This window comes from Streptomyces lanatus (assembly GCF_014655715.1).
GTDB lineage: Bacteria > Actinomycetota > Actinomycetes > Streptomycetales > Streptomycetaceae > Streptomyces > Streptomyces lanatus.
This window is the reverse complement of sequence record NZ_BNBM01000004.1, coordinates 133,639-190,140: the sequence shown is the minus strand read 5'-3', so window position 1 is coordinate 190,140 and position 56,502 is coordinate 133,639. Positions and strand designations below refer to the sequence as shown.

53 protein-coding genes and 2 pseudogenes (1 of these 55 only partly in view) are annotated in these 56,502 nt (G+C 69.4%); 28 read left to right on the top strand and 27 right to left on the bottom strand.

The annotated features are described in order from the left end of the window. Positions 1–408 carry the 5' portion of a DapH/DapD/GlmU-related protein gene (locus IE325_RS12865; protein ID WP_190069965.1) on the bottom strand. 141 nt of this gene lie to the left of the window's left edge, so 408 of the gene's 549 nt are visible here — the first part of the coding sequence; it begins with the start codon at positions 406–408; its stop codon lies beyond the left edge, outside the window. A gap of 278 nt (positions 409–686) precedes the next feature. On the opposite strand from IE325_RS12865, the gene IE325_RS12860 reads away from it, so the two are divergent. Continuing rightward, positions 687–1,727: an LLM class flavin-dependent oxidoreductase gene (locus IE325_RS12860; RefSeq protein WP_190069964.1), complete on the top strand. Its 1,041-nt coding sequence runs from the start codon at positions 687–689 to the stop codon at positions 1,725–1,727. A gap of 36 nt (positions 1,728–1,763) precedes the next feature. Here IE325_RS12860 and IE325_RS12855 read toward each other — a convergent pair whose 3' ends face one another. The 6 genes from IE325_RS12855 to IE325_RS12830 all read right to left on the bottom strand — a co-directional run bounded on the left by IE325_RS12855 (position 1,764) and on the right by IE325_RS12830 (position 7,107). Further along, positions 1,764–2,045, bottom strand: a complete 282-nt coding sequence (locus IE325_RS12855) for an ATP phosphoribosyltransferase regulatory subunit (RefSeq protein ID WP_190069963.1) — start codon at positions 2,043–2,045, stop codon at positions 1,764–1,766. Positions 2,046–2,101: 56 nt separating this feature from the next. Continuing rightward, positions 2,102–3,202, bottom strand: a complete 1,101-nt coding sequence (locus IE325_RS12850; protein WP_190069962.1) for an SPFH domain-containing protein — start codon at positions 3,200–3,202, stop codon at positions 2,102–2,104. 29 nt (positions 3,203–3,231) lie between these two features. After that, positions 3,232–3,669 carry an NfeD family protein gene (locus IE325_RS12845; RefSeq protein WP_190069961.1) on the bottom strand — a complete coding sequence of 146 codons (438 nt, stop codon included), beginning with the start codon at positions 3,667–3,669 and terminating at the stop codon, positions 3,232–3,234. Between the two features lie 132 nt (positions 3,670–3,801). Then, entirely contained in the window at positions 3,802–4,485 is a 684-nt protein-coding gene (locus tag IE325_RS12840; RefSeq protein ID WP_190069960.1) for a CBS domain-containing protein, read from the bottom strand. 781 nt (positions 4,486–5,266) lie between these two features. Then, positions 5,267–5,905, bottom strand: a complete 639-nt coding sequence (locus tag IE325_RS12835) for a response regulator (RefSeq protein WP_190069959.1) — start codon at positions 5,903–5,905, stop codon at positions 5,267–5,269. After that, on the bottom strand, positions 5,902–7,107 hold the full coding sequence (locus IE325_RS12830) for a sensor histidine kinase (RefSeq protein ID WP_190069958.1): 1,206 nt from the start codon (positions 7,105–7,107) through the stop codon (positions 5,902–5,904). The genes IE325_RS12835 and IE325_RS12830 overlap by 4 nt, the downstream gene beginning before the upstream one ends. A gap of 232 nt (positions 7,108–7,339) precedes the next feature. On the opposite strand from IE325_RS12830, the gene IE325_RS12825 reads away from it, so the two are divergent. Together IE325_RS12825 and IE325_RS12820 are read left to right on the top strand one after the other, a co-directional pair. Then, positions 7,340–7,918, top strand: coding sequence for a GlcG/HbpS family heme-binding protein (locus IE325_RS12825; RefSeq protein ID WP_190069957.1), 579 nt, complete (start codon positions 7,340–7,342; stop codon positions 7,916–7,918). A 108-nt stretch (positions 7,919–8,026) separates the two neighbouring features. After that, complete coding sequence (locus IE325_RS12820; protein ID WP_190069956.1) at positions 8,027–8,242, top strand: hypothetical protein; 216 nt, start codon at positions 8,027–8,029, stop codon at positions 8,240–8,242. A gap of 110 nt (positions 8,243–8,352) precedes the next feature. Here the strand turns inward: IE325_RS12820 and IE325_RS12815 are convergent, their stop codons facing one another. From IE325_RS12815 to IE325_RS12790, 6 genes are all read right to left on the bottom strand, one after another. Further along, the gene (locus IE325_RS12815) at positions 8,353–9,240 is read right to left on the bottom strand and encodes a carbohydrate ABC transporter permease (protein ID WP_190069955.1); all 888 of its coding nucleotides are present in this window, start codon (positions 9,238–9,240) and stop codon (positions 8,353–8,355) included. After that, the gene (locus tag IE325_RS12810; protein WP_190069954.1) at positions 9,237–10,196 is read right to left on the bottom strand and encodes a carbohydrate ABC transporter permease; all 960 of its coding nucleotides are present in this window, start codon (positions 10,194–10,196) and stop codon (positions 9,237–9,239) included. The genes IE325_RS12815 and IE325_RS12810 overlap by 4 nt, the downstream gene beginning before the upstream one ends. A gap of 78 nt (positions 10,197–10,274) precedes the next feature. Continuing rightward, positions 10,275–11,633 carry an ABC transporter substrate-binding protein gene (locus tag IE325_RS12805; RefSeq protein ID WP_229911796.1) on the bottom strand — a complete coding sequence of 453 codons (1,359 nt, stop codon included), beginning with the start codon at positions 11,631–11,633 and terminating at the stop codon, positions 10,275–10,277. 117 nt (positions 11,634–11,750) lie between these two features. After that, positions 11,751–12,512: a DeoR/GlpR family DNA-binding transcription regulator gene (locus IE325_RS12800; RefSeq protein WP_190069953.1), complete on the bottom strand. Its 762-nt coding sequence runs from the start codon at positions 12,510–12,512 to the stop codon at positions 11,751–11,753. A gap of 378 nt (positions 12,513–12,890) precedes the next feature. After that, positions 12,891–13,355, bottom strand: a complete 465-nt coding sequence (locus IE325_RS47020) for a transposase family protein (protein WP_350894645.1) — start codon at positions 13,353–13,355, stop codon at positions 12,891–12,893. A 206-nt stretch (positions 13,356–13,561) separates the two neighbouring features. Then, on the bottom strand, positions 13,562–14,167 hold the full coding sequence (locus IE325_RS12790) for a dihydrofolate reductase family protein (protein WP_190069951.1): 606 nt from the start codon (positions 14,165–14,167) through the stop codon (positions 13,562–13,564). 1,164 nt (positions 14,168–15,331) lie between these two features. Here IE325_RS12790 and IE325_RS12785 point away from each other — a divergent pair. The 5 genes from IE325_RS12785 to IE325_RS12765 all read left to right on the top strand — a co-directional run bounded on the left by IE325_RS12785 (position 15,332) and on the right by IE325_RS12765 (position 22,697). Next, complete coding sequence (locus IE325_RS12785; RefSeq protein WP_190069950.1) at positions 15,332–18,442, top strand: glycoside hydrolase family 18 protein; 3,111 nt, start codon at positions 15,332–15,334, stop codon at positions 18,440–18,442. A 359-nt stretch (positions 18,443–18,801) separates the two neighbouring features. Continuing rightward, a complete protein-coding gene (locus IE325_RS12780) occupies positions 18,802–18,990 on the top strand; it encodes a hypothetical protein (RefSeq protein ID WP_190069949.1) in 189 nt (62 codons plus the stop codon). 510 nt (positions 18,991–19,500) lie between these two features. Next, complete coding sequence (locus tag IE325_RS12775) at positions 19,501–20,649, top strand: ABC transporter substrate-binding protein (protein ID WP_190069948.1); 1,149 nt, start codon at positions 19,501–19,503, stop codon at positions 20,647–20,649. Between the two features lie 126 nt (positions 20,650–20,775). After that, entirely contained in the window at positions 20,776–22,044 is a 1,269-nt protein-coding gene (locus IE325_RS12770) for a sensor histidine kinase (RefSeq protein ID WP_190069947.1), read from the top strand. Continuing rightward, positions 22,041–22,697, top strand: a complete 657-nt coding sequence (locus tag IE325_RS12765; RefSeq protein WP_190069946.1) for a response regulator — start codon at positions 22,041–22,043, stop codon at positions 22,695–22,697. Before IE325_RS12770 ends, IE325_RS12765 begins: the two co-directional genes overlap by 4 nt. A gap of 887 nt (positions 22,698–23,584) precedes the next feature. On the opposite strand, the gene IE325_RS12760 is transcribed toward IE325_RS12765, so the two are convergent. Beyond that, positions 23,585–24,418, bottom strand: a complete 834-nt coding sequence (locus IE325_RS12760) for a PIG-L family deacetylase (protein WP_190069945.1) — start codon at positions 24,416–24,418, stop codon at positions 23,585–23,587. A 317-nt stretch (positions 24,419–24,735) separates the two neighbouring features. Continuing rightward, positions 24,736–25,221 (bottom strand): pyridoxamine 5'-phosphate oxidase family protein, encoded by a 486-nt coding sequence (locus IE325_RS12755; protein WP_190069944.1) that lies wholly within the window; start codon positions 25,219–25,221, stop codon positions 24,736–24,738. A 287-nt stretch (positions 25,222–25,508) separates the two neighbouring features. Here IE325_RS12755 and IE325_RS12750 point away from each other — a divergent pair, with 287 nt between their 5' ends. Both IE325_RS12750 and IE325_RS12745 read left to right on the top strand, forming a co-directional pair. Beyond that, entirely contained in the window at positions 25,509–26,270 is a 762-nt protein-coding gene (locus IE325_RS12750) for a PIG-L deacetylase family protein (protein ID WP_190069943.1), read from the top strand. 208 nt (positions 26,271–26,478) lie between these two features. Next, entirely contained in the window at positions 26,479–28,392 is a 1,914-nt protein-coding gene (locus IE325_RS12745) for a hypothetical protein (RefSeq protein WP_190069942.1), read from the top strand. A gap of 162 nt (positions 28,393–28,554) precedes the next feature. On the opposite strand, the gene IE325_RS46060 is transcribed toward IE325_RS12745, so the two are convergent. Further along, positions 28,555–30,012: an SUKH-4 family immunity protein gene (locus tag IE325_RS46060; protein ID WP_229911795.1), complete on the bottom strand. Its 1,458-nt coding sequence runs from the start codon at positions 30,010–30,012 to the stop codon at positions 28,555–28,557. 332 nt (positions 30,013–30,344) lie between these two features. Here IE325_RS46060 and IE325_RS12735 point away from each other — a divergent pair, with 332 nt between their 5' ends. Next, the gene (locus tag IE325_RS12735) at positions 30,345–31,820 is read left to right on the top strand and encodes an amino acid permease (RefSeq protein WP_373315151.1); all 1,476 of its coding nucleotides are present in this window, start codon (positions 30,345–30,347) and stop codon (positions 31,818–31,820) included. After that, positions 31,808–32,869 carry a succinyl-diaminopimelate desuccinylase gene (gene dapE / locus IE325_RS12730; protein ID WP_190069941.1) on the top strand — a complete coding sequence of 354 codons (1,062 nt, stop codon included), beginning with the start codon at positions 31,808–31,810 and terminating at the stop codon, positions 32,867–32,869. The genes IE325_RS12735 and dapE overlap by 13 nt, the downstream gene beginning before the upstream one ends. 34 nt (positions 32,870–32,903) lie before the next feature. Here the strand turns inward: dapE and IE325_RS12725 are convergent, their stop codons facing one another. Further along, positions 32,904–34,520, bottom strand: coding sequence for a PucR family transcriptional regulator (locus IE325_RS12725; protein WP_308437655.1), 1,617 nt, complete (start codon positions 34,518–34,520; stop codon positions 32,904–32,906). Positions 34,521–34,648: 128 nt separating this feature from the next. Between IE325_RS12725 and IE325_RS12720 the strand changes: the two genes are divergently transcribed. From IE325_RS12720 to IE325_RS12705, 4 genes are all read left to right on the top strand, one after another. Continuing rightward, a complete protein-coding gene (locus tag IE325_RS12720) occupies positions 34,649–35,557 on the top strand; it encodes a chorismate synthase (protein ID WP_229911794.1) in 909 nt (302 codons plus the stop codon). Continuing rightward, positions 35,554–36,669, top strand: a complete 1,116-nt coding sequence (menC, locus tag IE325_RS12715; RefSeq protein WP_190069940.1) for an o-succinylbenzoate synthase — start codon at positions 35,554–35,556, stop codon at positions 36,667–36,669. Before IE325_RS12720 ends, menC begins: the two co-directional genes overlap by 4 nt. A 162-nt stretch (positions 36,670–36,831) precedes the next feature. Then, positions 36,832–38,643, top strand: a complete 1,812-nt coding sequence (locus IE325_RS12710) for a sensor histidine kinase (RefSeq protein ID WP_229911793.1) — start codon at positions 36,832–36,834, stop codon at positions 38,641–38,643. Then, complete coding sequence (locus IE325_RS12705; RefSeq protein WP_190069939.1) at positions 38,640–39,350, top strand: response regulator transcription factor; 711 nt, start codon at positions 38,640–38,642, stop codon at positions 39,348–39,350. The genes IE325_RS12710 and IE325_RS12705 overlap by 4 nt, the downstream gene beginning before the upstream one ends. 13 nt (positions 39,351–39,363) lie before the next feature. Here IE325_RS12705 and IE325_RS12700 read toward each other — a convergent pair whose 3' ends face one another. Next, positions 39,364–39,783 (bottom strand): response regulator transcription factor, encoded by a 420-nt coding sequence (locus tag IE325_RS12700; protein WP_229911792.1) that lies wholly within the window; start codon positions 39,781–39,783, stop codon positions 39,364–39,366. A gap of 118 nt (positions 39,784–39,901) precedes the next feature. On the opposite strand from IE325_RS12700, the gene IE325_RS12695 reads away from it, so the two are divergent. The 4 genes from IE325_RS12695 (at position 39,902) to IE325_RS12680 (ending at position 42,701) form a co-directional block, all read left to right on the top strand. Continuing rightward, entirely contained in the window at positions 39,902–41,074 is a 1,173-nt protein-coding gene (locus IE325_RS12695; RefSeq protein WP_190069938.1) for a DUF6777 domain-containing protein, read from the top strand. A gap of 431 nt (positions 41,075–41,505) precedes the next feature. Continuing rightward, the gene (locus IE325_RS12690; RefSeq protein ID WP_190069937.1) at positions 41,506–41,766 is read left to right on the top strand and encodes a hypothetical protein; all 261 of its coding nucleotides are present in this window, start codon (positions 41,506–41,508) and stop codon (positions 41,764–41,766) included. Between the two features lie 17 nt (positions 41,767–41,783). Further along, entirely contained in the window at positions 41,784–41,954 is a 171-nt protein-coding gene (locus tag IE325_RS12685; protein ID WP_190069936.1) for a sigma factor, read from the top strand. 114 nt (positions 41,955–42,068) lie between these two features. Next, on the top strand, positions 42,069–42,701 hold the full coding sequence (locus IE325_RS12680) for a DUF2461 family protein (RefSeq protein ID WP_229911791.1): 633 nt from the start codon (positions 42,069–42,071) through the stop codon (positions 42,699–42,701). Positions 42,702–43,019: 318 nt separating this feature from the next. Here IE325_RS12680 and IE325_RS12675 read toward each other — a convergent pair whose 3' ends face one another. Further along, positions 43,020–43,763, bottom strand: coding sequence for a CTP synthase C-terminal region-related (seleno)protein (locus tag IE325_RS12675; protein WP_190069935.1), 744 nt, complete (start codon positions 43,761–43,763; stop codon positions 43,020–43,022). A gap of 76 nt (positions 43,764–43,839) precedes the next feature. Between IE325_RS12675 and IE325_RS12670 the strand changes: the two genes are divergently transcribed. Then, complete coding sequence (locus tag IE325_RS12670) at positions 43,840–44,730, top strand: LysR family transcriptional regulator (RefSeq protein WP_190069934.1); 891 nt, start codon at positions 43,840–43,842, stop codon at positions 44,728–44,730. 634 nt (positions 44,731–45,364) lie between these two features. On the opposite strand, the gene IE325_RS12665 is transcribed toward IE325_RS12670, so the two are convergent. From IE325_RS12665 to IE325_RS12650, 4 genes are all read right to left on the bottom strand, one after another. Then, positions 45,365–46,528, bottom strand: a complete 1,164-nt coding sequence (locus IE325_RS12665; RefSeq protein WP_229911790.1) for an NAD(P)/FAD-dependent oxidoreductase — start codon at positions 46,526–46,528, stop codon at positions 45,365–45,367. 72 nt (positions 46,529–46,600) lie between these two features. Beyond that, positions 46,601–46,912 (bottom strand): thioredoxin, encoded by a 312-nt coding sequence (trxA, locus tag IE325_RS12660; RefSeq protein ID WP_190070321.1) that lies wholly within the window; start codon positions 46,910–46,912, stop codon positions 46,601–46,603. 20 nt (positions 46,913–46,932) lie between these two features. Beyond that, positions 46,933–47,916 (bottom strand): thioredoxin-disulfide reductase, encoded by a 984-nt coding sequence (gene trxB, locus IE325_RS12655; RefSeq protein WP_190069933.1) that lies wholly within the window; start codon positions 47,914–47,916, stop codon positions 46,933–46,935. Next, the gene (locus tag IE325_RS12650) at positions 47,913–48,326 is read right to left on the bottom strand and encodes an arsenate reductase ArsC (RefSeq protein ID WP_190069932.1); all 414 of its coding nucleotides are present in this window, start codon (positions 48,324–48,326) and stop codon (positions 47,913–47,915) included. Before IE325_RS12650 ends, trxB begins: the two co-directional genes overlap by 4 nt. A gap of 93 nt (positions 48,327–48,419) precedes the next feature. On the opposite strand from IE325_RS12650, the gene IE325_RS12645 reads away from it, so the two are divergent. The 3 genes from IE325_RS12645 to IE325_RS12635 are packed head-to-tail and all read left to right on the top strand — an operon-like array spanning position 48,420 to position 50,606. Further along, positions 48,420–48,728, top strand: coding sequence for an ArsR/SmtB family transcription factor (locus IE325_RS12645; protein WP_190069931.1), 309 nt, complete (start codon positions 48,420–48,422; stop codon positions 48,726–48,728). Between the two features lie 37 nt (positions 48,729–48,765). Further along, positions 48,766–49,548, top strand: coding sequence for an aquaporin (locus IE325_RS12640; RefSeq protein ID WP_190069930.1), 783 nt, complete (start codon positions 48,766–48,768; stop codon positions 49,546–49,548). Then, the gene (locus IE325_RS12635; RefSeq protein ID WP_190069929.1) at positions 49,545–50,606 is read left to right on the top strand and encodes an ArsO family NAD(P)H-dependent flavin-containing monooxygenase; all 1,062 of its coding nucleotides are present in this window, start codon (positions 49,545–49,547) and stop codon (positions 50,604–50,606) included. Before IE325_RS12640 ends, IE325_RS12635 begins: the two co-directional genes overlap by 4 nt. A gap of 268 nt (positions 50,607–50,874) precedes the next feature. Here the strand turns inward: IE325_RS12635 and IE325_RS12630 are convergent. Further along, positions 50,875–51,063: pseudogene (locus tag IE325_RS12630) on the bottom strand (ArsR/SmtB family transcription factor); the annotation flags it as partial. Positions 51,064–51,094: 31 nt separating this feature from the next. Here IE325_RS12630 and IE325_RS12625 point away from each other — a divergent pair. Genes IE325_RS12625 through IE325_RS12615 form a run of 3 tightly spaced genes read left to right on the top strand, consistent with a single transcriptional unit; the run spans position 51,095 to position 52,770 of the window. Beyond that, a complete protein-coding gene (locus IE325_RS12625; RefSeq protein WP_229911789.1) occupies positions 51,095–51,436 on the top strand; it encodes an ArsR/SmtB family transcription factor in 342 nt (113 codons plus the stop codon). A 35-nt stretch (positions 51,437–51,471) separates the two neighbouring features. Continuing rightward, the gene (locus IE325_RS12620; protein WP_190069927.1) at positions 51,472–52,569 is read left to right on the top strand and encodes an MFS transporter; all 1,098 of its coding nucleotides are present in this window, start codon (positions 51,472–51,474) and stop codon (positions 52,567–52,569) included. Positions 52,570–52,605: 36 nt separating this feature from the next. Then, positions 52,606–52,770, top strand: coding sequence for a hypothetical protein (locus IE325_RS12615; RefSeq protein ID WP_190069926.1), 165 nt, complete (start codon positions 52,606–52,608; stop codon positions 52,768–52,770). Positions 52,771–52,861: 91 nt separating this feature from the next. Here IE325_RS12615 and IE325_RS12610 read toward each other — a convergent pair whose 3' ends face one another. Continuing rightward, positions 52,862–53,782 carry an NADP-dependent oxidoreductase gene (locus tag IE325_RS12610; RefSeq protein WP_190069925.1) on the bottom strand — a complete coding sequence of 307 codons (921 nt, stop codon included), beginning with the start codon at positions 53,780–53,782 and terminating at the stop codon, positions 52,862–52,864. Positions 53,783–53,990: 208 nt separating this feature from the next. Next, on the bottom strand, positions 53,991–54,395 hold the full coding sequence (locus IE325_RS12605) for a MerR family transcriptional regulator (RefSeq protein WP_190069924.1): 405 nt from the start codon (positions 54,393–54,395) through the stop codon (positions 53,991–53,993). Between the two features lie 416 nt (positions 54,396–54,811). Between IE325_RS12605 and IE325_RS12600 the strand changes: the two genes are divergently transcribed. Further along, the gene (locus tag IE325_RS12600) at positions 54,812–56,317 is read left to right on the top strand and encodes a SulP family inorganic anion transporter (RefSeq protein WP_190069923.1); all 1,506 of its coding nucleotides are present in this window, start codon (positions 54,812–54,814) and stop codon (positions 56,315–56,317) included. A gap of 6 nt (positions 56,318–56,323) precedes the next feature. Here the strand turns inward: IE325_RS12600 and IE325_RS46055 are convergent. After that, a pseudogene (locus IE325_RS46055) lies at positions 56,324–56,502 on the bottom strand (MFS transporter); the annotation flags it as partial.

Below are 56,502 nucleotides of genomic sequence, written 5' to 3'. Positions count from 1 at the left end.
GCCGAGCCACGCATCCGCTTCGATCGTGATCGGCGCCCGTGTGATGAAATCGCGCCGCTCGGACGCCGGGAGGGGGTGGTCGGAGGAGATGAGGTTGGTCTTCGGGCCGATCAGAACCCCGTCGCCCAGCCGGATGCCGCCCTGGTCGAGGAAGGTACAGCCCTGGTTGACGAAGACGCGCTCACCGAAGGCGATGCCCAGCCCGTGGTCGGTGTAGAAGGGCGGATAGACGGTGACGGAGTCGGGGACCGGCTTGCCGACGATCTCGGCCAACAGCGCCGCGCGAGCGGTCGTGTCGTCGAACGGCAGCACATTGAGCCGCGACGTCAGCGCGGTCACGTGCGCGATCCGCTCGGCCACCCGCGCGAACTCGGGCGTACGGACGTAGAGACGATCTTGATCAGGCATGGAGATTCCTCACGAAGGGCCCGGAGGGAGAGACGGGGCGACACCCGCTGGATGGAGACGGCCGATCAACCAAGGGGCTTCCCTCGGTCGGCCACGCCATCAAAACGCCTCTGGACAGCGCGGATCAAACAACGCCGACCCCACCCACGATCAACCAGCAGTTGTTCGACCGACACCGGCGTCCGGCTGTTCATCCCGATCTGGGTGCCGATGGGCTTGAGCCCTGGGACCTGACAGCATGGGCAGGCCCGATCCGATCCTCGTAGGTTGGAGGCTTGATGCGTGCAGGCATCGTGGTCGCCGCGCAGCCCGGTGTGGAGGAACTCGCCGTGCAGGCCGAGGAGTTGGGCCTGCACAGCTTCTGGGTCAATGACACCCCGATGGTCCACGGTGACCCCTTCGTGGCGTTGAGTCTGTGTGCGAAGGCCACGCGCCGTATCCGGCTCGGTATCGGTGTGACCTCACCGGCGTTGCGCTCGGCTCCGGCCTCGGCGAGCGGGTTCGCCAGCCTCAACGCCCTGGCACCGGGCCGGATCATCTGCGGGGTCGGCACCGGGAACACCGCTCGGCGCACCCTGGGAATGCAGCCGTCCACGGCAGCCGCGCTGGAGGACTTCACCGCGGCACTGCAGGATCTGAGTGCCGGACGCCCGACCGAGTACCGCGAAGGAGACCGGGTCCGCGACATCCGGTTCCTGCACGCCGGGGCGCATGTGAACACCACGCATCCGATCGAGTTCGTCGTGGCCGCGCTCGGGCCCAAGGCCGCCGCCGTCGCGGGCCGCCGCAGCGCCGGTCTCATCTCCTTCGGCCTGCTCGATCCCACCGCCTGGCACGCGCTGCACGACGCCCGTCGCCGGGCCGCCCACGACACCGACTCCCACGCGTACTCCTACGTGGTCACCGCGCTCCACCTGCTGCGCGACCACGAGGACGCCGACAGCGACGCGGCCCGGGACACGACAGGCCATCTCGTCATGTCGCTCCTGGACTTCGCCGCCGACACCCCCGCCTTCGCCGGGCAACTCGGCCCCGACGAACGCAAGGCGGTGCGACAACTCCTCGACCGGCGTGGCACCACCGCCACCGCGCCGGACCGGTACACCAAGCTCTACCCCAACTACCTCGGACGCATCGCACCACAGGACCGGGACCTGATCCTGCCCTCGCTGATGAACAGCCTGGCCCTCGTCGGCACCCGCGACGACCTGCACACCCGCATCACCGCCCTGGAACAGGCAGGCGTCGATGAACTCCTCATCCAACCGGTGATCGACCCACCCACCGAGATGGCCCAACTCGCCGAACTCCTCGCGTGAGGGCCCCTGCGGAAGGACGGCTAGCTGCCTGGCTGTCTATTGCGGTGGAGGCGGGTCGCTCTTGGTCGGTGCGGTCAGGGTTTCAGTGATTCGATCGACGCCGAAGCCGCTGATCAGAAGGCGTTCCTTACGGTTGCCGGTGAGGAGTTGGCTCCAGTCGACGAAGCCGCCGTCGGCGACTTCCACGCCGTGGTCTTCAACACCGGCATAGATCTTGAAGCACATGCCCGTGTAGTAGCCGCGTCCGGTCGTCCGGTCGGGGTCCTCGTGCACGGCAACGTCTGGTGGCGCGCCGAGGTCATCACGGAGCCGTTCCATGATCGGGCTGCTCGCGTCATCGAGGCAGGTGAGCTGGATCCGGGGAGGGCCCAGGGTCAATCGGCGGATGGCTGCTCCCTGCGCGGCACCTGCGGCGACATCGCGGCCTTGGCTTCTGCCTTGGCGTCGCTCACCGCGGCGGCGGCCTGTTTCTCGGCCTCGTCGGCAGCCGTCGCGGCGGCGAGGGAAGCCGTGGAGCCGGTGTCGAGTTCCGGAGTCAGGCTCTTGTGCGACTCGTCGGTCGGGGCCGTTTCCCCGGGTTGCGCCGGTGGGGGAGAGCCCGCCGTCGACTGATCACCGAACGCACTGGTGACGGTCCGGACTGCCTCGGTCAGCTCCCCCGGGATCACCCAGAACGTGTTGTTGTCGCTGCTCGCCAAGTGCGGGAGCGTCTCAAGGTACTTGTAGGCCAGGACCTTCGGGTCGGCATTGTTGCGATGCACCGCCTGGAAGACGAGCTCCACGGCCTTGGCCTCCCCGTCCGCCCGCAGGATCATGGCTTGTTGCGTGCCCTGCGCCTCCAGGATGTCCTTCTGCTTCGTGCCTTCCGCGGTGAGGATCTTGGCTTGCCGCTCCCCTTCGGCGTGCAGGATGGCCGCGCGCTTGTCACGCTCGGCCCGCATCTGCTTCTCCATCGCCTCCTTGATGGTGTGCGGTGGATCGATGGCCTTGATCTCGACGCGGTTGACGCGGATGCCCCACTTGCCGGTGGCATCGTCGAGTACGGCGCGCAGCCGGGAGTTGATCTCCTCGCGCGAGGTGAGCGTCTCCTCCAGGTCCATGCTGCCGATGACGTTGCGCAGCGTGGTCACGGTGAGCTGATCGATCGCCTGGAGGTAGTCAGCGACCTCGTAGGCCGCCGCCCGCGGGTCCGTGATCTGGTAGTAGAGCACGGTGTCGATATTCACCACGAGGTTGTCCTCGGTGATGACCGGCCTGGGGTCGGACGAATAGACCTGCTCGCGCACGTCGAGTTTGGTGTTGATGCGGTCCGCCACCGGCACGACCAGGTTCAGGCCGGGTTGCAAGGTCCGGCGATACCGGCCGAACCGCTCGACGTTGTAGCGGCGCGCCTGGGGGACGATCCGCACAGCGGAGGCCACGAGGAAGACGACGACAATGGCCGCCACAAGAATGGGGATGACAACTGGATCCACAGTGCCTCCGTTGCTGTGTGTTCAGCCGTTCAGGGAAGGAGTTCGCGGGGGTAGACGATGGCCGTGGCGCCTTCGATCTCCATCACATCGACCGACGCTCCCACCGGGATCACAAGGCTCTCGTCGAGGGCGCGGGCGGACCACTCCTCGCCGGCGAGTTTGATCAGACCGTGGGTCGCGGTGACCTCCTGCATGACCTCGGCCCGCTTGCCGATCAGCGCGTCACTGCCGTCGCGGATGAGGGGTTGCTGTGCCATTTGCCGCAGCGCGATCGGACGGATGATGACGAGACCCGCTGCCGCTGCCACGCCGAGCGCCACGAGCTGGCCGAGAAGCCCGATGCCCACACCAGCGACTACGGCGGCAACCAGCGCAGCGCCCGCCAGCAGCCCGAAAACCAGCGTGAAAGTGAAGAACTCCGCGGCACCCAACACCCCGGCGGCAAGCAGCCATACGAACCACGGCATCGAATCACCCTCCTCGAAAGGGCTGCTCAACCAAGCTACCTCTGAGAACGCCGACCAGGACAGAAACGGCAGTCGCAGTTCTTGATCGCTAATCGGTCTCCCTGATCAGATCAATCGCCCAGTACCTTCCCGTCAGAGTCTTCGCAGCCACTCATCCGCTACGCCGCGCTGGCCCGGGTCGCCGAGCCGCACCTGTGCGTCGTCGAGACGGAAGGTGAGTCGGTTGTCGACGGCGACCACACCGTCGACCTGGTGAGCAGTGCGCACGCCGATCTCGGCATCGGATCGGTGCTCGAGTTCTCCGGCCAATGTCACTACGCCCTCTCGCACCATGATGCTGATTGCCTGCGGACGCAAGAACAAGGTGCGGACGAGGACTTCGTCCATGACGTCGCGGAGAATGTCGCCATCCGCCCGAAGGAAGATCTGCAGGAGATCATGACGCGTGACGATGCCCACCACATGCTGCTTGGCATCCACCACTGGCAGACGTTCGACGCCGATGGTGACAACGGGGCAGGACATCAGCTGATTTGCGGTACGCGCATGGCTTTGATCCTGCGCCGGCGTGAGGCGGAGCTGATACGAGGCCAGAGAAAGCGACGTGGCGGACGGTAGGGGTCGTCGGGCCTCGACCTGGCGGGCCAGAAGGTCCGTTTCGGAGATCACACCGATGACCGTCTCGTCGTCGTCGACAACAGGCAGGCCGCTGATGCGGTGCTCGTGGAGGGGATGAGCGACCTCTTTGAAGGAGGCATCGCATGACGCCTTGATGACGTTGCCCGTCATCACCGCGCCGACTTTGCTGTGTTTCATGTACCGCCCTCCTCGCCGCCGACTGCGCATCCTGGACGTCAAGCTCGCAGTCTTGGCCAGGCAGCCCCGCGTGACGGGACGCCGACCATCCACCCAGAGCGGTTCAGGCGCACGGGACCCTTGTGGGGCAGGCAACCGGCCTTCCACGACGAGCCACAGGTCCCACGCCTCCTCTGTGTCGATGGCCCGCTGCCTCGCTGTCGGCGACAACCTGCCTCTTCGCCACAGGGTGACGCTGAGTGCCATGGGCGTCCATCCGTGGTGGTACCCATATCTGCAGGCGATGGTGAGGTGAAGAATCACCGCTCGCGGCCTGATGCGTCCTGTTACTGGTCAGCATGATCGAGTGGGTTTCCCTCAGCGGCGCGACAAGGACCGTCCCCGGCCTTTCGCCACACCCGACAGATGACGTGAACCTCATTAGTGGCTCTCTGGGGCCGTGTTCAACTCAAATCATCGATCGACCCCAATTGCGGGCATGCATTCTCTCCGGCGCCAAGAAGTCACAGCTCCCTGAGTGGCAGATGATGTAGACAACCCAGTCTTCGTGTTTCGGGATAGGGGCGGCCGTATATGGGGTCGGCTGTCCTCAGCTCGGTCTGGCCTGACTGGTTGCATTGGGTTCTGCCTCGCCGGCGAAGCCGTGCATTTCTAGGCCCGACGAGTGGGGCACTTCTTTCACCGGCGTCACCGCCGCCCGCCCCCACGATTCCTGCCCCGTGAACCATGGGATCCCGGCCCACCCGAGCCAATGAGCCCGGCCGCCGGTTGAGGCGATCTCCTAGGGGAGTAGTCGTTGTTGGTGGGCGGTTGTTACGGCTTTTGTGCGGGTGTTGACGCCGAGTTTGTTGTAGATGCGGTTGAGGTGGGTTTTGACGGTGGCCTCGCTGATGAACAGGGCACGGGCGATGTGGCGGTTGGTGTGGCCGTGTGCGAGGTGGGTGAGGATGTCGCGTTCGCGGTCGGTGAGGGTGGGGCGGGGGCTGCGGAGGTTGGCCATGACGCGGCCGGCGATGGGGGCGGAGAGCGTGGTGTGTCCTTGGGCGGCGGCGTGGATGGCGGTGAAGAGGTCGTCGGGGCGTTCGGCCTTGAGGAGGTAGCCGGTGGCGCCTGCTTCGATGGCGCGGGTGATGTCGGCGTCGGTGTCGTAGGTGGTCAGGACCAGGACGTGTGGGGGGTTGGGGGAGGTGGTGAGGCGGCGGGTGGTCTCGACGCCGTCGATGCCTTCGCCGAGTTGGAGGTCCATCAGGACGACGTCGGGCGTGAGCTTCGCGGTGAGTGCGAGGGCTTCCTCGCCGGTGCCGGCCTGGCCGACGACTTCGATGTCGGGGGCGCTGTCGAGAAGGGCGAGGAGTCCGGCGCGTACGACGGTGTGGTCGTCGCAGACGAGGATGCGTACGGGGGTGCGGTCGGCGGTCATCGGGGCGTCTCCAGGGGGACGGCGGCAGACAGGACGGTGCCTTCGCCGGGCGTGGATTCCACGGTGAGGGTGCCGCCGAGGGCGCGCAGCCGGGCGCGCATGGCGGGCAGTCCGTGCCCGCGCCCGGGGGTGCGGGGGAGTGTGTCGGGGTCGAAGCCGTGGCCGTCGTCGGAGATGTCCAGGACTGCCGTGTCGTCCAGGACGGTGAGGGTGAGCGCGGCGCTGTGGGCCCCGGCGTGTTCGCGGACGTTGGCCAGGGCGCCCTGGGCGATGCGCAGCAGGGCCGACTGGACACGGTCGGGCAGGTGGGGGAGGCGGCTGCCGTCGTCGGTGTGGACGCGCACGGTGAGGTGCGCTCCGGATTCGCGTGCGGCCAGCGTGCGCAGTGCCCGTTCGAGGCCGCCGTCGGTGAGGTCGGCGGGGGCCAGGTCGTGGACGAAGCGCCGGGCCTCGGCGAGGTTGTGTGCGGCGACGGAGGCGGCGGTGCGCACATGGGTGCGGGCTTTCGCGGGTTCGGTGTCCCAGACCCGGTCCGCGGCCTGGAGCAGCATCTGCTGGCTGGACAGGCCCTGCGCGAGGGTGTCGTGGATCTCGATGGAGAGCCGGTGGCGTTCGGCGAGCGTGCCTGCGCGGCGTTCGGAGGCGGCGAGTTGTTGGCGGGTGCGGATCAGGTCGTCGATCAGGGCGCGCTGACGCGCGGTGTGGCGTTCGCCCTGGAGGAAGACGGCGGTGGCGAGGGCGGCGACGGCCGGCGGCGCGAGGACCAGGTTGGGGTCGAAGCGACCGGCGAGCTGGACCTGTGCGGCGACGACGAACACGGTCAGGACCGTCACCAGTGCCAGTGCGGCGCGCGGCGGGAGGGTCCGCAGACCGGTGTAGAAGAGGGGCACCGCGCACCAGGCGAAACTGGGTGCGAGTACCACCAGCACCATCCATACGACGGTGACCGGGGCCAGCCACACGGCGGGCCGACGTGCGAGTCGGGGGCTGGAGTCGTCTCCGGCCTTCGGGCCCATCAGGTGCAGCAGGGCGAGCACCACGCACAGGGCGATGATCCAGGGCGTGCGGGGTTCACCGGGGTGGCGCAGCAGGAAGCGGGCGAGCGCGCCGCCGAGCAGCAGGAAGAACGCCGCGTGCATCACGGCGCCGAGCCACCGGGTGTCCACGGTGTCCGGTTCGTGCGACCGGTTCCCGTTCCCCATGCGGGGCCGCCTTTCTTCCCTGCTGGGCGCTGAACTGGGCAAACACCTCCATTGTGGCCCCGTGGGAGGGGCACGGGGGTCAACCGTTCGGATGACCCCGGTGTCGTCCGTCCCGCGCCCGCGGGGCAGCCGGAACACCGACGGTGCGGGCCCGGTCGTGGGCCGAGGGTGGACAGCGGACGAAGCGGGCGGCAACCGGGCCGCCCGCCCCCTCGAAGGAGTCGACCGACCCATGAACCCCGTGCGCAAGAAGTTCTCCCGCCGTGTCCGTGTCGCCGTCGGCGGCGGTGTGCTCGCCGTCGTCGCGGTGGCGGGCTTCGGCGCGGTCACCGCGAACGCCTCGGCACCCGCCGCGCCGCCCACGGCAGCTGCCGCCCCGGCCGCCGCCTCGGTCCCGGACCGGGCGACCACCACTTCCACGCACCTCACGGTCGATGCCGCGACGAAGGCCGCGCAGGCCGCGCTCGATGCCGCCGAGAAGGAGAAGCAGCGCGTCAGCGTCGCCGTCGTCGACCGCAACGGCAACACGATCGTCACCCTGCGTGGCGACGGCGCCGGCCCGCAGTCCTACGAGTCCGCCGAGCGCAAGGCCTACACCGCCGTCTCCTGGAACGCCCCCACCTCCGAGCTGGCCGGGCGCCTGCAGCAGACCCCGACCCTGAAGGACATCCCCGGCACGCTGTTCCTGGCCGGTGCCGTCCCCGTCACCGCCGGCAATGCGCCGATCGCCGGTATCGGAGTCGCGGGAGCTCCGTCGGGCGTACTGGATGAGAAGTTCGCGCAGGCGGGGGCGGACGCGGTGGCTCGCTAGCCGCCGGATGCCCGCGGCGGCTGGCGGGAGGGCGGGGCGGCCAGCGGCTTCCGTGGCTGGCGTGCTGCCCCGCATGCGGGGCAGTGCCCCGCACCGCACCCTGGTGCCATGGCCAGTGCGCAGCCCGTCGTCGTCTACCCGCCCGCCGATGACGGCGGGCGGCGTGTCCGCGCCGGTGATCGTTTTCTGGGTATGGCGTACGGGCTTGTGGACGTCGCCGAGTTTTTGTTCCGGGTGGGTGTGGAGGAGGCGGATCCTGAGTATGTGCGGCGGTCCGCGCTGATCGAGTGGCGTGGTGGTGGGCCGGATGTGTGGGGGCGCTGAGCGCGCATGACGCGACGCCGGGTTCGGGATGCGTATGGCTCGGTGGCGCGATGTGGCGACGCCGGGCGTCCGCCCCCGCCGACCGTTCACCGAATTCGGTGAGCCGTGAGTTATTTGACCGCTCCCAGCGAGAGGCCGCGGACAAGTTTGTCCTGGGCGGCGAAACCGGCGATGAGCACCGGCAGAGAGACCAAAGTCGCGGCGGCGCACAGCCGGGCCAGAAAGAGACCCTCGCTGGTGATGAAGCCGACCAGGAAGACCGGCGCGGTCGACGCGTTGGTCGCCGTGAGGTTGACGGCGAACATGAACTCGTTCCAGCTGAAGATGAAGCAGATCAGCGAGGTCGCGGCGAGGCCCGGCATGGCGACCGGCGCGACGATCCGCAGCAGCACGGTCGGCAGGCCGGCGCCGTCGACCTCGGCGGCCTCCAGGATCTCCCTGGGCACCTCGGCGAGGAACGAACGCATCATCCACACCGCGATCGGCAGGTTCATGGCGGTGTAGAGGATGATCAGCGTCCACACGTTGTCCAGCATTCCGGCGTCCTTGACGATCAGGTACACCGGCAGCAGGGCCGCGATCGCGGGCAGGAACTTGGTGGACAGGAAGAAGAACATCACGTCCGTCCACTTCTCGACCGGCTTGATGGACAGCGCGTACGCCGTCGGCACCGCCAGGACGAGCACGAGCAGTGTCGAAATGACGCTGGCCATGGTCGAGTTGAGCAGGAACGGCGTGATGTCCCGGCTGAACAGCAGCTTGTACTGGTCGAAGGTGACCGGCGCCAGAGGGCTGGGCGGGTTGGTCGCCGCGTCCGCCTCCTGGTGGAAGGAGGTGAGCACCATCCACGCCACGGGCGCGAAGAACGCCAGCGTGGCGAGCCAGGCGACGAACGTCCACAGCGGGGACAGCCGGGGTGTGCCGCCGTGGTCGTCGCGGCGCCGGAGAGCCTTCTTGAGTCTCGCGCCGGGCGCGGGGAGGGCCGCGTGAGTGGTCATCGGGACACCTCCTCGCGGAACAGCGATGCGATGGTGCGCAGCGCGAAGGTCGCGATCACGATCGAGCCGAGTACGACGACCACGCCGGCGGCGGCCGCCTGGCCGTACTCGTACTTGCGGAACATGGTCAGGTAGATCTCGTAGGGCAGGTTGGTGGTGCGGGAGCCGGGGCCGCCCTGGGTGATGGTGTAGACCGCGTCGAAGGTCTGCACGACATAGATCGTGCCGAGCAGGATGCCCAGTTCGAGGTACTGGCGCAGATGCGGCAGCGTGATGAAGCGGAAGGTCGCCATCGCCGACGCCCCGTCGACGCGGGCCGCCTCCAGGACGTCACCGGGCTGCGCCTGAAGACCGGCCAGGATGATGAGCATCATGAACGGCGTCCACTGCCAGACCAGAGACAGCACCACGGCGGGCATGGGGTACGAGGACACCCAGTCGATCGTGGGGCCGTTCTCCGCGCCGAACAGGCGGTATACGGCGTTCAGGGTGCCGTTGAGCAGGCCGTAGTCGGGGTTGTAGATGGCGTGCTTCCACAGGAGCGCCGCGGCGACCGGCATCACCAGGAACGGTGCGATGAGCATCGTCCGGGCCAGACCGCGGCCTAGGAACCGGCGGTCGAGCAGCATCGCCAGGCCCAGCCCGAGCAGCACGCTGATGAGGACCACCGACGCGGTGAGTACGACGGTGTTGAGCACCGCCGTGCGCAGCCGCTCGTCGGTGAAGACGAACTTGAAGTTGGACAGGCCGACGAAGTGCCGCTCGCCCGGCTTGAGGACGTTCCACTGGAGCGTGGAGATGACGAGCGTGGCGACGAACGGCAGCTGGGTGACGACGATGGTGAAGATGAGCGCCGGAAGCAGCGGGATACGGCGGCGCCACTTGCCGGCGCCGGCGGGTGTGCGCCTGTGGCTGGGCGGTGGTGCGGTCCTGGGGGGTGCGGTGAGCGTGGTCATGGAGGCTTCCTCTGCCAGTGACGGCCGGGACGGGGAGAACGGGCCCGGCCGGCGGAGCCGTCGGCCGGGCGTTGACGGTCACTGGTAGTTCTTGGCGACTTCCTCGGCGAGCTTCTGGCCGTCGTCGAGCGCCTTGTCCACGCTGGTCTTGCCGGCGATGGCGGCGGAGATCTCCTGGGTGACCTTGGTGCCCAGGTCCTGGAACTCGGGGATGGCCACGTACTGGACGCCCACGGTCGGCCTCGGCTGCACACCCGGGTTGGCCGGGTCGGCCTGCTCGATCGACTTCAGGGTGATGTCACCGAACGACGCGGCGGCCTTCTGGTACTCCGGGAGCTCGTACGTGCTGACCCGCTTGCCGGCCGGGATGCGCGACCAGCCGAGCTTCTCGCCGACCGTCTTCTCGTACTCCTTGCTGGACGCCCACAGCATGAACTTCGACGCGGCGTCGGCGTTCTTCGTGGTCTTCGGCATGGCCCACGCCCAACTCCACAGCCAGCCACTGCTCTTGGTCTCGGCCGTCGGCGCGTAGGCGTAGCCGACCCGCCCTGCGATCTTGCTGGAGTTCGGGTCCTCCAACGACCCGGCCGCGCTGGTCGCGTCGTACCACATCGCGACCTTCTTCTGGCTCATGGCGTTCAGGCACTCGGTGAACCCGGCCTGCGCCGCCCCCGCCTCGCCGTGCTTGCGGACCAGGTCGACGTAGAAGTTCGCCGCCTTCTTGAACTCGGGTGAGTTGACCTGCGCCTTCCAGTCCTTGGTGAACCAGGTCCCGCCGTAGGTGTTCACCACGGTCGTCAGCGACGCGCCGAGTTCGCCCCAGCCGGCCAGCCCGCGCAGACAGATGCCCCGCATGCCCGGCTCCGCGCCGTCCACCTTCGCCGCGATGTCGGCTATCTGCTGCCAGGTCGGACGCTCGGGCACCTTGATGCCCTTCGCCTCCATGACGTCCTTGTTGTACATCAGGAACGAGGACTCGCCGTAGAACGGCAGGGCGTAGAGCTTGCCATCGGAGCCGGAGAGGGACGTGACCATCGGCTTGAGCAGGTCGGCCTTGTCGAAGCTCGCGTCCTTGTCGGCGTAGGAGCTGAGTTCGTGCAGCCAGCCGTTCTTCTCCCAGATGGGCACCTCGTAGGCGCCGATCGTGGCGACGTCGTACTGGCCTGCCTGGGTGGCGACGTCCTGGGTGACCTTGTCGCGCAGCTCGTTCTCGGGCAGGACCGTGAAGTTCACCTTGATGCCGGTGTCCTTCGTGAAGGTGTCCTTGGTCAGCTTCGCGATGTCCTCCATCTGCGGGTTGCCGACCATCAGCACGTTGATGCTCTTGCCGTCGCCGCCACCGGAGCCGGAGGAGCCGCCCGCTCCGCTGCAGGCGACCAGCAGGGAGCTCGCGGCCGCCGCCGTGGCGACGACATGGATCATTCTTCGTGTGCGCATGACTGACTCCAGGGGTGTGTTTCGAGGGTGTGCGGGTATGCGGAACCAGGCCCCGGACCTGCGGTGCGAGGCCTGGGCGGGGGCGGGATGGGATGGGTTGCGGAGATGAACCGCGGCTCAGACCCGGATGACTTCTGGGCCCAGCAGTGAGTAGCGGTGTGCCTCAGAAGCGCTGAGTCCGGCGTCGGTGACGATCGCTTCGAACTGCGTGACATCGGCGAAGCGGCAGAAGCTCACGGCACCGAACTTCACATGGACCCCGCAGAAGACCCGGCGCCTGGCGGCCTGGAGAACCCGGGACTTGACCTCGCCGACCGATGGATCGGGGGTGGTGAGTCCGTACTCACGGCAGATGCCGTTCGCGCCGACGTACGCCAGGTCGATGACGAGGCCGGACAGCATACGGGTGGCCCAGTGGTCGACCGTGGCCAGTGTTCCGCCGCGCACGCGGCCGCCGAGCAGCAGCACGGTGATGTTCTGTGCGCACACCAGGTCTCCCGCGGTGGCCAGCGAGGAGGTGACGACGGTCAGCGGACGGTCGCGGGGTAGCGCGGCGGCGACGAGCTGCGGGGTGTAGCCCTCGTCGATGTAGACGGTCCCGGCATCGCCGAGCAGCTTGGCCGAGGCGGCGGCGATTCGTGACTTCTCGGCGATGTGCAGGGTGGCGCGGTAGGAGAGTGTCGTCTCGAACCCCGCGCTCTCCACGGGATGGGCACCGCCGTGCGTACGCCGGACCAGTCCGTGCCCCTCCAGCAGGTTCAGGTCGCGCCTCACGGTCTCCTTGGAGACCCCGAGTTCCACGGCGAGCCGTCCGACGTCCACCGATCCGGCACGGCGCGCCGCTTGGAGAATCCTGCGTCTTCGTTCCTCGGCGCCCACAGCAACACCTCCGCTTCACGGCTCCGCGCGTTGTCGCCCGCGCCGGCTCTGTCCCGAAGTCCGCCCCCTGGGCCCGCTTTTCGGAGCCCGGCCCTTTCGGACTTCGGTGGCCAAATTTCTACATGGCAACTGAGCAGATCGGCCAGGTCCGCCAGGGGGACTTCATGCCCGAATTTGACCGCTTCCGGGGAAGGGAATCCCAGGACGACGTGGTGAAGGGTTCGGTCGTGTGGGAGGACACTGCCCGACTGGTAACTGCCGCTTGCCCGTTGGCTGCCCGTTCGCCCAAGCGGATTTGGACAGCCGACCGGGCCCGGCCGGGGGCTCGGCTTCGCCATTGCCTCGGGCGGGTGATCCGTTCTGGGGCGGAAACAGCGGTCATGAACAGCAGAGCATGAACAGCGGAGGCGGAAATCTCCCTCCGGTCACGCATATCGCTGATAGTGCAAGGACTCTCCAATAGCGGCTGTGGCGGCCCACGTGCACGTTCGTCCGGCCTGAAGCCATGGATTTGCAGGCATGGACATGTCCCCGAATTCCCGGGCCTCGTCGCACAGGTGAGTGTCGGGGCTCGGCTAGACGGTCTCGCGCGGTGTCGCCGTCGTCGGCGGACAGGATCCGGGTGAGGGTGGGGTGAGAGGTGTACGGCAGCGGCCGGAGGGGCGGCACCGCCCTCCGTGCCAGCAGGCCGACGGCAGCGCACTGGCCCCACCCGGCGATCTCCTCGAGGGGCCGCGCGCCGGAGACCACCGCGCACGAGCAGATAAGCAGCACGCTGAGCAGGGGATACCGACGGCCGCGGCGCGAGCGCGGGTCAGGGACGCGCTCGAGACGGGCGCGCATAGGCCCGATGCCGCGGTCGTCGAGCGGACTCAGCTCGGTCAGGACGGCAAGGATCGGCGAAGACGAGCAGAACAGGCGCTGGACCTCTTCGTGATCAGCCGACTTCGACACCAACATGATCACTGGCTCCGTGCCCCCTATGAGGTCTTGCTCCGCGCCCGCCGGCGCCGGCCCGGCGGCCGACCAGACCGGCGGACGGGGCGACGTCACGCAGGGGCGCCGAGCGGCGGGTGCTCGAGCACACGGGGCTTGTACTCGACCAGTTGGATGCTGCCGTCGAAGGTGTGGTGCTCGATCATCTCGAGGGCAACGTCCGGATAGCCGTCGTAGATGCGTTCTTCGCCCGTGGCCCCGGTGATCACCGGGAACATCACGACCCGGAAGCGGTCGACGAGTCCGGCTCGTAGCAAGGACCGGCACAGGCTGAGGCTGCCGATCGTGCTGAGGAGCCCGGAGCCGCTCGACTTCATGGCGCGGACCGTCTCGACGGCGTCGTCGCGGACGAGCGTGGAGTTGGCCCACGTCAGTGGCTCCTCGAGTGAGGAGGAGAACACCACCTTGGACGCCTGCGTGAGCTCGTCGACGGACGCCTCTTCTTCGGGCCTGAACTCGTCCTGGCCACTCGGGACCTCCCCTGCGGCGAAGCCCGACATCAGGCGGTAGGTGTTCGCTCCCATCAGGTAGGTGGCCTCGGGCTGCTTGCCGAGCCAGGCGAGGTACTCCGGGCCCTCGAGGCCCCAGAACCCGGGCCATCCCTCTCCCGATGCGTAGCCGTCGAGGGAGGTGATGAAGTCGACGAGAAGCTCCGACATGACGGTGTCCTTTCCTAGGTGTCACGAGCTTGGACCGGCCGGGAGCCACAAACTCATCGGCCACGCTGTGGAGTAACGAGAAAACCCATGACGCTGCTGCCGATCAGGTCGGCGGAGCGGTAGCGCTCCGGAGGGCCGGGGGCCTACATGGTTGCGCTATGCATGCAGTCGGGTAATGATCTCCATGCCATTGGGAATGGCGTTTGAGTTCTGTCAAAGCCTCCCCGACGAGCTACGCGATCCCGGAACCTGAAGCCGCCCTGCTTCGCCCGCCACCGGATGCGGTGGTGTTGATACCGGGCCGCAGTAACGGTGCGGCCTGTCCTTCGGTGCTGCCTGACTGGCGGCCGGTCCGGACGGGAGGGACCGGCAGCGTCTTCACCTGGACCGGCTCGTAACGAGGTGGGCGAGGCCTCGCGAATGGTCTTTGCGCAGGCTTCCCCGTGGTGAGCCAATTCGAAGGCCTGCAGTGTCACCGACTGCCAGGAGGTCAACCGCGGCGGCGGACCTCGTTTGAGCCGCTGCACGACGTACGGTGCGCGTCGCAGCTGGTGAGGAGTGCGTCGAGCCGGACTGGAGGTGACAGCGCAAGCGTTTGGCGTGCTTTGCCACGAGCCTACGCAACCTCCCGCTCCGCGACATGGCGCAGAACCAGATCTGGCTGACTCCACCACCGCCCAACTGGTCACCGCCGCCGCACCCTCCGCCCCACCCACCCCTGGTCATGGAGCGATGTGATCATCGAGGCCCTGGACCGGCTCCAAGCCCTACCGAAACCCACCTGCCCAGCACGTTCCCTTCCCTCCCCGCGGGCAGCGCCACCCCGCCGGAGCCGTGGAACCCGGCGTCCACCCGACACGACAGCTGGGCCCTCACGCTGCCCAGCATCAACCCAACACGCCGAAAACGGCCCGCCAAGTTGCACTGACGAGCCGTCATGAAATACCGAGGCTAAATGACCGCCGACACCGCAGCGACACAAACCCCTCTCACCACCGGCTCCGTGGACCAGATGTTCTCCGGGGCATCAATTCCAGGCCATTCTCATCGCCCCGTTCTGGCGCGATCAGGCGCAACCGGAAGGGCTCATTCCGCCCTGTGGCCGACAAGGTCGCCCATGATTGAGTGGGGTGCATTGATCCACAACACGGGGAGTGACTTTCAATGGGCCTTTCGTCGGATTACCCTGACGTCTCCGAGTGGGAAGAAAAGCCGAGCGGTTACCAGACCGGAGCCGTCGCCAAATACAAGGGCAATATTTTCCGTGCCGCTTTCTGGGCCTCAGAGCCGGGGGTGGGAGACCCCAACAACAACGGCTGGCGATTCTTCGACGAGCTGTACGACCAGACCCCGCACAAGCCGACCGAGCGGGCGAACGTCATTGCCTACATCCCTACCTGGCGGCAGAAGGAGGGATTCGACTACGGCAAAGGCGAGATGTATCAGTACATCACGCACGGCATCATCGCGTTCCTGACGTTCAGTGAGAAGGATTCCGGGGCGTTCGACCCCGCGTCGGTCAGGGAGATCGGCGCCATTCTCCCGGACGTGCTCATGGCCTCGGACCTGTATGGGACCAAGATCATGGTCGCCCTGGGCGGTGCGAACGACTTCGCGTTCCTGGACCTGATGACGGAGATCGGGAACAACCCGGCTTCCCCGAAGCTCGACCAGACGGTGCGCAAGGTTGTCGACTACGTCACCCAGAACAGTCTGGACGGCGTCGACCTCGACCTGGAGTGCTGGTGGGGCCGGCCCGGCCAGGGGGACCAGGGCGGCCGGCTGAAGAGTGACGGGCCGCATCCCGCGGGGCGGGGTCTGACCCTGTTCGCGAAGAAGTTGAAGGAGGCCATGCCCGACAAGGTCGTGTCGGCGGCCGTCTTCGGTACCTCGTGGTACGGGAACAATTACGACCCGGACATGGCCGAGCACCTCGACTGGATCGGCGTGATGACCTACGACCTCACCGGGTCGTGGGACAAGTCCCCGGTCGGCCCGCATTCCGCCCTGCACAAGATCCGCGGGAAGGACACGGCGGAGATCCGTGAGTCGGATGTCTATCTGGAGTCGTATCTCCGCGAACAGCAGGGCGACTGGCCGGCGGCCAGGACGGGCGCCGGTTCGGACGCCCCGGGCGGCGACGCCGTGGAGAACAATCCGATCCTGTCGGTCGAGGACTGCCTCTGGTACTGGACGAATCCGCTCTTCATGAACTGGCAGGGCAAGGGCCAGGGCGTGGACCGCGGCAAGATCGCGGCCGGAGTCCCGGTCTACGGTTACGACTTCGCCGCGGCCAAGGCGCCGGACGACCTGACCGGTGAAGTGCCCCCGGGATACAAGGTGCTGCGGTACAAGGAAATCCTGGACGAGTACCCGGATGCCCTCAATGCCAAGGACGCGAACATCAAGGTGGACGGGAAGACACCCCGGCCCAAGCTCAAGGAGCCCCTGCCTCCGGGCGAGTACTCGTACGCCCACAACATCTATTTCGAGACCCCGGACACCGCCGTCACCAAACTGAAGTTCCTCAAGGATGTCGGCGCCAAGGGCGTCATCATCTGGGAACTCTCCAACGACGTCTGGGAAGACGGCAAGAGCATCATCAAGGCCCTCTACCTCGCCTCCGGAAACCCGGTCCCCGAGACCTCGCCCGTCACGGATCCGCCGATCCCGGTGGCCAGTTCCTACCTGTGGGACTCCACCGGATTCCTGGGGCACGCGAGCGGCCCCCTGCAGTTCCAGGACGACGGGACCAAGGACAACGGCATGCGCCAGTTCTCGGCGCGGCTGTGGAACATCCCCGACGACGCGGACTGGAAGAGCGTCGCCCAGAACTGCCCGGCCGTGGTCAAGAGGCAGTACTTCAACCGGCCGACCCGCATCGTGGACAAGGGTGCCCTCGGACTCTGGGGCGAATTCGACGTCCGCGACAACGACGACGTACCGGACTGGTTCTGGGGGCACATGGAGGAGAAGGACGGGGCGCCCGACGGGCACACGCGGTACGCCTCGCGCCTCTGGGGACTCTCCCTCAGCGACGACTGGAAAGCGGCCGCGAAGCAGACGCCGGCGCTCATCGCGGGCCAGTACTTCAATGAGCCGACGGAGATCGAGGACAAGGGAGTCGGCGGACTCTGGGGCATCTTCGACGTCAGCAACGAGCCGAGCCCGATCCCAGCGTTCACCGCACAGGTCAAGGGCGAGAACGACTGCATGTACTGCCAGGTCGACACCCTTCCCGCCAAGGACCTGGACAGCCTGGGCAATGTGGAACGGTTCAACCTGACGAACACCATGACCATCGGCGAGGACGCGCCCTTCCTCTACTCGGTCATCACCAAGGGCGACGGCACGGTCGACTTCCCCGAGGGCGTCGTCATGACCCTCGCGGACCCGGACGGGAACTCCTTGAACAAGGACGTCGAGGACGACGGAAAACTCGTCAAGATGTCCGGCGACTCGGTCCGGTACCTGGTGGTCAAGGACCCTCAGGCCGGCGACTGGACCATGTCCATGAGCGTCACCAGGGGCGCCGAGTTCCGGTGCGAATGCAACACCGTGCCGAGCACCAAGGTGTACGACACCCTCATCGACACCCGCCGGAAACTCGACGCGGTGCAGGGCCTCGAACCTCGGGATCTCGGCAAGACCGGGGCCACGGCGCTCGCGGGTGTGGCCACGATCGCGTTCATGGCTCCTGAGATGCTCCCGCTCCTCGCCCTGGGCGTATTCGTCTTCGGCGTCGGGCTCACCGCATCGAAGCTGATCGCCGACAACCTGGCGGACACGTCGCAGAACATGGCGGCATACTCGCGGGTTCTGTCGCAATTGGAGAAGAGCCTTCTGGAAGAAGGCCCCGCCGCATTGGACAAGTACGTCTGGCTGATCGGCAAGAACGTTTCCGGCCCGGAGGTCTACGAGCTCCTCAAGCGCCCCCAGAACATCATCAGGTGGGCCGGGGTGCACGTCGAGGTGCTTCAGTTGGTCGAGCACATGACGGACCCGGAAATGCAGAACTCAATTCGCCATGTGTTCTGGCAGTGCCTGCTCAAGAAGAGGCTGGGTGAGGATTTCGCCAAGGCGATGGGCGAGGCGCACGAGCGTGGCCGCCCCGGGTCCGACGCGGACAACAAGGCGGACGAGAAGAACAACGAGATCGGTCTCCGACTCGCGGACGAAGTGAAATCCGACAAGGAATGCAAGAAGCGCGTCCACGAGATGTGGGAAGCGGGACAACTCGCCATCCGGCCCGACTACGAGGGCGACCCGACCTGATGCCGGCGTAAGAGAGAGCATCGACGGACCGCACCACCGAGCAGGTTCACGACCTGTTACGGGACAGGACCCGTCGCACCCACGGCCGCAGTGCCGAACCCACCGCGGCCGTGGTGCATGCGAAGGCCCTGGCGGGGGGCGTTGGCGAGGACCTCATCCTGAAGCTTCGGACTCATACTCCTGACACCTTGAAACTATTGAGGTACCCCCCGTCTCCTGCCGTCCGCAGCATCGTCATGGCGAAGCGGCAAGCAGCACGGAACCCATCGTCGCCGTGCTCGCCGCCGGCGCCCTGGCTGCGGGCTTCCGGCCCTCCTCGGCCGCGGCGTCCAGCGGTCAGTCAGCAGGGAGGGAATCTCATGAGAATCAAGAACGGCAGCGCACGAACGAGACTGCGTCGAACAACGGCAGCCGCCGTACTGGTCGGTGCGGTTGCCGTCGTGAGCTCCCCGGTGCTACCGGCCGGAGCGGCGTCGTATCCGACCACGGACTTTCCGCAGATCACCAACGAGGACGAGAAGCGGACACGCAACCGGCCCGCGGCCTGACCGGCTGCCGGTGCTCGGGGACACGATGCCCCTGAATAGCGTGTGATCGCCGGTCAGCCGAACCGGCGATCACGCCGCCGCGTAGCTCCACGCCCGCAAGCCACAGCATCGACGCACCCCGGAACCGCTGCCGCCCGGGCAACCACCCGGCGACCTACCCGGCGTGCCACCTGCGCCGCCGCTCACGGACGCCACGGTCTCAAGGCCGAGCAGGCCGCGGACAGGAACGCCGCCCGTCTGCTGCTGGAGTGGATCGCCGACCGCGGCAAGACGTCGGTCCAGGTCAGGCTCTCCCCGACCCTTGTGGCTCGCCCCACGACTGCTCCACCGCCGGTGTAGAGCGCGCGGGCCCTGGCCGGCGTTCAACCGTTCGGTTGAACGCGGATTCCACCGTCCGAAGGCTCATCGATCCATACGGACGACGCGGCCGCATGCTCGCCCGCACCAGAATGGCGAACGCCCATGGCGCCCGGGCCGTTTACGCCACCCCCTCAGAGAGGTCTCCTCAGCGTGTCCAGCTACTTCAGCAGACGAAGTGTCCTCACCACTGGGGCCGGCGCCGCCCTTGGCCTCGGTGCGCTCGGCGCCACCGTGAACTCCGCCGCGGCCGCTCCGGCCGCCGCCTCCCGGCTCTCCACCGGGCGCGAGGAGACCCGCTCGCTCGACGAGCTCTACCAGGCGGCTCTCAAGGAGGGCGGGAAACTCGTCGTCTACAGCGGCGGCGACACCGCCACCCAGCAGGACGGCACCAAGGCGGCTTTCAAGGCCCGCTTCCCGGACATCGACCTGACGCTGATCGTGGACTACAGCAAGTACCACGACGTCCGTGTCGACAACCAGTTCGCGACCGGCACCCTCGTCCCCGACGTCGTACAGCTGCAGACCCTGCAGGACTTCGTCCGCTGGAACCAGCAGGGCCGGCTGCTGCACTACAAGCCCGCCGGGTTCTCGAAGCTGCACAAGTCGTTCCGGGACCCGCAGGGTGCCTGGGTCTCCGTCGCGGCGATTGCGTTCAGCTTCCTGTACGGCACGGACGCCGTGGGCTCGGACGCTCCGCGCAGCCCCCGCGACCTGGTCGACCCGATGTGGAAGGGGAGGATCGCCTCGTCGTACCCGCACGACGACGACGCCGTCCTCTACCTCTACTCCCTGTACGTCCAGAAGTACGGCTGGGAGTGGGTGGCCAAGCTCGCCGCTCAGGACGTGCAGTTCGCGCGGGGCAGCAACTCGCCGGGCGACGCGGTTTTCGGCGGGCAGAAGGCGATCGGGGTGGGCACCGCGGGCTCAGCGGTCCCCTCGTCCTCCTCACCCGCGAAGTTCGTGATCGCCGACGGGCACCCGTTCATGGGCTGGGGCCAGCGCGCCGCCGCCCTCAAGCAGGCCCAGAACCCGACGGCCGCCAAGCTGTACCTCAACTGGCAGCTGTCCGCCGAGGTGCAGAAGAACTCCTTCAACGGCTGGTCGGTGCGCACCGACATCGCTCCTCCGGCCGGTCTGAAGCAGCTCTGGGAGTACCCGAACGCCCATGTGGACGGCTTCCCGGAGTTCATGGCCGACCGCGCCGAGGTCGAGCGCTGGAAGCAGACCTTCGCCCTGTACTTCGGCGAGGTCAAGGGCGCCCCCACGCCCGGCTGGCTCGGACTGCACCCCGGAGCCTGAACCGCGGCGGGGTTGCCGGCCCGCACTCCCCAGCTCGACGGGCCGGCAACCCCGTCTTCACCGCGTCCATACAGGTGACGGATAGACTCGGCGACCCCGACGGATCATTCCTCCAGGGGGTTTGCCGTGTCCGACACCCGTCGCCCGCAGCCGCCGGCGCCCGGCCCGGGCCGCCGGCTGGCTCCGCACCACCTGACACACCTTGTCTTCTTCCTCGTCGTCGGGGCGGCGCTGGTCCGGCTGACCCGGTTGAACATCGAGCTGTGCTGGGACATCGTGGCCGTCGGCACCCTGCTGGCCGGGACGTACGCGGCAGGGTTGGCACTCGAACGTCGACTGGGCCCGCTCGCCCGGCACATCTGGGTGGTGGCGCTGGTCCTGCAGTGGGCGTACCTCGTGTTCCTCATTCCGCCGCCGCTGACCGGTGCGTACGTGTGGTGCGCCGTGCCCCTCGCCTGCGCGGCACTTCGCGCCCTCGGTGCCCGAGCGGCCACGGTCGCAGTAGGGGCCATCACTCTGGTGCTGTTCGGGCAGCTCAGCCGCAGCGCGGGCGGCTTCGACGCCGAGATGGTGCTGATCCCGGTGGCGGCCGTGTGGGGCACGGTGGCCCTGTACCAGGCCCAGCGGCGGGATGCCGCGAAGCGCCAGCGCCTGGTGGAGGAGTTGCGGAACACACGTGACGTACTGGCGCGGGAGCAGCGCCGGGCGGGCGTGCTGGAGGAGCGCGGGCGCATCGCGCGGGATCTGCACGACACGCTCGCCCAGGACCTGTCGGGCAGCCTGATGCTGTTGCAGGCCGCCGAGCGGGACTGGGAGGCGAGGCCGGACGTCGCGCGTACGCGGCTGCGTGCGGTCATCGACGGGCTGGACGCGGGTCTCACGGAAACCCGGCGGATGATCCGGGACCTCACTCCTACCGTGGTCGCGGAGGAAGGGCTGGAAGGCTCCCTGAAACTGCTGTGCCTGCGCGCGCAGGAGCACGGCACCGCTACGGACGTGCGGTTCCGCTCCGTCGGCACCCACCGCCCCGACCTGGACGAACAGGCCGCGATCACCCTGTTCCGGGTGGCCCAGGGCACGCTCGCCAATGTGCGCGAGCACGCTCGGGCGACGACCCTGCTCGTAACACTGCATCAGACAGCCGACCGCGTCGAACTGGACGTACGCGACGACGGTGTCGGCTTCGACCTCGCCCGCGTGGGCGACGAACGCCCCTCGGGCGGGGCAGATCGCGGATTCGGGCTGCCGGCGGCTCGGGCGCGGCTGCGGGAGTACGGCGGTGATCTGGTCGTCGACAGCGCCCCGCGGCAGGGCACGCGGATCCGGGCCACGGTCCCTGCCCGTCCGGGGGCCGGTGCGCTCCGGCCTGTGAGCTCCACGGCGGCGGTCCGATGACGGCGTCCTCGCTGCGGCTGCTGATCGCCGACGACCACGCGGTCGTCCGAGCAGGGCTGCGGGCCCTGCTGGAGGGCGAGGCGGACCTCGAAGTGATCGCGGAGTCGGCCGACCCCCAGGAGGCCGTGCGACTCACCGTGGCTCTGTCACCGGACGTCGTACTGATGGACCTGCGGTTCGAGGGCGCCGCGCGCGGAAGCGGCGTGGCCGACGGTGTCGAGGCGGTCCGTGCGCTGGCCGCCGAGGCTCCGGGGGTGCCGGTGGTGATGCTGACCAGTTTCTCCGGGCGCGTCGACGTCGTGCGCGCGCTGGAGGCCGGCGCTCGCGGCTACGTACTCAAGGCCGGGCTGCCCGAGGATCTCTTCCGGGCCGTACGCAGCGCCGCGGTGGGCGGGGTGGGGCTCGCATCGGAGGTCGTCGGCGGCCTCGTCGGCCAACGGGACGATCCCGGGGCGCACTTGACCAGCCGGGAGAGGGAGGTCGTGCGCCTGATGGCCGACGGTCACAGCAACCGCTCCATCGCCGGCTCCCTCTACCTCAGCGAAGCGACCGTCAAGACCCACCTGGTGCGCATCTACCGCAAGCTCGGCGTCGACAACAGGGCGGCGGCGGTCTCCGAGGCGGTCCGCCGGGGTCTGCTGGAGTTGACGTAGTGACTCGGTGAGAATGGCTCAACGACTCGGCCCGACTGGCGGCGGACAGGGCGCCATTGCCCAGCCGTGACGGGGCAGGCAGTCGCCGCCTCCGCGGTCCTCCCGCCGCACGTACCGACGCGGCCAGTGGGTTTGAACGCGGACGGGCGAAACCGGGGTCGAAGGCGCGGGTTCCTGGCGAGCAGAGGCGCTTCGCCAGCCAAGTCTCACGCACGTACCGACCCTCTGAATTGTTATAGGTGCCGCGTCTCGTCCACCCCATGCCACAGTCGAGCAGACACGAACGCGCTGTCGGAACTGGCGCGGCGATGAAGGGGGAAGCATGCAACCACGTACGCGACGCGCCAAAGCGGTCGGTCTGATGTCCGCCGCGGTCCTGCTGTCAAGTGCCGGACTGAGCCTGACGACCGCGCCCCCGGCATCCGCCGGCAATGGTTGCTTTGTCCTGGCCGGAATCAAGGGAGACACGGCCTGGGCGAAGGGCTACTGCGACGATGCCGACGACAAGATATATCGCAAGTTCGTTTGGAGTAAGGCACCTGACAGCTGGTGCCTACCCTTCCACGGCGGCAGGCAGTGGACCCACGATCGGCCCCATCCGGGAGCCGGCTTCCAGGGCATGAAGGCTTGTTCCCCCTGACGCCAGACTCGCGTGACCTGCAGTTCCTTCCGGAATCCCACGGCCTGTCGGACAGCGGAGTCTCAGCTTTGTGTCCTTCCCTCGGCGGTCTGTCCTGATCGGAGCAGACCGCCGGGCGAGTGCCTGCCCACCTGGTCGCGGGCTGCCGGAGCGGAACCCGCGTGGACGAGTCTCCGGGGTGTGTGACGCGCTCGATCGCGCCGTGCGGCCGATGAGCTTCCCCCGAGTTCCGCTCCGGATGGGTGGATCAGCGCAGTCCGGCGAAGAGATCGTTCTCGGGTACGGCCGCGCCGGTGGCGTCGTGGACACGTACGAAGGTCTCCATGCCCATCAGCTCGCCGAAGCGCTCCTTGCCCATCTTGAGGAAGAAGATGTTCTCGCCCTGACTGGCGTGCGCGGCCAGCGCGTCGAACTTCTGACCGCTGAAGGCGGTGGTGTCCACCCACGTGGTGATCTCATCGTCGGGGAGGCCGATCTCGGCCAGCGCGGCAGCCTCGGCAGGATCCGGCTCCGGCATGTCCTCACCGAACTCGCGCATGGTCTCACCGAACCGCTGCATCATCGAGCGGGGCATCGTCGTCCAGTACACCTTCGGATTCAGCGCGGTCATCTCCAGCGCCGCCATCGTGATGCGGTTGGCCTGGATGTGGTCGGGGTGGCCGTAGAAGCCGTTCTCGTCATAGGTGACGACCACATCGGGCCGGTAGTGCCGCATGAGTTCCGCGAGTCGGGCCGCGCCTTCCGCCACGGGGGTCTGCCAGAAGGATCCGGGGGCGTCGTTGCTCGGCCAGCCCATCATCCCGGAGTCGGCATAGTCCAGCATCTCCAGATCGCTGATCTTCAGGACGCCACAGCTCGCCTCGAGTTCCTGACGGCGCATCAGTGCGACCGCCGCCGGATCGTGCCCGGGATCGCCCGGCTTGACACCCCCCGGTCCATCACCGCAACTGCCGTCGGTACACGTCACGAGAACCGTACGGATGCCTTCCGCCGCATACCGCGCGAGGACCCCTCCGGTTCCGGTGGCCTCGTCGTCGGGGTGGGCGTGTACTGCCATGAGCGTCAAGGGCCGGTCGGTCATGAGAAAGTCCTCCTGCAGAAATACGTCTTGGTCCGAGTGCGCGGCGGGCTTACCGCGACCCCGAGGACCCGGATCCTGCCAGAGCGACGACCTTGTGGTCTCCGTGTTCCCCGCCGGTGGCGCCGGTCCCTCGATCGATGCAACCGCGCCGGCCGGACCGGCTGTTCCCGACGCGGCCGCTCGGTCTTCCAGACGTTGGCGGCGTCTCCAGGTGAGAGCTTTCCAGGGCTACCGGGCGCGGGTGTGCCCTCTACGACGAGCGATGCGCCGACAACTCCCTGTGCCCGACACGGCGCGCCATGTCCAAGGCGAGCTGGTCAGTCCATCTTCTTGGCAAGTTCGGCGAGGAACTGCGGCACTCGGCCGGCACCGAAGTCGTAGAACCGCGCCCACTGCGGCTCGAGCGCGATACGCGCCATCCGGTCGTACATGGCCCGGCAGTTCCGCTCGAACTCGGCCGCGTACTCGGCGTCGAAGTTCTTCCGCGCGGCCTCCAGGTACTCCGGCACCACCCCGTCGACGATGGTCAGGTGCACCACGCCGCGCACGGACAGCGTCTTGGCCGAGCCCGGGCTGTCGCCGGCGTCGATGGTCAGCGCGACCTCGGGGCGGGCCGACAGCGCCTCTACCTTGGGCGCCGTGGCCGCGGTGGACATGACGATCTCCTCGCCGGTCCAGAAGATGCCGATCGGGACGACACGCGGCAACCCGTCGAGCCCGTTGTACGCGAGCCGCGCCATGGAGGCCTGGTTCAACAGCTCGTGTGCGTCGGCCAGCTCCTGCTGCACCTGCCTGGGGTCCATGATCGTCTCCTTCCTCTGCCACGCGGCCCCGTGTGGCCGCTCATGTCCCTGGGACGGAGCGGGCGCCTCGTTCTCGACATCGGGCCGGAAAACCGTCTCTCGCCGCCCACTGCCACCAGCCGATCGTGCCGCTTTCTCCGACTTCCTCAACCGGGGCACCGGCCCGCAGCCCGAGTACTTGGCGGCCTGCCGGCGTGCCTGTTCACCCTGCCCCAGCCCCGCCGGTCGAGGCATCAGCGCCCGAAAACGACGGACGGCGACCACCGCCACGCGGAAGGATGGTCGACATGACATTGCCTGCCCTCCCCGAGAAGTCCTTCCAGCGCGTGCTCTGTGTCGTCGCGCACCCGGATGACATGGAGTACGGCACCTCCGCAGCCGTGGCCCGCTGGACCGCCCTCGGCATCGAGGTCGGCTACCTTCTGCTCACCCGCGGCGAGGCGGGCATGCCGAACCCTCCCGAGGAGACGGCACGCCTGCGCGTCGCCGAGCAGCAGGCCGCCTGCGCCGTCGTCGGCGTCGAGCACCTGACCGTCCTCGAACATCCGGACGGCGTGCTCGTCTACGGCCTCGACCTGCGCCGGAACATCTGCCGGGAGATCCGCCGGTTCAAGCCCGACGTCGTACTCGGGGGCGGTTACGACATCGAGACGCCCTACGGCTTCGACCAGGCCGACCACCGCGCGGCCGGCCTCGCCACGCTCGACGCGGTGCGCGACGCGGGCAACCGGTGGGTCTTCCCGGAGCAGGTCGACGACGAGAACCTCGAACCGCACTCCGTGCGCTGGCTCATCGTCCCCCGACTCGCCGGCTCCGGCGCGACGCACGGCGTCGAGGTCACGGGCGAGCCGCTGCGCCGCGGCGTCGCCTCGCTGGAAGCGCACGCCGCATACCTGGCCGCGCTCCCCGACCACCCCGCCCCGGCCGACTTCATCCCGCAATTCACTGCGATGGGCGGCAAGGCGATGGGCGTTGAGCACGCCGTCCTGTTCCGTGCCCATGACCTTCAGGCACCGCCGGAGTTGCTGACCGACGACGCGCAGGAATGATTTCGGGCTCACCGGGACTTGAGCCAGCGGTGGATCGGGCCCAAGTTGGACAAGCGGTAGACCTGGCTGGTCGCGACGGCGTCCAGCCGCAGGGTCGGCAGGACGAGGAGGGGTGCCTTGTCGCCGCCCCTTGACCATGCCGACGACGATGACCTGTCGTGCGAGTGAGGGCCTTGTCCCACCGCGATCGGACGAGGATCATGATCGCGTGCAGCCCCGAGAGAAACTCCACGACCTGCTCACGCGTGCCGGACTCACGGTCGTCGAGGAGGTGCGCCCCGGCAGCCTGTTCCCGCCGGAGGCCGGATGGCGGATCGCGCAGGGGATCGCGGCGCCGGACGGCGCGGCCCGGGAAGCGCTCGATGCCGCGTGGTGGCGCCGTCTTTGCGATGTCGACGGCGAGTTCCTGGTGGCCGTCCTCAGACACCGGATCGGCGGCAACGACGCCTGGTGGACCCGGGTCCGGCATACCGGGAGCGGCGGTGTGCCGGAGTTGACGGACGTCCCCGGGTTCGTGGCGCTCTCCCTCGACGGGCAGGTGTTGCTGGCGCACGTGCCGGGCGTGGACGGGCCTCGGGTGACGGCCTTCGACCGACTCCCGGAGCGGCTGGACGAGGCCGCCGCTGCCGCCGGACGCGAGACCGAGGCCGAGCGCGCCGAGGTGTGGGCGACGGTGCCCGGCCGACCGGCGTGGCCTCTGCACTGGGCGGAAGGGATCGGGCTCAATCCGGCCGCGACCGACGAACTCCTGATCCGGCTGCTGGATGTGGATGAGGGCTTCCTGCACGGATGCGATCGGCCGGCCGTCCTCGACGCCGCCGTGGCACACCCCGATGCGCGGGTGCGGGCAAGGCCCGCCGACACTTTCCGGCCCAAGCTCACCTCCGATCAGTGGATACAAGTGGTCCTCGCCGAGCCGTCGCCCGATCGACGCGTGCTCTGGGCGGAGCACGCCTGCGTCTGGGGCGTCGAACTCCCCGAGGACCTGTACGACGAACTCCTCACCGGCCCGTCCCGCGCGCAAGCCGCCGAACTCCCGGGGATCCCCGCGCCACACCTCCCCGGCCTCGCGGTCGACGCCGATCCTCGGGTGCGGACGGCGGCCTGTGGCCGGTGGGAGGAACTCGCCGCGCCGCTACGGGAGTTGCTGCTGGCCGACGCGGACCATGCCGTGCGGACGGCCGCGCGGCTCGCCCACCACACCGGCGTACCCATGCCTCGCGAGGTTTTCGCCGCCCTACCCGACCCGCGGCCGGCCCTGGAACGGTGTTGCCTCACACCCGAGTTGGAGGCGGAGCTGGTCCGGGGCGGGGACGCGGCGGTACGTCTGGCGCTGGCCGCCAACCCGGGCCTGAGCGGGGATGGCGTCGCTGTCCTCGCGGAGGACCCGCAGGACGACATCCGCTCCGCAGTGGCGCTGCGCTCCGACCTCACCGAGGAGCAACGCGCCGCAGTCCGCTATGACTTCGACCCGAAGTCCATGTCGCGCACCCTGCGCTGGGTCGAGGACCTGCATGGTGACGCCGACGCGTTGCGCCGCCTCGCCGAGTCGTCCCACCCGCTGGTCCGCCGCAGTGTGGCCCGGGCCCGGCACCTGCCGCCGGATGTCGTGACGCGCCTGGCGCGGGACGAGGACCGGGTGGTCCACCTGTTTCTCGCGGAATCGTGCGAGGACGCGCCGGCCGACATGCTGCTGGAGGTCTGGCGCTGGTGGGACGGCAGCTTCAGCCACCCCGGCCGGCCCCGCAGCCACCCCAACTTCCCCCGCGCGGGCCTGTTGCGCTACATCGCCGACCCCAGCGGGCGGATGCGCCGCCTGGCCCTGGACGACCCGGAGTCGACACCGGCCGATGTCGCACGCCTGGCCCGGGATCCCGAAGCCGAGGTGCGCCGCCGCGCGGCCGTGGACCCCCGGGTGTCACCGGCCGACGCGGTGCGGTTGCTGAACGACCCGGCGGACCATGTCCGCAACGCCGCGGTACGCAATCCCCGGCTACCGGCCCGCGTCCTGTCCGGCCTGCTGCACGACCGCGACACGGCCAACACAGCGGTCACCAACCCGGCGATCCCGGCCTCCGTCCTGAACCGCATCCTTACGGCGGCTGCGGCAGCCACACGCTGAACACCGACGCGACAGCCGCGGTGCACCGACCCTGAACTCCGCCACGCCTGGCCAGCGAGGGGGGACCGGCCACCTTCCCCCCACGGTCATGTCCCTACTTCGTAAGTGAGGTGGGCGTGTGAACCGGCTGGACGCCAGACGGGGCCGACACCAGCGCCGTGATCAGGCCAGTTGCTGGAAGACTTCGGCCCAGAACGGGCAGTCGTCGACGTAGGGTTCCATTTCGATCATGCGCTCGCGCATTTCGGTGAGGGCGGCCGTGCGTAGCGCGTCGTCGGTCGAACTCAAGGTTGCGCTGGACTCGCCGATCAACCCGAGCAGCGCTGCCAGCGTGGGGAGATCGTTGGCGGCAATCCCCTTCCAACCCCGGCCGTGGTCCCATCCGTTGGGGTCGTAGTGGGTGATGCCGCCGTCCGCCGCGTCGAGCATCAGGTGCTGGTCGTAGCGGGTGGCCACGGTGAAGGCGAAGTTCTCGGGCGGGGAGTCGTCGTCGGGGTAGCGCTCTCCGTAGATCTCGTCGGCGTCGAGCGGTTCCTTCCAACTCGGGTGTCGAAGGTGCCGCGTGTCGAGGTCGACGACATCGAGGTGGACGGTGGGAAAGCCCACCGTGATCAGGAATTCCCGGCTGCCTGCATCGGTGAGCTCGGCAGGCAGGTCGGCTTCGCTCGGCCGCCAGAGCGTGCCCTCGCCCAGCCGCTCCTCCAGCCACTGAACGTCTGGTATGAGAGGAATGTCGTCGCGTGTCACTGCATGGCTCCCGGTAGTTCCACGGTTTTCGATCATTGTGCCGTCTTGGTCAGCCTGCTCTGATCTCTCATAGCGGTGCGTGTACGGGGTGTCGGGGCAGCTGCGGCAGATGAAGAAGCACATGCCGCCGAGGTCGCCCAGGTCCATGTCGTGCCCGAATGTGTCGAGGGCGGCGGGATCGGCCCTCGCCATCCAGCACGGTGTCGTGGCGCCGTCCTGGCCGGGGTCCCGGTCATCGAGGGGAAGCCAGCGGCCCATGCCCGGTTCAGTGGCGGTGATGCTGAGCAGGTGTTCCATGCGGCTGCCGCAGCCTGCGCAGTCGGGCCGGTCGGGCTCCTGGGTCCAGCCCGGGTAGCCGCCGACCTTGCTCTGTTGGGTGGTGGCCACCTCGAAGTAGTCGTAGCCCCGTTCCTCCTTGAGGGTCTCGAACCGCTCGCCGAGCAGCGTGCCAAGTCCCTGCGGCAGGTCCCAGTTCGGGTACTCCGTAGCGGGAGTGGGGGAAACCGTGCACGGGCGAGGCAGGTAGTCCTCGTCCGCGGCGTGGGGGCGAGGCGGTTGCCCGGCAGTGGCGCCTGCTGTCAGTGCCGTACTGCGCCATCGGAGTTGGGGGTTGGCCGCGCATTGGTCGTCCTCATGAACGAGCGGGCACCACAGGATCTGTAGCAGGTCGGTGCCAGCAGGGAGGACAAGGCCGGGCACGTCCCGTGCGTACAGCTGCAGCACCGGGACCATCGCGGCCGGCTCCGGCGCGACAGGAGCGGCGAGTGGCTCGTAGGGGTCGGGTTCGGCGCACATCGGCCAGGGCTCGTCGGCTGGCCACAGCGACGTCGAGGCCGTCTTTCCCGAGCTGATCGGCACGGCGCGCGAAGCCACGCTCCTCTACCCCCGGGCCGGGCAGCGGAGCCAGCGGCCGGGGTACGGGCGGCTTGTCCTGGACGGTGTTCCGCTGCGTGTGCCCCGACGGCATGACGTCTCCAGCTGATGGTGGTCGTGATGCGGCCGACCTCAGCTCTCGCCTCTGACACCTGGAGCGATCCCGCCCCGCCTCTTGGCCCGTCGGCGCCGAGCTCGCAATCGAGTTCATCTCCGCATTGGCCGGCAGGCCAAACCACCCCGCACCGTCTTGGCCATCACGCACACCCCTCCCCACCTCCCCCTTCCGCATCATCAAGGTCCGGAACGGGTGCTGTGAGAGGAGTGGGCGCGTGGACACTGTGGGGACGAGACCTCGAACATCCGCGGGGGAAGTCAGGGGCGCGAGCAGGCTGACGCGGCGGCGCGACGTTGCCGATCTGGTTGCCGAGGCCCGAGGTGGTGCGTTGCGGCGGACGATGGGGCTCACCCAGCTGACGCTGCTGAGCGTGGGCGCCACCCTCGGCACCGGGATCTTCGTCGTTCTCGGCCAGGCGGTGCCCGAGGCGGGTCCGGCCGTCGTGGTCTCCTTCGTGCTCGCCGGGATCACGGCACTGTTCTCCGCCCTGTCGTACGCCGAGCTGGCGGGCATGATCCCGGGCGCCGGGTCCTCGTACAGCTATGCCTACGCCACGCTCGGCGAGCTCGTCGCGTGGGTCTGCGGCTGGTGTCTGGTGCTGGAGTACGGCGTCTCGGTCGCGGCCGTAGCGGTCGGCTGGGGCCAGTACCTCAATGAGCTGCTGGAACTCACCATCGGCTGGACACTGCCGGAGTCGCTGGCCGCCCCGCCCGGTGCGGGCGGCGTACTGAACATTCCGGCCGCCGCGATCGTCGTACTCGCCATGGTCGTGCTGCTGCGCGGGGCCCGCGAGAGCGCCGTCGTCAACACGATCATGGTGACGGTGAAGGTGACCGCCCTGGTGCTGTTCTGCGCCGTCGCCTTCACGGCGTTCCGCGCCGGGAACTTCCAGCCACTGTTCCCGCTCGGCATGGCCGGCGTCAGCGCGGGCGCCGCCTCGTTGTTCTTCTCGTACATCGGCTTCGACGCCGCCTCGACGGCCGGTGAGGAGGCGAAGAACCCGCAGCGCGACCTGCCGCGCGCCATCCTCCTCTCCCTCGGGCTGATCACCGTGCTGTACTGCGCGGTGGCGATCGCGGCGGTCGGCGCGATGCCGTGGCAGAAGTTCGCCGGCACCGAGGCGACCCTCAGCGAGGTGCTGGTCCGCTCGGTCGGCGGCGGCGACCTGTGGCCTGTCCTGCTGTCCATCGGCGCGGTCGTCGCCACCACGAGCGTCGTCCTCGCCGTGCAGTACGGCCAGACCCGCATCCTGTTCTCGATGGCGCGCGACGGTCTCGTGCCGCCGCTGTTCGCCACGGTCCACCCGAGGACCGGGGTGCCCCGCGCCAACACGGTCATCGTGTCCGCGTTCGTCACGCTGCTCGCCACGCTGGTGCCGCTGGGCGCGCTCGCCGACGCCACCAGCATCGGCACCCTGTTCGCGTTCGCGCTCGTCAACTGTGCCGTACTGATCCTGCGCCGGCGCAGCCCCGAGGCACCGCGCAGCTTCCGGGTACCGCTCGCGCCGGTGACATGCGTGCTGGGCGTGCTGTGCTGCGCCTACGTGATGTGGGGGCTCGGCGCCGACACCTGGATCGCGTTCGGTCTGTGGATGGCGGTCGGGTTCGCGATCTACGCCCTCTACGGCATCAAGCACTCCCGGCTCAACCGGCCCGCCGAGCAGGAGGAGGCCGTCGTATGGTCCCGCTGACTCCGACCGGCGACCTCGTGGATCTCACCCGGGCCCTGGTGGACACGCCCTCCGAGAGCGGAGGCGAGGCCGCCCTCGCGGACGCCGTGGAGTCCGCCCTGCGCGGCCGCGCTCACCTGACCGTCGAGCGCATCGCCAACTCCGTCGTGGCCCGCACCGACCTGGGGCGCGCCGAGCGCGTCGTCATCGCCGGTCACCTGGACACCGTGCCGGCCGCCGGGAACCTGCCGTCCCGGCTGGACGGAGAGCTGCTTCACGGGCTAGGGGCGTGCGATATGAAGGGCGGAGTCGCCGTCGCCCTGCGGCTCGCGGCCACCCTCACCGCACCGGTACGCGACGTCACGTACGTCTTCTACGAGTGCGAGGAGGTCTCCGGCGACCGCAACGGCCTGAACCGCATCGCCGCCGAACGCCCCGACCTGCTCGACGCGGACCTCGCGATCCTCATGGAGCCGTCCGACGGGGGTGTCGAGGCGGGCTGCCAGGGAGTCCTGAACGCGGACATCACGGTGCGCGGCGAGCGCGCGCACACCGCCCGCTCCTGGAAGGGTGTCAACGCCGCGCACCGGGCCGCCGCCATGCTCCAGCGCCTCGACGAGCACACCGCCGAGCGGATCGTCATCGACGGCCTGGAGTACCGCGAAGGGCTGAGCGCGGTCGCCGTCCGTGCAGGCATCGCCGAGAACGTCGTTCCCGACACCTGTGTCATCACGGTCAACCTGCGCTTCGCGCCCAGCCGTTCGGCCGGACAGGCCGAGGCGTATCTGCGCGGGCTCTTCCCCGAGTACGACGTCGAGGTCACCGAGGTCGTGCCGGGAGCCCTGCCCGGGCTCGGACAGGGCCCGGTCGCCTCGCTCGTCGAGGCCCTGGGGGCGACCGCCCGCCCCAAGCTGGGCTGGACCGATGTCGCCCGCTTCGCCGCGCTCGGCACGCCCGCGCTCAACTACGGCCCCGGCGACCCGACCCTCGCGCACACCGTCGGGGAGTACGTGCCCGTCGGCCAGTTGCGGGAGTGCGAAGCCCGGCTCGCGGCCTGGCTGAGCGGCTGACCTGAACCCCACGCGGCACATGGCGCCGGCCGGTTCACCGGGCGGCACCCCGCAAGCCGCCGAGCGTCCGCAGTTGCAGCCACAGCACCAACCGCTCGTCCGCGTCGTCCAGATCGATGCCGAGGTGCTGCTGCGCCTGTTTGATGCGGTACCGGCAGGTGTTGGGGTGCACCGCGAGCACCTTCGCCGTCCGCGCCATGTCGCACCCGGCGTCCAACCAGCACACCAGGGTCCTGGCGTAGTCGGTCCCGTGCCCGGCGTCGTAGGCAAGCACCCTCCGCCAGGCACCTTCGGTCAAGTCCCGCCGCTCGCCCATGAGTTCACGCAGCCGGAGCAGTGTGACACGGGCGCGTACCTCGGTCACGGAGGCGACGTCCTCGTCCGGCCCGAGCACATGCAGGACGAGGTCGGCGTCGTCCCGTGAGCCGCGCACGGCCGCCAGGTCCGCGACCACGTCCCCCAGTCCCGCCCGCACCGGCACCCGCAGCGCCCGACCCGCGCGGCGCACGATGTCCTCGACCAGCCGCTTGTGCCGCTCGCCGCCCCGCTCACCGGCCACCGGCAGCAGCGCGTACACCCTTCCGCCCACCAGCACGCACGCGTGCCGCCCGTAGCGCGCCTCGCACTGGAGCCGTACGAGGTCCAGCAGCCGTAGCGCGGTCTGTTCCCCGTCGGGCGCGGACCCCGTGCCTTCCAGGGCGAAGGCCACGACACGGACCGGGGCGTCCGCGGCGAGACCGAGGAGGTGTGCGGCGCCCGCGGGCTCGGCGGTGCCGTCGAGGAGACGGCGCAGCAGGTCGCTCGTCACATGCCGGGACAGTTCCTCGCTCGCCCGGGCGCGCAGCAGGAGAAGGGCGGCCGTGGACGCGCCCTGGGTGAGCGCCTCCTCGGCGTTCGGGCCGAGATGCCCGTCGTCGACGGCCCACACCGACCCCAGCGTCTCGCCGCCCGCGCGGATCGCGACGGCGAGCCTCGGCAGCTCGTCACCGTCGAGCGCGGCGAGTCGGACGGGTCCGGGAGCGGCGAACAGGACGCGGTACTGCTCGGTGTTCTCGGGGCTGCTCGGCACCTGGCGGCCCAGGATGCCCTGCCGCCGGGCGTCGTCGACGGCCTGCCCGGGGACCGTGGAGTAGGCGAGGATCCGCTGGCGGGCGTCCTCGATGACGGTCGCGCCGCCCACGGCCGTGGCCACCGCGTTGGCGAGCGCGAACAGATCCCCGAAGGCGGCCCCAGAGCCACCCGCCGGGCCGGACCTGGAACCGATCGCGGACGCGAGCAGCAAATGGACGTGATGCCAGGCGGCCTCCTCGTCGACGGCGAGCAGCGCGAGGCCGTGCGCCTGGGCCGCCGCCACCGTCTCTGGCCGCCCGTCCCCGTCCCGCACGACGAGCCCGGCCATCCCCGCCGCCGCGGCTCTACGGGCCAGCGCCTCGACCTCACCCCCTCGCGCCCCGACCGCCAGCAGCAGGGCGCCGGGCGCGCCGCGCGGGAACGGCGCCCCCGCGTCGTGGAGCAGGACGTCCGAGACGGGTCCGGTGAGACCGGCCGGGGCGGTGAGCACACGGAACATGGGCTCGCCGAGAGTGGCGAGCAGCTCCTCGAGGGTGCAGGCGTCCATGGGCGGGAGGTCTTTCCGATGGGGAACGGTCACACGGGGACGATTGGCCTTTTTATCGGACGGTGACGGCCGAGGTCCTTGGCCGATCGCAACATGAGGGCGAGCTCTCATTGTGCACAACGACAATGGTCGACACATCGCGGCCTTGGAGACTCAAGGGCATGACACCTGTGACGAGCTCCGCCGCCGGGTCCGGTGCGACGGACGGCACGCCGGGCGCGGACGCCCTCGCCGCGGCCCGTACCGCCGGGGTAACGGTGCGTACCGTGCACGACGTGGCCGGCATCCGTGCCGTGGCCGACTTCTTCGCCGATGTGTGGCAGACACCGCGCGCCACCCCGCCCTACCCCTCGGAGGTGCTGCACAGCCTGGTGCACGCCGGTGGCGCCGTGCACGCGGCGTACTCCGGCGGGCCCTCGGGCGAGCGGCTCGCCGGCGCGGCGGTGGCGGTGTTCGGGCCGCCCGCCCAGCGGGACGTGTACTCGTTCGTGGCGGCGGCGACCACGTCCGGCCGGGGCGTCGGCCTCGCGGTCAAACAGGCGCAGCGGCTGTGGGCGCTGGAGCGGGGCGCCACCACCATGCGCTGGACCTTCGACCCGCTGGTCGGCCGCAACGCCCGCTTCAACCTGATCAAGCTGGGCGCCGTCGGCAGCGAGTACCTGGTCGACTTCTACGGCCCGATGAGCGACGGCGTGAACGACGGCGACGAGAGCGACCGGCTGGCCGTCGTATGGGACCTCGCCACCGGGAGCACACGGAACGACGACCCCGCCGAGGGCCGCTCCGCCGCCGACGTCGTACGCCGGGCACCGGACGGCGGCCCGCTCGCCCTGCGTGGCGCGGACAGACTGTGGTGCCGTGTGCCCGAGGACATCGTGGCGCTGCGCGCGGCCGACCCGGCGCTCGCGCTCGACTGGCGGCACGCAGTTCGTGAGGTCTTCACCGGGGCGTACGCGGAGGGACTGTGCGCGACGGCCATGTCCCGCGACGGCTGGTACCTGCTGACCCGCCGCCCGTCCTCCGGCCCTTCCGATCACCCCTCCGAATCGGCTGCCAAGGAGCAGGAATGAAGCTCGAACGCGTTGAACTGCTCCACGTCGCCCTTCCGCTCGTCACACCGTTCCGTACCTCGTTCGGGACGATGACCAGCAAGGACACCTTCCTGCTGCGTGTGGTGACCGACGTGACCGAGGGCTGGTCGGAGTTCGCGGCCGACCCGCAGCCGCTGTACTGCTCGGAGTTCGTCGCCGGCGCCGAGATCGTGATCCGGGACTTCCTGCTGCCGCGCGTCGCGGCCCTGCCCGAGCCGACGACAGCTCTGGTCGCCCCCGCGATGGCCTCCGTCAAGGGCCACGAACTCGCAAAGGCCGCCCTGGAAACCGCCCTCCTGGACGCCGAACTGCGGGCCTACGGGATGTCGTTCGCGACCTTTCTCGGCTCGGTCCACGAACGGGTGCCCGCCGGGGTCTCGGTCGGGATCAAGAACTCCGTGCCCGAACTCCTCGACGACGTCGAGCGCTACCTCGCCGAGGGCTACGTCCGCATCAAGCTGAAGATCGAGCCGGGCTGGGACATCGAGCCGGTGCGCGCCGTACGCGAACGCTTCGGCGACGCGCTCCCGCTCCAGGTCGACGCCAACACCGCCTACACGCTCGCCGACGCCGAGCACCTGCGCGGGCTCGACGACTTCGGACTGCTGCTGATCGAGGAGCCGTTGGAGGAGAACAACCTCCACGCCCATGCCCGACTCCAGAAACGGCTGGCCACCCCGGTCTGCCTCGACGAGTCGATCCACTCCGCGCGCGACGCGGCGTCCGCGATCGCGATGGACGCCTGCCGGGTCGTCAACGTCAAACCGGCCCGCGTCGGCGGTTATCCGGGAGCCCGTCGCATCCACGACGTGGCCGCCGCCCACGGCGTGCCCGTGTGGTGCGGCGGCATGCTGGAGACCGGCATCGGTCGCGCCCCCAACCTGGCGCTCGCCGCCCTCCCCGGCTTCACCCTCCCCGGCGACACCTCCGCCTCCGGCCGGTACTTCGCCGAGGACATCACCGAACCGTTCGTCCTCAAGGACGGCCATCTGCCGGTACCGACCGCCCCCGGCATCGGCGTCGACCCCTTGCCGGACGTGCTCGCCCGGTTCACGACGCGGACTGAGGTGCTGTACACGAAAGGGAAGTGACCGAGAGACAACGTGAGTTCCTCGCCCGCCGTCAGAATCGGGCGAGGCGGTTTCCCCGGGAACGCGTACGGGAGTCGGCCGATCGCGTACCGTGAGGACTCGTAACAACGTGCGTGGACGACCGTCACGGGGGAGGCGGTTATGGGGCGTACCCCTCGATGGATGTCCTGGCCCGCGCCGGCCACTCCGCTCGTCGGCCCCGGGATGCCCGTGGCCAACGGACCGCGCATGCCGGTCCCGTCCCCACAACTCAACGCCTTCGCCCTCGCGGCCGCCGGTACGGCGTTCGGCATCTGGGTCCTGGTCGTCACCGCACCCGACAGGTACGCCGACTCGACTTCCACACTCTTCTCGGGGGCGGTCGGAGGGCTGTACCTCGGCGCCGGACTGCTGGCGCGACTGCGGCGGCCGGGCAACGTCGTCGGAGCGCTGATGCTGCTCGTCGGCATCGGCTGGTTCGCGGAGGATCTCCAGATCTCCACCGACCCGCGGGTGCACACCGTCGGCCTGTTCCTGCGCTCCGCGTCCACCGGGTTCCTGATCCCGCTGCTGCTGGTCTTCCCCTACGGCCGTCTGCGCTCCCGCGAGGACCACGGCCCGGTCGCCGCCCTCGCCGACCGGATCCTGCTGGCCACCGGCTGCACGGTGGCCTTCGTCCTCCAGCCGGTCGCCGTGTTCTTCCACGACTCGGTGACGGACAACCTGCTGCTCGTGCACTACGTGCCCTGGCTCCGCCAACTCACCGACGCGATACAGCTCGTCGTCAGCGCGGCCGTGGTCGCCGTACTGCTGTGGCGGTGGGCCGGGGCCTCGCGGCCGTACCGCCGTGAACTCGGCCCGCTGCTCGCGGTCGGTCTGGTGGGCGGGCTCGCCTCCGGGCTCGACGCGGCGCTCGGCGCCGACCGGGAGTGGTCGCACACCCCGCTCCTGACGGCCACGCATCTGTCGGTCCTGTGTCTGCCGCTCGCCTTCCTCGCCGGGGTGTGGCGGATCCGGCTGGGCCGCACCGCCGTGGCCGAACTGCTGCGCAGGCTGCCACTCGACTCCCGCCGGGAACTGCGTGACGAACTCGCCAGGACACTGGACGACGCCTCGCTCCAACTCGGCTTCCCCGCACCCGACGGGGACGGTTACGTCGACGTCGACGGCAGGGCGCTGACCGCGGGGCCCGGACAGTGGACGAGCGTCCTGGAGCGCGACGGGCGCCGGGTCGGCGTCCTCGTCCACGACCCGGCGCTGCGGGAGGACCGGTACGTCCTGGAGGCGGTCGTCTCCGCCGCGGCGCTGGAGCTGGACAACCAGGCCCTGGTGGCCGAGCTGCGCGCGTCCCGCCGGCGCGTCATCGAAGCAGGCGACGAGCAACGGCGCGAAGTGGAGCGGAACTTGCACGACGGGGCGCAGCAGAGGTTCATCAATCTGGGTCTCCAACTGCGCATCGCTCGCCGACGGCTGGACCGCGCGGCGAGCGGTGCTGAATTGGCCGGCCTGCTGGACGGCGCGCTCGCCATGCTGGAACAGGGGCACGCCGAACTGCGCGTGGCGGCCCGTGGCATCCACCCGGTGGTGCTGAGCGAGGCCGGGCTGGCGCAGGCGCTGCGGTCGCTGACCGCCGACCTGCCGCTGCCGGTCGACCTGCACGTCGACAAGCTGCCCCAGCTGCCCGAACCGGTCGAACTCACCGCGTACTACGTCGTCAAGGAGGCGATCAGCAACGTGCTCAAGCACGCCGACGCCCGCACCGTCCGCGTCGAACTCCACCACAGCGACGGGGTGCTGAACCTGAGCGTCACCGACGACGGCGTCGGTGGCGCGGACCCGGCGAGCGGCGGCACCGGCCTGCTGGGGCTGCGGCACCGGGTCTCCGCGTACGACGGTCGGCTGACCGTCCGCAGTCGTCCCGGTGAAGGCACGGTCGTCGCGGTGACGCTGCCCACGCGGGAGCGGGCCACGACGAAGGAAGGCGGGCTGGTATGACGGCCGGCATGGAGTCCCGGGCGACCGGGCGGCGGGCACTGCGCATCGTGCTGGCCGACGACGACCCCGTGTACCTGCTGGGGCTCGCGACCATCCTGGAGGACGAGGGCCACGAGATCACCGCACGCGCCGAGGAGGCGTACGGTCTGCGGACCGCCGTCGCCGGCACGCTGCCCGACCTCGCCGTCATCGACATCAGAATGCCGCCCACGCAGACCCTGGAAGGGCTCCGCGCGGCGGTGGAGATCCGCGGTGCCCATCCCGGTGTGGGCATCCTGCTGCTGTCCAAGGACATGGAGCTGACCCATCTGCGGCAGCTGCTGGAGGCCGGGTCCGCGGCCGCCACCGGAGGCATCGGCTACCAGCTCAAGTCGCGGGTGACCGGCGCGGACTTCGTCACCGAGGTCGTCGACGAGGTAGGGGCCGGACGATACGCCATCGACGGCGAGATCCAGCGCGCCCTCTACCGCACCCCACGCCGCCGCGACCGGCTGGCCGCCCTGACGGACCAGCAGTTGAAGGTGCTGGAGCTGATGGCGCGCGGACTGTCCAACTCGGCCCTCGCGGCGAAGCTGTCGATCAGCAAGAGGACGGTGGAGGACCACGTCAACACCGTCTTCGACAAGCTGGACCTGCGACCGGAGGCCAAGGAGATGTACGACCGCCGGGTGCGCGCGGTGCTGATGTACCTCGCCTCCGACGACTGACTCCCGTTCACCGTCACCCGTCGGCGACCAACCGCGTCAGCGCAGCCGCCGACAACCGCTCCTTGGCGAGGAAACCCACCGCCGGGGACCCGTCGATCCGCTCCCCGTACAACTCGGCCTCCCGAGCCGAACAGAGCACCACCGCCGTCGCCGGGGCAACCACGTCCAGGGCCCGGCACACGGCGAAGCCGTCCTCGAACCCGTCCCCGCCGGACAGCCCGATGTCCAGCAGCACCGCATCCAGCCGCTCCCGCGCGACGGCGGCCAGAGCCTCGGCCCCCGAGCCCGCCTCCGTAGTGACGAACTCACCGTCCGCCTCCAGCAACGCCCGTGCCACGGCTCTGAATCCCGGGTCGTCGTCGACGATCAGCACGGTGCGCGGCATGGCCCCATGGTCGCCGTCGAACACCGGCCCCGTCATCCGTGCGGGCACGGATCCGCACCCCCGGGTGATCCCGTGCCGACCACGATGTGCCCGCATCCGCCCGGCGCCCACACTGGCGTGACCGTTCGCCGGACGGCGGACCGGAAAAGGAGTCAGAGAGAAGATCATGAAACGCATACGGGGGAGCGGGCGCGCGGCCGTCGCGCTCGTGGTCGTCGTGGGCGTCCTCGCCCTGCTGACGACGGGATGCGGTGCCATGGTGGGAAAGACCGCCGTACGGGCCGTCGCACGCGGCGTACCGACCGCGGCGCCCTTCTTCAAGAAGCTCGGCACCGACATCGCCATCGGTGAGGCGCTCTCCTACCTCGCCGGGGAGGTCGGGGGCGACGACCCGGGTCTGTACGGGGGGACTCGGGACGCCGGCCACTGTGACAAGGCCGGACTCGTCGACTTCCTTCAGAAGCCGTCGAACCGGCGCAAGGCCGAGGAGTGGGCCGCGGCCGAGGGACTCGACGGCGTCGGCGAGATCAAGGGCTTCGTGAAGAAGCTGACGCCGGTCCTGCTGCGCGCCGACACCCTGGTCAAGAACCATGACTTCGACGCGAAGAAGGGCAAGCGGACGGCCTTCGACGCGCTGCTGGAAGCGGGCATCGCCGTCCTGGTCGACCAGTTCGGGCGCCCGGCGGTCCAGTGCAGCTGCGGCAACCCGCTGGCCTCCTTCGAGCACGACGTCGACAAGGCCGACGTGAAGTTCGACGACCGCAACAAGAAGTGGCCGGCGTACGACGCGAAGAAGGTGGCCAAGGTCAAGCCGGCGCCCGAGGACGAGCCGGTCGAGGTCTACCAACTCGTCGATGTCGAGGAGCCGGACACCGGGCTGGCCCGAGAGGCCGGCTCCGACGGCACCGGCGACGAGGTCCTGCCGGAGGTGCCGGACCCGGGCGAGGAGTCGGTCTCGCCCTCGGCCTCGGACACGGTGGAGACGGTCACCGTTCCCGATGTACAGGGCAGGCCTCTCAGCGAGGCGACGGCGGCCCTGGAGGCCGAGGGATTCCAGGTCGGCACGACCGAGGCAGCGACCGACTTGGCCGCGCCGGGCACGGTCATCGGCCAGAGCCCCGAGGCGGGGACCTCAGCCTCCGGCGGCTCCCTGGTGACGCTGACCGTGGCGAGCGGCGACACCTCCGGAACCGGGGAGCCTGTCACTGCGGACCCCACGGTCACCGACGGCGGTACGGACGCCGGCGCCACCGCCGGGAGCGGTGAGTTCGGCGGCGACGGCTCCGACACCGGCACTTCCGACCCGGGCGACCTGTCCGGTGGGGATTCGGCCGGCTGACGCCGGGAAACCGGTGCCGGTGCCACCGCACGGTGGCACCGGCACTCGTCTCGTTCCGGCGGAGCCCGACAGCGTCATCGTCCGTAAACGCCAGGCCAGTTGACGGGGTGGCCGCGATGATTGCGATCAACGTCGGACAGCCCCTAGGCTTGTTCGCATCCCGCCCCAGTGGCGGACTCGGCACACCGGCATGGGGTGTTGGTGGTGACGAGAGGCTGGTCGGCGGTTACCGCGCAACGATGACGCGGTGAAGTCGAAAGAAGACAATTTGAAGTCGGTTTTGTCCTGACGGGGGTTGCGACAGAACTCGACCCGTTGAGAAGGCGCTGTCACGGCGGCGTTTTCTCTGAGTCCACCTCAGTAAGTGGTGGCCGGTCGAGATTCTCGCACCCAACTCCACCGGTCGCCTTCCAACCAAGGAAGGAAGATCGGTGAGCGCCAATCGGAAGCGACTCATCTGCCTCGCTTTCAGTGTTCTGCTGTCGATCATCGTCGGCCTCGTATGGGGCTTGATGCTCTATGCCATGGATGAGCCGGGTGTCGAGTGCGTCAAAGCGGGCGGCACGGCGTTCGGCGGCAGCATCATGGTCGGGCTGGCCGTGATCATGTTGTTCCCCTTCAAGGACGACGGCGGCGCCGGCACCACCGCCCAGGCACCGGTTGAGAACCGGCCGGGGACGCCGGCTCCCTGAGCCCCTGCCCCTGCCGCATGGAACCCTCGTTCACGGCGTTCATGGCCGCGCGCTACGGGTCGCTGATGCGTACGGCCGTACTGCTGACGGGCGGAGGTGGTGCGCGTGCCGAGGACCTGGCCCAGGAGGCGCTGCTGCGGACGTACCGGGCCTGGCACCGTATCGGTCGCGAGGAGGCGGCCGTGTGAAGTGCCGTTGCAGTGCCATGAAAAGGATGTCGTTGCTGAGCCAGTGTCAGGTATCTGATGTGGGTGCCGCCTCGCTCTCCCACGCGCGGATCATGCGTGAGCTACCCTCCGCACATGCGTGGACAGTTCACCGGCTGGCCCGAACGGGCCATGGACGTGTTGTGGCAGCTCCAGGGCGAACCGGCTCAGGCGACACGCGAGCGCTGCGCAGCGGACCGTGAACGCCTGGTCCGGCAGCCGATGATCGCTCTCCTCAACGAGATCGCGGACACCGACCCCCGATACGAGGACTTCTCCGTCTGGCACTACCGCACCAACTCCTGGTGGTGGCAGCACCAGGGCGCGGTGATCCGGCTCGGCCGCAAGATCGAGATCGGTCTCCGGTTCGACCTCGACGGCCTACGCATCCAGGGCGCCTGGTGGTACCCCGATCCCGGCCAGGTGGACATGTTCCGCAGAGCCGTCGCCTCCGAGGGGAGCGGCCGCGAACTGTCCGCCATCGTCGAGGAGGTACGGAAGAAGGGCTACGACATCTCCGGGGACATGATGAAACGCCCCCCGCGCGGCTACCCGACGGACCACCCCCGTAGCGACCTGCTGCGCCACCGTTCGTTGATCGCCGCCCGTCTCCTCGGCTGCGAAGAGTGGCTGCACACCCCCGAAGCGGTCGACCGGATCCTCTCGGCCGCAGCCGACCTGGACGCCCTGCTGATGTGGCTGGTCCGCCACGTGAAGCGCGCCGCCTGACATCAACGAGGGTGATGCGCACAGTCAGCGCCGATCGGTCGTCCATCGCCCGATGGCCGTCCGGCACCTCAGCCAGGCGACGGCACGGTCGAAGACGGGCCCCGGATCGAGGGCGTCGGGGTTGAGGGAGAGGGGGTGGCGTACGAGGCGGCAGGAGCCACTGGTTGAGTGTCCTCTGCCAGCGGGGCCGGTGCGGCAGTTTCTCCCCTGGGCCGGCCTGCGACAGCGTCTTTCGCTTTCTGGACTTCCTGTCGCAGGAGGGTGATCGCTGCTGTGCGCCCTCGCTGAGTGCGTGACGAGTGCCATGATCGGCTGGGATCAGGCGAACGCTCGCGCCGATCGCTTGGTGGCACGCTCGACCGCTGCGGAGGCCAGCGCGCGGATGATCGGATGGGGCCGGGTGCCGTCTCCCGTGAGTTCGGGCTGGAACAGGGTGGCGAGGAAGAACGGGTGCCCCGGCAGCTCGGCGACGCGCACATCGCCCGCCTCGTCGACGCCGCTGAAGCGCAGGCCGTGCGCACGTAGCACGTCCAGATAGGCCGGGCTGGTGCCGTAAGAGCAGTGGTAGCGCTCGACGGTCCGCTCAGCCCCCAGGACACGTTCCGCCAAGGACCCCGCCTCCACCTTGACCGCCCCTTCGTGACCGACCAGGGAGCATGCCAGCGGGACGATCAGCAGGTCCTCCGCTTCCGGCCGGTTCTCCGCGTGGTTGACGCCGGTGAGTCCGCACACGTCGCGCGCGAACTCCAGGACGGCGTGCTGAAAGCCGCCGCAGGTGCCGAGAAACGGGATCCCTTGCTCGCGAGCCGAGCGAGGCGCCGCGAGTGCTCCGGCTTCGCTGCGATACGGGCTGCCGGGCACCAGCCAGATGGCATCGAATCCGTTGAGGGCACCGGCGGATTCAGCGTCCTCGGTCGGGATCCAGTAGGCGTCCAGGACCAACTGATCATGCTGGGCGAGTGCTTCGAGGAGAGCAGGGATACGGGTGTGGGCGCGGACGCTGGGCGAACGGTCGCCCACCAGGGCGACGCGGGCCGTCGGGAAGGTCTCAAGCTCAGGCATGTGGACATCCTGACCGGGCAACCAAGTACAGCACCAACGATGATGCATGACCCTTCCATTAGCGATACTGATAGCCATGGATCCGCACCTTCTGCGCACGTTCGTGGCCGTGGCCCGCTGCGCTTCCTTTTCCCGGGCGGCTCGCGAACTGGGTTACACGCAGTCGGCGGTGTCCCAGCACATCGCCGCACTCGAAAGCGACCTCGGAGCGGTCCTCCTGCACCGGCGCCCGGTCACTCCGACCGGCGTCGGTACCCGGCTGCTCGAGCACGCCGGGCCACTGCTGCTGCGATTGGACGCCGCCCGCGCGGATATCGCGCGCCTGACCGTGGCACCCGCCGCCCGCATCGTCATCGGAGTCTCACCGCTGGCCATGACGCGGCAGTTCACCGGGACGCTCGCAGAAGTGCGCCGATCGCAGCCCCGATTGGAGGTGACAGTGCGTGTCCTCGGCCGCGAAGCCCTCACCCGCGACGTCGCGACCGCTGCCCTGGACCTCGGCCTGGTCGACGGAATGGCCGCCCCCAACGACCCGCTCCATCTCCCCGATGCCGGCCTGCTCAGGGCGACAGCCGTCGCCGAACACCCGCTTGCCGTGGCACTGCCCGCCCAGCATCCCCTGGCCGACCGGGCCGGTCTGCGCTTGGCCGACCTCGCCGACGCACGGTGGATCGACGCACCCGACACTGCCATACCGCTGAGGCAGTTGCGCACCGCGAGCGGAGCCGACGGTCACCGCGCGTCCCTGCGCTACGAAGGAGGCGACGTGCGCGGACTCATCACGCTCATCGCCGCAGGCCTCGGACTCGCGCTGCTGCCTCGGCCGGTGATCAAAGGCGCGCCCGGCATCAGCGCGGTCCCGGTCTCCGCACCACGATTGGTGCACCGCGTCGAGGCCCTGCACAGCGACACGCTGGACGGTCCCCCTGCGCTCCTCACGGCAGCCCTCGTGGCGGCCGCCGGATGACCGAGGGCGGAGCCACTCACCATGGCACCGGCCGCCTCGCGGCGGCGCATTCGGACAGTTCCCATGCTCGGCAGCAGCCGCGAGATCGCCTGCCGGGGCGGCATGCTGACCACAGTCTGCCGTTGGCTCCGGGCGGTATGGACTGAGACCGTGTGTTCCGGTGAGCGCCGTAGGCGGAGCTGGCCGTGGGGCTTCTGGTGGGGTTGGTGCCGGATGGGCTGTGGGAGCTGTTCCTGAAGGTGGTGCCTGAGGTGCTGTCGTGGGCTCATGGGTGGTCGGCGTCGGCGTGACGGCCGGGAGGTCATGGCGGCGGTGGTGTTCGTTGCGATGTGGGGCTGTACGTGGCAGCAACTGGCGGGAGCGTCTTTCGGGCTCTCAGGGGGCAACGGCCCATCGGTGGTTCATGCGACGGCCTCACCTGCTGCAGCGGTTACGTGGACGTGGCGTCACCGAGCGCATCACCCGCATGGGCGTGGGGGACTCCAAGCGACTGGGGCGCCACCTCTGGAGCATCGAACGCGCCTTTGCGCGGCTTGACGGCTGCACCGGTGCTACGGACGCAAGGCCGGCACACTTTTCCGGCCTGGGGGTGATCACGATCTTCTCCGGGGCCGGCGTCGTGTGCCCTGGAACGTTATAGGTACGCCGTGCTGTCCAGGCCCTTCAGGCTGGGTTCTGCGCTCGCAGGGGTGAGCGCGGACCACGGGACGGCTGGCGGTGGTGGCCTGAGTCCAGCCTCTTCCCGCGGATTGCGCCTCGGCGTCGCGCAGGCCGGTGCGGGCGGCGACCAGATCGAAGACCTTGACGACCTGGGTGCCGAGGCTGCCGGCGAACCAACGGGTACCGCCAAGTGCATTCTCGCCCGCGATGCGGCCCTGCTTGTGAGCGGTGGTCTTGAGGGCAGCCAGGTCTTTCCGAGGAGGCGGTGGTGGGTGACGGCGCAGTCGCCGGCCGCATATACGTCGGGTAGGGAGGTGCGCATGTACTCGTCGACGTCGATCGCGCCCTTGGCGCCGAGGCGTACGCCGACGATGACCAGGACGAGCTCGGTGCCCCGGGTGAAGGCTGCGCCGCCGGGGCCCGCGGCGTGGACGTGCAGCAGGTCTCCAGCCGGGGCGCGGGTGATCGCCGAGACCTGGGTGCCGGTGATGACCTCGACGCCGTGCGCGGCGAGTTCGTCGTGCACGAGAGCGCCGAGTTCCACATCGACGGTGGGCAGGACTTCGGGCAGGGCCTCGATCTGGGTGACCTTCAGGCCGCGGGTGGTCAGGGCCTCGGCCATCTCCAGGCCGATGTAGCCCGCGCCGATCACGACGACCGACTTGGGGCGGCGCTCGGCGAGACTCTGCATGAACGCGAACGTGTCGCCCATGCTGTGCAGCAGGTGGACACCGTCCTGCGGGCCGAGTGCGTCGGACCCGGACAGGCCTGCGATCGGCGGGCGGGCGCTGACGGCTCCGGTGCCGACGATCAGTGCGTCGTACGGCAGTTGATCGGTACGGCCCTCGGCGTCGCGCAGGGTCAGCTGTTTGCCGGTCACGTCGATGCCGGTGGCGAGGGTGTCGGTGTGCACCAGTATGCCGGTGGCCTTGAGTTCGGCGAGGGTGCGGTGGGCGAGGTCGCTCCAGTGGCCGACCTCGCCGGAGACGTGGTACGGGATGCCGCAGATGGAGAATTTCGGGTAGGCGTCGGCCACGACCACGGTGACCTCGCTGTCGGGATCCAGTTCGCGGGCGCGCAGAGCGGCGCTGATGCCGGCGTCGCTGCCGCCGATGGCGACGATGCGCTTGCCGCCCACCGGGATACCTCCGTCGAAGGAATCGGAGAGAGGACGGGTGGGGTGCTGTGGGCACCCCACCGGCGTGAGGTGTCAGGCGAGTTCGCGCTCCAGAGCGGCCTCGGCCTTGGCGCCAACGATGGTCTGCACGACCTCGCCGCCCTTGTAGAGGTGCGGCGTCGGGATGGACATGACGCCGTCGCGGGCGGCGATGGCCGGGTTCTCATCGATGTTGAGCTTCACGATCTCGATCTTGTCGCCGTGCTCGGCGGCGATCGCTTCCAGCGAGGGGGCGATCTCGCGGCAGGGGCCGCACCAGGCGGCCCAGAAGTCGACCAGTACCGGCTTGTCGCTGTTGAGGACGTCCTGTTCGAAGGAGTCCTCGGTGACGTTCTTGAGAGCCAGGACGGTGTCCCAGGAGCAGGTCAGACGGCTGCTACGGCCGGTTCGCCCGCGGCGTCGGTGTCGCTGAGGGCGGCGAGGTACCGCTCCGCGTCCAGCGCGGCCGCGCAGCCGGAGCCCGCCGCGGTGATGGCCTGGCGGTAGGTGTGGTCGACCACGTCACCGGCGCCGAAGACGCCGGGGATGTTGGTGCGGGTGGAGGGGGAGGCGACCTTGAGGTAGCCCTCCTCGTCCAGGTCCAGCTGGCCGGTGACCAGGTCGGTACGCGGGTCATGGCCGATCGCGACGAAGAGGCCGGTGGCCGGTAGGTGGGAGGTGTCGCCGGTGACGGTGTCGCGCAGGGTGAGCCCGGCGAGTTTGCCGCCGTCCTCGTGGATCTCGGCGACCTCACGGTTCCAGGCGAAGGAGATCTTGGGGTCGGCGAAGGCGCGGTCCTGCATCGTCCTGGAGGCGCGCAGGGTGTCGCGGCGGTGGACGATCGTCACGGAGCGGGCGAAGCGGGAGAGGAAGGTGGCTTCCTCCATCGCCGTGTCGCCGCCTCCGACGACCACGATGTCGTGCTCGCGGAAGAAGAAGCCGTCGCAGGTCGCGCAGTACGACACTCCACGGCCGGAGAGCGCGTCCTCACCCGGGAGGTCGAGCTTGCGGTGCTGCGAGCCGGTCGCCACGATCACGGCCTTGGCCCGGTGGACCGTACCCGCGCTGTCTGTGACGGTCTTCACCTCGCCGGTGAGGTCGACGGCGACGATGTCGTCGGGGACCAGCTCGGCGCCGAAGCGTTCGGCCTGGGCCCGCATGTTGTCCATGAGCTCCAGGCCCATGATGCCGCCCGGGAAGCCGGGGAAGTTCTCCACCTCGGTCGTCTGCACCAGCGCGCCGCCGGCCGTGACCGCGCCTTCGAACACCAGCGGCTTCAGCGAGGCGCGGGCGGTGTAGAGGGCGGCGGTGTATCCGGCGGGGCCGGAGCCGATGACGATGACGTTGCGTACGTCCGTCGCGGTGCTCATGCCTGGGGCTCCGGTGCGATCTCCTCGATCAGGCCCTCGACGAGCACCTTGATCTCGTCGCGGATCGGACGCACGGCGTCGACGCCCTGGCCCGCCGGGTCGTCCAGCTGCCAGTCCAGGTACCGCTTGCCGGGGAAGACCGGGCAGGTGTCGCCGCAGCCCATGGTGATGCAGACGTCCGACTCCTTGACGGCGTCGACGGTGAGCATCTTCGGGACCTCGGCGGAGATGTCGATGCCGACCTCGGCCATGGCCTCGACGGCGGCCGGGTTGACGTTCGCGCCGGGGTTGGAGCCGGCGGAGCGGACCTCGACGCGGTCTCCGGCCAGGTGGGTCAGCCACGCGGCGGCCATCTGGGAACGGCCGGCGTTGTGGACACAGACGAAGAGCACGGAGGGCTTGTCGGACATCAGAGGTCTCTCTTGTCTCGCAAGGGAAATACGGGCACGGCACACATCAATACCCGCTGGTGTCAGTCACCACTGATGTGACAGTATCAGTGCATGCTGACGTCAGTCGACACTGATCTGATCCGGGTTCTGGCCGACCCGCTCAGGCTCCGGATCGTGACCCTCCTCGCCAAAGAGACGCTGTGCACCACCCACCTCGTGGAGGAGACCGGTGCCAAGCAGACCAACCTCTCCAACCATCTGAGAGTGCTGCGCGAGGCCGGAGTCGTCGAGACGGAGCCATGCGGCCGGTTCACCTACTACAAGCTGCGCCCGGACGTCATCGCCTCGCTCGCGGGCCAGTTCGCCGATCTGGCCGAAGCCGCCCGTGCCGCCGCCGACAACAAGCGGTCCTGCCCCTGATCCCTCGCCGCCCGGCGACTGCACCAAGGAGTCTTTGTTGACCGCCACGCACGAGTCCGCTGCGCAGTCAGCCAGAGCCGACGTCTCTCCCCAACCTGCCCCAGGGGCCACTCCACCCCGCGCCCCGCTGTTCGCGCGGGCCGCCGCCGAACTGGTCGGCACCGCGGCCCTGGTGGCGGTTGTCGTCGGTTCCGGCATCCAGGCCACGGAGCTCACCCAGGACGTCGGCGTGCAGCTGCTGGCCAACTCGCTTGCCACGGTCTTCGGCCTCGGCGTGCTGATCACCCTGCTCGGGCCGGTATCCGGCGCGCACTTCAACCCGGCGGTCACCCTGGCGGAGTGGTGGACCGCCCGGCGCGGTGGCGCCGGCGTCACACTTCGTGAGGCGGCCGTGTACGTCCCCGCGCAGATCGTGGGCGCGATAGCCGGCGCCGTCCTGGCGGATGCGATGTTCGGCGAACCGCTCGTGAAATGGTCGACGCACGACCGCTCAGCGGGACATCTCCTCCTTGGCGAAGTGGTCGCGACCGCCGGCCTGATCCTGCTGATCTTCGGCCTGGCCCGCACCGACCGTCTGCGCTTCGCCCCGGTGGCCGTCGCCTCCTACATCGGCGCCGCGTACTGGTTCACGTCCTCCACGTCCTTCGCGAACCCGGCGGTGACGATCGGCCGCGCCTTCACGGACACGTTCGCGGGCATCGCCCCCGGTTCCCTCGCGGGCTTCATCGGCATGCAGATCGTCGGCGCGGTGGTCGGACTGGCGCTCGTGGCGCTGATCTTCGCGCCCGCCCGGACGGCCGCGGAGCAGCCCGCCGTATGACGCGGACGACCCAGGTGGTGGTGATCGGCGGCGGCCAGGCAGGGCTCGCCGCCGGGTACCACCTGCGCCGCCGGGGCCTGACGTTCGTCATCCTCGATTCCCAGGCCGACCCCGGCGGAGCGTGGCAGCACACCTGGGACTCCCTGCACCTGTTCTCCCCGGCCTCCTACTCCTCCCTGCCCGGATGGCTCATGCCGCCCCAGTCGGGCGAGGAATACCCGGACGCGGCGCACGTGGTGACATACCTGCGCGACTACGAGAAGCGGTACGGGCTGGACGTGCGCCGGCCGGTACGTGTGCTCGGCGTACACCGCGACGCAAGTCAGCTCCTACGGGTGGAGACGGATTCCGGCACCTGGCACACCCAGGCCGTCATCAGCGCGACCGGCACATGGCAGCGCCCCTTCCTCCCCGCCGTCCCGGGCCGGGAGTCTTTCGGCGGCAGGCAGCTGCACACCGTGGAGTACCGGCGCCCACAGGACTTCGCGGGCCGCCGCGTGATCGTCGTCGGCGGCGGCAACTCCGGCGCCCAGATCGCCGCCGACCTGGCGTACAACACCCACTTGACCTGGGTCACCCAGCGCCCGCCCCGCTTCCTGGCCGACGACATCGACGGCCGGGTGCTGTTCGACGTGGCCTCCGCCCGGCGCCGCGCCCTCGACGAGGGACGCACCGACACCGGCGGCGTCGCCTCACTGGGCGACATCGTCGCCGTACCTCCCGTCAGGCAGGCACGGGAGCGCGGCCTGCTGAAGACCGTGCCGATGTTCACCCGACTCGTTCCCGGCGGGGTCGAATGGGCCGACGGCACCCGAGCCGAGGCCGACGCGATCATCTGGTGCACAGGCTTCCGCCCGGCGCTCTCCCACCTGGCCCCGCTCCAACTCCGCGGACGCCGCGGCCACATCGGTACCGCCGGCACCCGCGCGGTGGACGAGCCGCGCCTGCACCTGCTCGGCTACGGCGACTGGACCGGCCCCGCCTCCGCCACCCTCATCGGCGTCGGCAGGCCGGCCCGCGACGCGGCCCGCGAGATCGCCGCGCTCCTCGGCGTCTGAGGGCGGACGACGCGCCGTCAGCTGAACGAACCCACGACCCGCCGCCGCTCGCGGCCTGGACATGGGTGCACATCGACACCGGCGCCTCCGAGTCGCCCGACCCACAGCGGTCGACCCAGACAGCGCGCCCCGCGTCGTCGCCGAGGCATCGACTCTTTTCGGAAGGCGTAGGCGTACAGGCCGCAACCATGGCCGTGGTCTACCTGTCGGCTCGCGCCCCACCCCGCCGGGACATGGAGGTGGGCCGCGGAAGCCGGGCGGACCACCCCACGGTCGGCTGGGAGACGCCGACATCGGAGATGTCGCACACGCATGCCTCGCCGCCCTCGTGCGAGGCCACCGCCGAGAACAGCCGGAGACGGACGGGGTCCCCGAGCGCCTTGAACATCCGCGCGGTCCGCTCGGCCTCCTCCGCGGTGGTCGATGGGTGCAATGGGGTCGCAACGAGCTCGGTCATCGACTATCGTCGATGACCGATGAGTGAATTTTTGGAGCGCTCCGAGGCCGAGCAGTACGCGAGCTGGTTCAAGGCGCTGGCCGACGCCACCCGGATTCAGATCGTGACTCTGCTGGCACGCAGCAGTGAGCCTCTGGCAGTGGGGCAGATCGTCGAGGCTGTGGCGGTGGGGCAGTCGACGGTCTCGCACCACCTGAAGGGCCTGGCGGAGGTGGGGTTCGTGCTGGTCGAGCGGGAAGGCTCGTTCAGCCGGTACCGGCTGAACGAGGAATGCGTCGATGCCTTCCCCTCGGCTGCTGATGTCGTCATGGGGCGCCCCGCTCCTGCGCGGAGCGGAAGCGGTCCGGTGCGCGGGCGCTGGCGAAGCGGCTGATGGACGTCGGCGCCGGACGGGCGGAGCGGGCACCGATGCGTTCCGTAGCGGTCTATGCCTTGCTGCTGGCACTGGGTGCGCTGGACGCGGCCGGATACAGCCTGATCGCGCCGGTGCTTCCTGGCCTGGCCGCGCGGACCGGCGCCGGTGCCACGGCGATGGGATTGCTGGTCGCCATGTTCCCGTTGGGGATGGTCGCGGGCTTCGCCGTGGGCGGGGCCGTGGTCCAGCGCAGCAGCCCGGCGCGGCTGCTCCTGATGGGGCTGCTGCTGGTCGCCGCGGGCAGCCTGGGGTTCGTCTTCGGCTCTGATCTGGCCGCCTTCACGGTCTCGCGTCTGGTGATGGGCCTGGGCTCCGGGTGCCTGTGGCTGGGGATCACCTTCGCAACTCTGGCCGCCTGGCCCGGTCAGGAGTACCTGTGCATGAGCCGCATCTACGCCGCCTACTCCGCGGGCGGACTCCTGGGCCCGCTGCTCGGGGCGGTCCACGGGGTACGCGGCCCCTTCGTCGCCTACTTGGCCCTTGTCGTCCTCGCCGTCGTACCGGTGGCGACGCTTCGGCTTCCTTCAGCGGTGGGGGCATTCACCACCGACCGGCACGCGGTGCGCTCGCCAGGATTCCTCGCGGCCGCTGCCTCCATCGCCTTCGCGGTCATGGCGCTCGGGACACTCGAAGGCGTGCTGCCGCTTCACTTCGGGACCAAGCTGCGCCAGTCCCAGATCGGAGTGCTGTATGCGGCGACGTCGGTACTGGTCGTGGTGGCCGGGGCAGTGGCGGCTCGCTGGCAGCCGCGGAAAGTGATGCTGGGCTCGACCGTGCCGGTGGCTGTCGGCTTCGCGGTCGCCGGAGCCAGTTCGGCCGTACCGCTGTGGATCGCGGCGCTCGCTGTCGCGGGGGTCGGCATCGGCCTGGCGAACACAGGAGCAACCGGCATCCTCCTGGATGCCGTGCCCGCGCAGCGCATCGTGACAGCCATGGTGCTGTGGTCCCAGATCGGCATCCTGGGATACCTGGTCGCTCCGCTCCTCGGTGGCCCCACGGCCGACGCCTTCGGCTACGGGGCGGTCGCCGCCGTGGTCGCGCTGACCGCGGCGGCGCTCACCGTGATGCTGGCCCGGCCCGGTCGGGCGTGAGCCGGGCTCGGCATCGCGGCTCAGCTCCGTTGGGCCATGTCGAGCAGCGTCCAATGCGTCTCCTGCCTTGACGCGGAGAAGGCGGTGCCGGTCATCGGCAGAACCGGTCTGGCCGACTACGTGCGCGTCCTGCGGGCATGGTTCCGAGGCCACTACGACTGGTGCCGAGTCACCCGCCGCTACAACGCACCCCTCACCTAGATCACATGACATCACCGGGTTGCAGGGCAGCCAGAAGGAATCTGACACGACGTCCGCAGACGGATTTCGCGTGCTGCGGCTCCTCGCCGACTCAGTCCTCGGTGATGCGAATGATCGTCTTGCCGTGAGTCCGCTTGTCCGGTGTGAACGCGGCGACCGCTTCGGTGAGCGGCCGCACGTCACCGATGATCGGCTTGAGGCGGCCGTCCCGCACTCGTTCGGCGAGGTCGCTCAGGCGGACGCGGTCGGGTTCGACGACGAAGAAGACGGCGCGGCCGTCGCGGGGGTGGACGGTGACGGGCTCGGCGATGGTGACCAGGGTGCCGCCGGGGCGGACCAGAGCGGTGGAACGTTCGAGAATTTCGCCGCCGATCACATCGAACACCACGTCGACGTCGCCGATGTCCTCCAGCTTCTCGGCCTGGAGGTCGAGGAAGGCGTGGGCGCCCAGACCGAGTGCGGTGTCGCGGTCGTCGGCGCGTCCCGTGCCGATCACCTGGGCGCCCGCCGCGCGGGCCAGCTGCACGGCGATCGAGCCGACGCCGCCCGCGGCGCCGTGGATGAGGACGCTCTGCCCGGTTCGGAGGTGGGCGTGGTCGAACAGGGCCTGCCAGGCGGTGAGCCCGGAGATGGGCAGCGCGGCGGCCGTGACGTGGTCGACGTCGGCGGGGAGCGGGGCGAGGTTGCGTGCCTCGACCGCGGTGTACTGGGCCAGGGTGCCGTTGCGGGCCCAGTCGGCCAGTCCGTACACACGCTGCCCGATGGTCAGACCGGTGGTGCCGTAGCCGAGCTCGGTGACGACGCCGGACAGCTCGTGTCCGGGCACACTCGGGGTCCGGTCGCGCCCGGCCCGGTCGGTCCAGGTGCCGGGCCAGTCCAGCTCGCCCGGCGTGAAGCCGGCGGCGTGGACCTTCACGATCACGTCGTTCTCCGCGGCGTGCGGGTGGGGCAGCTCTACGAGGGCCAGACCGCTGGCACCGGCCTCGCGGTCCTGGACGGTGATGGCTTGCATGAGGGGTTCCTCCGAGGTGGGGGAGGTGGTCGCTGGCGTGCGCCGCGCTGGTCGCCTTCGACCTTAGGATCCAGGCAGCCCAAGCATGTGGGCCAATCTTTCCCGCTTCGAGTGGGCCATTTGCTCAGCAGGACACGGCAGATGAGGCGGTAGCAGTCGTGGGCCACCCCCGGACCGCTACTTCGCCTGCGCCGGGGCCGCCGGGTCGTCAGGCGGTGGGCACTGGCGCGAGGCGTTCTCGCAGGGTGCCGGCGAACTCCTCGGCCCGCCCCAGTTGCTTGCGCAGGTCGGCTACCCGTTCAACGGCGGCTTGTTCGAAGTGGCGTACTCGCTCCAGGAGTTCCTCCCGCTCGGTGCCTCCCGGCGGTGGGACGGCATCGAGCCGGTCGGTGACCTCCAGCAGGTCCCGCATCTGGTCGAGAGTGAAGCCGAGCGGCTTCATACGGCGAATGACCATCAGCCGCGCAACATCGGTCTCCGTGTAGAGGCGGAAGCCTCCTTGGGAGCGAGCGGACGGGATGACCAGGCCGGTCTCCTCGTAGTGCCGGATGGTGCGCAGCGACAGCTCGGTCCGTGCTGCGACCTCGCCGATCTGCATGTGCTCGCTGCTCACGCGGGCGCCCTTCCTCGTCTGTCGCCAAGGCCACAGACGGCCGGCGTCGATCTCTACCGTAACGTCAGGGTAGAGTAAGTGATCGTCGGGTCGGCTTCGTGCCGACCCTCGCCCATGGCGCGGGATGGACGAGCCAAGGACCAACAGCCGTGTCGGGGCCGACGAAGCCCCCGGTGAAGGCCGATGCCTGTAGGAGAGAGCGTGCGCATGCCCATGTCGCCCAGCGCCGCTGCCTGCCCGCCGTGATCCTTCGCGCCTGAGTAGCGGATCCGGCCCTGACGCGGCCGCGCCGCTGCTGCCCTCTGACTTCGGTCCGCCGCTGGTGGACTCGGCGGATGGCCGACCGGCCTTCCGCGCTCTTCCGCACGCCCCTTGATGAGGCCGGGTGTGCCCGAGTACGACAGGTTCCGCTTCTCTTGTCTTCCTCCGCACTGTCCCCTGCCGCGCGCCTGCGCGGGCTGCGTCCCGACTGGCTGTCCGATCCCAGGGTCTGGCGCACCGAGGTCCTGGCCGGTCTGGTCGTCGCACTCGCGCTGATCCCCGAGGCGATCTCGTTCTCGATCATCGCCGGAGTGGATCCGGCGATCGGCCTGTTCGCGTCCTTCACCATGGCCGTGACCATCTCGATCGTCGGCGGACGCCGTGCGATGATCTCCGCGGCCACCGGCGCGGTCGCCCTGGTCATCGCCCCGCTCAACCGCGAACACGGCCTGGGCCACCTGGTCGCCGCAGTGATCCTGGCCGGCGTTTTCCAGATCGTCCTGGGCGCACTCGGTGTCGCCAAGCTGATGCGGTTCGTGCCGCGCAGCGTGATGGTCGGCTTCGTCAACGCCCTCGCCATCCTGATCTTCATCGCCCAGGTGCCGGAGATGCATGACGTGCCCTGGCCCGTCTACCCGCTGATCGTCGGCGGCCTTGCGCTCATGGTGTTCTTCCCGAAGGTCACCAAGGTGATCCCGGCACCCCTTGTGTCCATCGTCATCCTTACCGTGATCACCGTCGCGGCCGGGATCGCGGTGCCGACCGTGGGCGACAAGGGCGATCTGCCCTCCTCGCTGCCGGTGCCCGGCCTGCCCGACGTGCCGTTCACTCTGGACACCCTCACCACCATCGCGCCCTACGCGCTCGCCATGGCACTGGTCGGCCTGATGGAGTCGCTGATGACCGCCAAGCTGGTCGACGACATCACCGACACCCACTCCTCCAAGACCCGCGAATCCATCGGCCAGGGCATCGCCAACATCGTCACCGGCTTCTTCGGTGGCATGGGCGGCTGCGCGATGATCGGCCAGACCATGATCAACGTGAAGGTCTCCGGTGCCCGCACCCGCCTGTCCACGTTCCTGGCGGGATCGTTCCTGATGGTGCTCTGCATCGTCTTCGGCCCGGTCGTCTCCGACATCCCCATGGCCGCGTTGGTCGCCGTCATGGTGATGGTGTCATTCGCGACCTTCGACTGGCACTCCATCGCCCCGAAGACCCTCAAGCGGATGCCCGCGGGGGAGATCACCGTCATGGTCATCACCGTGGCCTGCGTGGTCGCCACCGACAACCTCGCGATCGGCGTCGTGGTCGGCTCGATCACCGCGATGGTCGTGTTCGCCAAGCGCGTCGCCCACCTGGCCAACGTCACCGCCGTCGTCGACCCCGACGGCACCCAGGTCGTCTACTCCGTCACCGGAGAACTCTTCTTCGCCTCCTCCAACGACCTGGTCACCCAGTTCAACTACGCCACCGACCCCGACACGGTCGTCATCGACCTCACCGCCGCACACATCTGGGACGCCTCTTCCGTCGCCGCCCTCGACGCCATCGAGACCAAGTACACCCAGCGCGGCAAGACTGTCGAGATCATCGGCCTCAACCAGCCCAGCGCCCAGATCCACGAGAAGCTCAGCGGCGAACTCACCGGCAGCCACTGACCACCCGCGCCCAACTGCACGGGGGCCCATGAGCAGGGTGGCGGGCGCGGCGGCGGTGGTTGCGGTCGACGGCCAGCCGGTGTCGGCTGTGATCTGCGGGTTCAGGACCGGGAAGCGTAGTAGACGATTCCCCAGCTGGTGATCTCGGTGGCGCGGAGGGCAGGCAGAGCAGCGTGGGGGCGGGG

Coding starts and splice junctions, on each gene's coding strand:
- IE325_RS12615 (WP_190069926.1), top strand. CDS start 52,606: ATGTCGAGCAGCGTCCAATGCGTCTCCTGCCTTGACGCGGAGAAGGCG.
- IE325_RS12820 (WP_190069956.1), top strand. CDS start 8,027: ATGGCCAGTGCGCAGCCCGTCGTCGTCTACCCGCCCGCCGATGACGGC.
- IE325_RS12825 (WP_190069957.1), top strand. CDS start 7,340: ATGAACCCCGTGCGCAAGAAGTTCTCCCGCCGTGTCCGTGTCGCCGTC.
- IE325_RS12855 (WP_190069963.1), bottom strand. CDS start 2,045: ATGGAACGGCTCCGTGATGACCTCGGCGCGCCACCAGACGTTGCCGTG.
- IE325_RS12680 (WP_229911791.1), top strand. CDS start 42,069: ATGCGTGGACAGTTCACCGGCTGGCCCGAACGGGCCATGGACGTGTTG.
- IE325_RS12860 (WP_190069964.1), top strand. CDS start 687: ATGCGTGCAGGCATCGTGGTCGCCGCGCAGCCCGGTGTGGAGGAACTC.
- IE325_RS12710 (WP_229911793.1), top strand. CDS start 36,832: ATGTCCTGGCCCGCGCCGGCCACTCCGCTCGTCGGCCCCGGGATGCCC.
- IE325_RS12845 (WP_190069961.1), bottom strand. CDS start 3,669: ATGCCGTGGTTCGTATGGCTGCTTGCCGCCGGGGTGTTGGGTGCCGCG.
- IE325_RS12675 (WP_190069935.1), bottom strand. CDS start 43,763: ATGCCTGAGCTTGAGACCTTCCCGACGGCCCGCGTCGCCCTGGTGGGC.
- IE325_RS12635 (WP_190069929.1), top strand. CDS start 49,545: ATGACGCGGACGACCCAGGTGGTGGTGATCGGCGGCGGCCAGGCAGGG.
- menC (WP_190069940.1), top strand. CDS start 35,554: ATGAAGCTCGAACGCGTTGAACTGCTCCACGTCGCCCTTCCGCTCGTC.
- IE325_RS12805 (WP_229911796.1), bottom strand. CDS start 11,633: ATGCGCACACGAAGAATGATCCATGTCGTCGCCACGGCGGCGGCCGCG.
- IE325_RS12790 (WP_190069951.1), bottom strand. CDS start 14,167: ATGTCGGAGCTTCTCGTCGACTTCATCACCTCCCTCGACGGCTACGCA.
- IE325_RS12815 (WP_190069955.1), bottom strand. CDS start 9,240: ATGACCACTCACGCGGCCCTCCCCGCGCCCGGCGCGAGACTCAAGAAG.
- IE325_RS12780 (WP_190069949.1), top strand. CDS start 18,802: ATGAGAATCAAGAACGGCAGCGCACGAACGAGACTGCGTCGAACAACG.
- IE325_RS47020 (WP_350894645.1), bottom strand. CDS start 13,355: ATGCGCGCCCGTCTCGAGCGCGTCCCTGACCCGCGCTCGCGCCGCGGC.
- IE325_RS12620 (WP_190069927.1), top strand. CDS start 51,472: ATGCGTTCCGTAGCGGTCTATGCCTTGCTGCTGGCACTGGGTGCGCTG.
- IE325_RS12765 (WP_190069946.1), top strand. CDS start 22,041: ATGACGGCGTCCTCGCTGCGGCTGCTGATCGCCGACGACCACGCGGTC.
- dapE (WP_190069941.1), top strand. CDS start 31,808: ATGGTCCCGCTGACTCCGACCGGCGACCTCGTGGATCTCACCCGGGCC.
- IE325_RS12760 (WP_190069945.1), bottom strand. CDS start 24,418: ATGACCGACCGGCCCTTGACGCTCATGGCAGTACACGCCCACCCCGAC.
- IE325_RS12750 (WP_190069943.1), top strand. CDS start 25,509: ATGACATTGCCTGCCCTCCCCGAGAAGTCCTTCCAGCGCGTGCTCTGT.
- IE325_RS12695 (WP_190069938.1), top strand. CDS start 39,902: ATGAAACGCATACGGGGGAGCGGGCGCGCGGCCGTCGCGCTCGTGGTC.
- IE325_RS12810 (WP_190069954.1), bottom strand. CDS start 10,196: ATGACCACGCTCACCGCACCCCCCAGGACCGCACCACCGCCCAGCCAC.
- IE325_RS12720 (WP_229911794.1), top strand. CDS start 34,649: ATGACACCTGTGACGAGCTCCGCCGCCGGGTCCGGTGCGACGGACGGC.
- IE325_RS12785 (WP_190069950.1), top strand. CDS start 15,332: ATGGGCCTTTCGTCGGATTACCCTGACGTCTCCGAGTGGGAAGAAAAG.
- IE325_RS12645 (WP_190069931.1), top strand. CDS start 48,420: ATGCTGACGTCAGTCGACACTGATCTGATCCGGGTTCTGGCCGACCCG.
- IE325_RS12840 (WP_190069960.1), bottom strand. CDS start 4,485: ATGAAACACAGCAAAGTCGGCGCGGTGATGACGGGCAACGTCATCAAG.
- IE325_RS12755 (WP_190069944.1), bottom strand. CDS start 25,221: ATGGACCCCAGGCAGGTGCAGCAGGAGCTGGCCGACGCACACGAGCTG.
- IE325_RS12705 (WP_190069939.1), top strand. CDS start 38,640: ATGACGGCCGGCATGGAGTCCCGGGCGACCGGGCGGCGGGCACTGCGC.
- IE325_RS12610 (WP_190069925.1), bottom strand. CDS start 53,782: ATGCAAGCCATCACCGTCCAGGACCGCGAGGCCGGTGCCAGCGGTCTG.
- IE325_RS12685 (WP_190069936.1), top strand. CDS start 41,784: ATGGAACCCTCGTTCACGGCGTTCATGGCCGCGCGCTACGGGTCGCTG.
- trxB (WP_190069933.1), bottom strand. CDS start 47,916: ATGAGCACCGCGACGGACGTACGCAACGTCATCGTCATCGGCTCCGGC.
- IE325_RS12835 (WP_190069959.1), bottom strand. CDS start 5,905: ATGACCGCCGACCGCACCCCCGTACGCATCCTCGTCTGCGACGACCAC.
- IE325_RS12650 (WP_190069932.1), bottom strand. CDS start 48,326: ATGTCCGACAAGCCCTCCGTGCTCTTCGTCTGTGTCCACAACGCCGGC.
- IE325_RS12670 (WP_190069934.1), top strand. CDS start 43,840: ATGGATCCGCACCTTCTGCGCACGTTCGTGGCCGTGGCCCGCTGCGCT.
- IE325_RS12830 (WP_190069958.1), bottom strand. CDS start 7,107: ATGGGGAACGGGAACCGGTCGCACGAACCGGACACCGTGGACACCCGG.